Annotated in this window: 55 protein-coding genes, 1 tRNA gene and 1 pseudogene (2 of these 57 only partly in view); 23 read left to right on the top strand and 34 right to left on the bottom strand. The window is 66.3% G+C overall.

The features are described from left to right. The 3 genes from AC5Y7V_RS27240 to AC5Y7V_RS27230 form a co-directional block, all read left to right on the top strand. Window positions 1-651 carry the 3' portion of an RNA polymerase subunit sigma-70 gene (locus AC5Y7V_RS27240; RefSeq protein ID WP_499883154.1) on the top strand. The gene continues 312 nt to the left of window position 1, outside the view, so the window shows 651 of its 963 coding nt (coding positions 313-963); its start codon lies off the left edge, out of view; it ends in the stop codon at window positions 649-651. Window positions 652-668: 17 nt separating this feature from the next. Then, window positions 669-1145 (top strand): DUF6632 domain-containing protein, encoded by a 477-nt coding sequence (locus tag AC5Y7V_RS27235; protein WP_499883153.1) that lies wholly within the window; start codon window positions 669-671, stop codon window positions 1143-1145. Window positions 1146-1209: 64 nt separating this feature from the next. After that, complete coding sequence (locus AC5Y7V_RS27230) at window positions 1210-1980, top strand: VldE C-terminal domain-containing protein (RefSeq protein WP_499883168.1); 771 nt, start codon at window positions 1210-1212, stop codon at window positions 1978-1980. Window positions 1981-2004: 24 nt separating this feature from the next. Here the strand turns inward: AC5Y7V_RS27230 and AC5Y7V_RS27225 are convergent, their stop codons facing one another. The 7 genes from AC5Y7V_RS27225 to AC5Y7V_RS27195 form a co-directional block, all read right to left on the bottom strand. Next, the gene (locus AC5Y7V_RS27225; protein ID WP_499883152.1) at window positions 2005-3039 is read right to left on the bottom strand and encodes a PE family protein; all 1035 of its coding nucleotides are present in this window, start codon (window positions 3037-3039) and stop codon (window positions 2005-2007) included. A 189-nt stretch (window positions 3040-3228) separates the two neighbouring features. After that, window positions 3229-4011: a 3-hydroxybutyrate dehydrogenase gene (locus AC5Y7V_RS27220; protein ID WP_499883151.1), complete on the bottom strand. Its 783-nt coding sequence runs from the start codon at window positions 4009-4011 to the stop codon at window positions 3229-3231. A 4-nt stretch (window positions 4012-4015) separates the two neighbouring features. Continuing rightward, entirely contained in the window at window positions 4016-4342 is a 327-nt protein-coding gene (locus AC5Y7V_RS27215; protein ID WP_499883150.1) for an STAS domain-containing protein, read from the bottom strand. Further along, a complete protein-coding gene (locus tag AC5Y7V_RS27210; protein WP_499883149.1) occupies window positions 4342-6873 on the bottom strand; it encodes a SpoIIE family protein phosphatase in 2532 nt (843 codons plus the stop codon). The genes AC5Y7V_RS27215 and AC5Y7V_RS27210 overlap by 1 nt, the downstream gene beginning before the upstream one ends. Window positions 6874-6883: 10 nt before the next feature. After that, the gene (locus tag AC5Y7V_RS27205) at window positions 6884-7789 is read right to left on the bottom strand and encodes a pyridoxamine 5'-phosphate oxidase family protein (protein ID WP_499883148.1); all 906 of its coding nucleotides are present in this window, start codon (window positions 7787-7789) and stop codon (window positions 6884-6886) included. Next, a complete protein-coding gene (locus AC5Y7V_RS27200; protein ID WP_499883147.1) occupies window positions 7786-8727 on the bottom strand; it encodes an aldo/keto reductase in 942 nt (313 codons plus the stop codon). Before AC5Y7V_RS27200 ends, AC5Y7V_RS27205 begins: the two co-directional genes overlap by 4 nt. 87 nt (window positions 8728-8814) lie before the next feature. Further along, window positions 8815-9387: a TetR/AcrR family transcriptional regulator gene (locus tag AC5Y7V_RS27195; protein ID WP_499883146.1), complete on the bottom strand. Its 573-nt coding sequence runs from the start codon at window positions 9385-9387 to the stop codon at window positions 8815-8817. A 111-nt stretch (window positions 9388-9498) separates the two neighbouring features. On the opposite strand from AC5Y7V_RS27195, the gene AC5Y7V_RS27190 reads away from it, so the two are divergent. The 3 genes from AC5Y7V_RS27190 (at window position 9499) to AC5Y7V_RS27180 (ending at window position 13378) form a co-directional block, all read left to right on the top strand. Further along, the gene (locus AC5Y7V_RS27190) at window positions 9499-9924 is read left to right on the top strand and encodes a hypothetical protein (protein ID WP_499883145.1); all 426 of its coding nucleotides are present in this window, start codon (window positions 9499-9501) and stop codon (window positions 9922-9924) included. Between the two features lie 176 nt (window positions 9925-10100). After that, on the top strand, window positions 10101-10544 hold the full coding sequence (locus AC5Y7V_RS27185; RefSeq protein ID WP_499883144.1) for an MmpS family transport accessory protein: 444 nt from the start codon (window positions 10101-10103) through the stop codon (window positions 10542-10544). Further along, window positions 10541-13378 (top strand): MMPL/RND family transporter, encoded by a 2838-nt coding sequence (locus AC5Y7V_RS27180; protein ID WP_499883143.1) that lies wholly within the window; start codon window positions 10541-10543, stop codon window positions 13376-13378. Before AC5Y7V_RS27185 ends, AC5Y7V_RS27180 begins: the two co-directional genes overlap by 4 nt. Here AC5Y7V_RS27180 and AC5Y7V_RS27175 read toward each other — a convergent pair. Next, complete coding sequence (locus AC5Y7V_RS27175) at window positions 13375-14811, bottom strand: FAD-binding oxidoreductase (RefSeq protein ID WP_499883142.1); 1437 nt, start codon at window positions 14809-14811, stop codon at window positions 13375-13377. The genes AC5Y7V_RS27180 and AC5Y7V_RS27175 overlap by 4 nt on opposite strands. 168 nt (window positions 14812-14979) lie before the next feature. Here AC5Y7V_RS27175 and AC5Y7V_RS27170 point away from each other — a divergent pair, with 168 nt between their 5' ends. After that, window positions 14980-16536, top strand: a complete 1557-nt coding sequence (locus tag AC5Y7V_RS27170) for a succinic semialdehyde dehydrogenase (protein WP_499883141.1) — start codon at window positions 14980-14982, stop codon at window positions 16534-16536. Between the two features lie 162 nt (window positions 16537-16698). Next, complete coding sequence (locus AC5Y7V_RS27165; RefSeq protein WP_499883140.1) at window positions 16699-17133, top strand: DUF4383 domain-containing protein; 435 nt, start codon at window positions 16699-16701, stop codon at window positions 17131-17133. Here the strand turns inward: AC5Y7V_RS27165 and AC5Y7V_RS27160 are convergent, their stop codons facing one another. Further along, window positions 17134-17433 carry a hypothetical protein gene (locus tag AC5Y7V_RS27160; protein ID WP_499883139.1) on the bottom strand — a complete coding sequence of 100 codons (300 nt, stop codon included), beginning with the start codon at window positions 17431-17433 and terminating at the stop codon, window positions 17134-17136. A gap of 175 nt (window positions 17434-17608) precedes the next feature. Here AC5Y7V_RS27160 and AC5Y7V_RS27155 point away from each other — a divergent pair, with 175 nt between their 5' ends. Continuing rightward, window positions 17609-18070: a nuclear transport factor 2 family protein gene (locus AC5Y7V_RS27155; RefSeq protein WP_499883138.1), complete on the top strand. Its 462-nt coding sequence runs from the start codon at window positions 17609-17611 to the stop codon at window positions 18068-18070. Window positions 18071-18168: 98 nt separating this feature from the next. Then, window positions 18169-18549, top strand: a complete 381-nt coding sequence (locus tag AC5Y7V_RS27150; RefSeq protein WP_499883137.1) for a DUF4189 domain-containing protein — start codon at window positions 18169-18171, stop codon at window positions 18547-18549. On the opposite strand, the gene AC5Y7V_RS27145 is transcribed toward AC5Y7V_RS27150, so the two are convergent. Continuing rightward, window positions 18534-19316 (bottom strand): Stf0 family sulfotransferase, encoded by a 783-nt coding sequence (locus AC5Y7V_RS27145; protein ID WP_499883136.1) that lies wholly within the window; start codon window positions 19314-19316, stop codon window positions 18534-18536. The genes AC5Y7V_RS27150 and AC5Y7V_RS27145 overlap by 16 nt on opposite strands. Before the next feature lie 118 nt (window positions 19317-19434). Between AC5Y7V_RS27145 and AC5Y7V_RS27140 the strand changes: the two genes are divergently transcribed. Then, window positions 19435-21561 carry a DUF6777 domain-containing protein gene (locus AC5Y7V_RS27140; RefSeq protein WP_499883135.1) on the top strand — a complete coding sequence of 709 codons (2127 nt, stop codon included), beginning with the start codon at window positions 19435-19437 and terminating at the stop codon, window positions 21559-21561. 15 nt (window positions 21562-21576) lie between these two features. Here the strand turns inward: AC5Y7V_RS27140 and AC5Y7V_RS27135 are convergent, their stop codons facing one another. From AC5Y7V_RS27135 to AC5Y7V_RS27125, 3 genes and pseudogenes are all read right to left on the bottom strand, one after another. Further along, window positions 21577-22317 carry an SDR family NAD(P)-dependent oxidoreductase gene (locus tag AC5Y7V_RS27135; protein WP_499883134.1) on the bottom strand — a complete coding sequence of 247 codons (741 nt, stop codon included), beginning with the start codon at window positions 22315-22317 and terminating at the stop codon, window positions 21577-21579. A 48-nt stretch (window positions 22318-22365) separates the two neighbouring features. Next, on the bottom strand, window positions 22366-22638 hold the full coding sequence (locus tag AC5Y7V_RS27130; protein ID WP_499883133.1) for a hypothetical protein: 273 nt from the start codon (window positions 22636-22638) through the stop codon (window positions 22366-22368). 134 nt (window positions 22639-22772) lie between these two features. Continuing rightward, window positions 22773-22927 (bottom strand): annotated as a pseudogene (locus AC5Y7V_RS27125) (cold-shock protein); the annotation flags it as partial. 485 nt (window positions 22928-23412) lie between these two features. Between AC5Y7V_RS27125 and AC5Y7V_RS27120 the strand changes: the two are divergent. The 5 genes from AC5Y7V_RS27120 to AC5Y7V_RS27100 all read left to right on the top strand — a co-directional run bounded on the left by AC5Y7V_RS27120 (window position 23413) and on the right by AC5Y7V_RS27100 (window position 26565). Then, the gene (locus tag AC5Y7V_RS27120) at window positions 23413-23940 is read left to right on the top strand and encodes a DUF5994 family protein (protein WP_499883132.1); all 528 of its coding nucleotides are present in this window, start codon (window positions 23413-23415) and stop codon (window positions 23938-23940) included. Between the two features lie 158 nt (window positions 23941-24098). Continuing rightward, window positions 24099-24332, top strand: a complete 234-nt coding sequence (locus tag AC5Y7V_RS27115) for a hypothetical protein (RefSeq protein ID WP_499883131.1) — start codon at window positions 24099-24101, stop codon at window positions 24330-24332. Window positions 24333-24497: 165 nt separating this feature from the next. Further along, window positions 24498-25301, top strand: a complete 804-nt coding sequence (locus tag AC5Y7V_RS27110) for a transglutaminase-like domain-containing protein (protein WP_499883130.1) — start codon at window positions 24498-24500, stop codon at window positions 25299-25301. A 170-nt stretch (window positions 25302-25471) separates the two neighbouring features. Continuing rightward, window positions 25472-25942, top strand: coding sequence for a DUF5994 family protein (locus tag AC5Y7V_RS27105; protein ID WP_499883129.1), 471 nt, complete (start codon window positions 25472-25474; stop codon window positions 25940-25942). Between the two features lie 419 nt (window positions 25943-26361). Next, the gene (locus AC5Y7V_RS27100; RefSeq protein ID WP_499883128.1) at window positions 26362-26565 is read left to right on the top strand and encodes a cold-shock protein; all 204 of its coding nucleotides are present in this window, start codon (window positions 26362-26364) and stop codon (window positions 26563-26565) included. A gap of 116 nt (window positions 26566-26681) precedes the next feature. Here AC5Y7V_RS27100 and AC5Y7V_RS27095 read toward each other — a convergent pair whose 3' ends face one another. Continuing rightward, complete coding sequence (locus tag AC5Y7V_RS27095; RefSeq protein ID WP_499883127.1) at window positions 26682-28001, bottom strand: fatty acid desaturase family protein; 1320 nt, start codon at window positions 27999-28001, stop codon at window positions 26682-26684. 1604 nt (window positions 28002-29605) lie between these two features. Between AC5Y7V_RS27095 and AC5Y7V_RS27090 the strand changes: the two genes are divergently transcribed. Both AC5Y7V_RS27090 and AC5Y7V_RS27085 read left to right on the top strand, forming a co-directional pair. Beyond that, complete coding sequence (locus AC5Y7V_RS27090; RefSeq protein WP_499883126.1) at window positions 29606-31240, top strand: fatty acyl-AMP ligase; 1635 nt, start codon at window positions 29606-29608, stop codon at window positions 31238-31240. 61 nt (window positions 31241-31301) lie between these two features. Then, window positions 31302-32105 carry a GAF and ANTAR domain-containing protein gene (locus AC5Y7V_RS27085; RefSeq protein WP_499883125.1) on the top strand — a complete coding sequence of 268 codons (804 nt, stop codon included), beginning with the start codon at window positions 31302-31304 and terminating at the stop codon, window positions 32103-32105. A gap of 5 nt (window positions 32106-32110) precedes the next feature. Here AC5Y7V_RS27085 and AC5Y7V_RS27080 read toward each other — a convergent pair whose 3' ends face one another. From AC5Y7V_RS27080 to AC5Y7V_RS27050, 7 genes are all read right to left on the bottom strand, one after another. Then, a complete protein-coding gene (locus AC5Y7V_RS27080) occupies window positions 32111-32869 on the bottom strand; it encodes an ANTAR domain-containing protein (RefSeq protein WP_499883124.1) in 759 nt (252 codons plus the stop codon). Between the two features lie 42 nt (window positions 32870-32911). After that, a complete protein-coding gene (locus tag AC5Y7V_RS27075) occupies window positions 32912-33619 on the bottom strand; it encodes a GAF and ANTAR domain-containing protein (RefSeq protein ID WP_499883123.1) in 708 nt (235 codons plus the stop codon). A gap of 171 nt (window positions 33620-33790) precedes the next feature. Beyond that, window positions 33791-35035, bottom strand: coding sequence for a fatty acid desaturase family protein (locus AC5Y7V_RS27070; protein ID WP_499883122.1), 1245 nt, complete (start codon window positions 35033-35035; stop codon window positions 33791-33793). A 905-nt stretch (window positions 35036-35940) separates the two neighbouring features. Beyond that, complete coding sequence (locus AC5Y7V_RS27065) at window positions 35941-36282, bottom strand: RNA polymerase-binding protein RbpA (protein ID WP_499883121.1); 342 nt, start codon at window positions 36280-36282, stop codon at window positions 35941-35943. Then, complete coding sequence (locus tag AC5Y7V_RS27060) at window positions 36275-36451, bottom strand: hypothetical protein (protein ID WP_499883120.1); 177 nt, start codon at window positions 36449-36451, stop codon at window positions 36275-36277. The genes AC5Y7V_RS27065 and AC5Y7V_RS27060 overlap by 8 nt, the downstream gene beginning before the upstream one ends. 255 nt (window positions 36452-36706) lie before the next feature. Then, the gene (locus AC5Y7V_RS27055) at window positions 36707-37558 is read right to left on the bottom strand and encodes a DUF1707 SHOCT-like domain-containing protein (protein ID WP_499883119.1); all 852 of its coding nucleotides are present in this window, start codon (window positions 37556-37558) and stop codon (window positions 36707-36709) included. Window positions 37559-37591: 33 nt separating this feature from the next. After that, window positions 37592-38413, bottom strand: a complete 822-nt coding sequence (locus AC5Y7V_RS27050) for a DUF1707 SHOCT-like domain-containing protein (RefSeq protein WP_499883118.1) — start codon at window positions 38411-38413, stop codon at window positions 37592-37594. Window positions 38414-38536: 123 nt separating this feature from the next. On the opposite strand from AC5Y7V_RS27050, the gene AC5Y7V_RS27045 reads away from it, so the two are divergent. Next, window positions 38537-39844: a cytochrome P450 gene (locus AC5Y7V_RS27045; RefSeq protein ID WP_499883117.1), complete on the top strand. Its 1308-nt coding sequence runs from the start codon at window positions 38537-38539 to the stop codon at window positions 39842-39844. A 1-nt stretch (window position 39845) separates the two neighbouring features. Here the strand turns inward: AC5Y7V_RS27045 and AC5Y7V_RS27040 are convergent, their stop codons facing one another. The 3 genes from AC5Y7V_RS27040 to AC5Y7V_RS27030 form a co-directional block, all read right to left on the bottom strand. After that, the gene (locus tag AC5Y7V_RS27040; RefSeq protein WP_499883116.1) at window positions 39846-40748 is read right to left on the bottom strand and encodes an alpha/beta fold hydrolase; all 903 of its coding nucleotides are present in this window, start codon (window positions 40746-40748) and stop codon (window positions 39846-39848) included. Between the two features lie 656 nt (window positions 40749-41404). Further along, a complete protein-coding gene (locus AC5Y7V_RS27035) occupies window positions 41405-42961 on the bottom strand; it encodes a hypothetical protein (protein WP_499883115.1) in 1557 nt (518 codons plus the stop codon). Continuing rightward, window positions 42958-43281: a hypothetical protein gene (locus tag AC5Y7V_RS27030; RefSeq protein ID WP_499883114.1), complete on the bottom strand. Its 324-nt coding sequence runs from the start codon at window positions 43279-43281 to the stop codon at window positions 42958-42960. The genes AC5Y7V_RS27035 and AC5Y7V_RS27030 overlap by 4 nt, the downstream gene beginning before the upstream one ends. A 163-nt stretch (window positions 43282-43444) precedes the next feature. On the opposite strand from AC5Y7V_RS27030, the gene AC5Y7V_RS27025 reads away from it, so the two are divergent. Continuing rightward, window positions 43445-43573, top strand: a complete 129-nt coding sequence (locus tag AC5Y7V_RS27025) for a hypothetical protein (RefSeq protein ID WP_499883113.1) — start codon at window positions 43445-43447, stop codon at window positions 43571-43573. A 257-nt stretch (window positions 43574-43830) separates the two neighbouring features. Here the strand turns inward: AC5Y7V_RS27025 and AC5Y7V_RS27020 are convergent. From AC5Y7V_RS27020 to AC5Y7V_RS26975, 10 genes are all read right to left on the bottom strand, one after another. Then, a tRNA-Pro gene (locus tag AC5Y7V_RS27020) sits at window positions 43831-43904 on the bottom strand. A 60-nt stretch (window positions 43905-43964) separates the two neighbouring features. Next, entirely contained in the window at window positions 43965-44705 is a 741-nt protein-coding gene (locus AC5Y7V_RS27015; RefSeq protein WP_499883112.1) for an IclR family transcriptional regulator, read from the bottom strand. Beyond that, window positions 44705-45535 carry a cyclase family protein gene (locus AC5Y7V_RS27010; protein ID WP_499883111.1) on the bottom strand — a complete coding sequence of 277 codons (831 nt, stop codon included), beginning with the start codon at window positions 45533-45535 and terminating at the stop codon, window positions 44705-44707. The genes AC5Y7V_RS27015 and AC5Y7V_RS27010 overlap by 1 nt, the downstream gene beginning before the upstream one ends. A gap of 13 nt (window positions 45536-45548) precedes the next feature. Further along, window positions 45549-46307 (bottom strand): SDR family NAD(P)-dependent oxidoreductase, encoded by a 759-nt coding sequence (locus AC5Y7V_RS27005; protein ID WP_499883110.1) that lies wholly within the window; start codon window positions 46305-46307, stop codon window positions 45549-45551. 252 nt (window positions 46308-46559) lie between these two features. Then, entirely contained in the window at window positions 46560-47960 is a 1401-nt protein-coding gene (gene der / locus AC5Y7V_RS27000) for a ribosome biogenesis GTPase Der (RefSeq protein WP_499883109.1), read from the bottom strand. Beyond that, on the bottom strand, window positions 47957-48625 hold the full coding sequence (cmk, locus tag AC5Y7V_RS26995) for a (d)CMP kinase (RefSeq protein ID WP_499883108.1): 669 nt from the start codon (window positions 48623-48625) through the stop codon (window positions 47957-47959). Before cmk ends, der begins: the two co-directional genes overlap by 4 nt. Then, entirely contained in the window at window positions 48625-49368 is a 744-nt protein-coding gene (locus AC5Y7V_RS26990; protein ID WP_499883107.1) for a pseudouridine synthase, read from the bottom strand. Before AC5Y7V_RS26990 ends, cmk begins: the two co-directional genes overlap by 1 nt. After that, the gene (gene scpB, locus AC5Y7V_RS26985; protein ID WP_499883106.1) at window positions 49368-50066 is read right to left on the bottom strand and encodes an SMC-Scp complex subunit ScpB; all 699 of its coding nucleotides are present in this window, start codon (window positions 50064-50066) and stop codon (window positions 49368-49370) included. The genes AC5Y7V_RS26990 and scpB overlap by 1 nt, the downstream gene beginning before the upstream one ends. Next, window positions 50063-50863, bottom strand: a complete 801-nt coding sequence (locus AC5Y7V_RS26980) for a segregation/condensation protein A (protein ID WP_499883105.1) — start codon at window positions 50861-50863, stop codon at window positions 50063-50065. The genes scpB and AC5Y7V_RS26980 overlap by 4 nt, the downstream gene beginning before the upstream one ends. Further along, window positions 50860-51723 (bottom strand): ParA family protein, encoded by an 864-nt coding sequence (locus AC5Y7V_RS26975; RefSeq protein WP_067010776.1) that lies wholly within the window; start codon window positions 51721-51723, stop codon window positions 50860-50862. The genes AC5Y7V_RS26980 and AC5Y7V_RS26975 overlap by 4 nt, the downstream gene beginning before the upstream one ends. 187 nt (window positions 51724-51910) lie before the next feature. On the opposite strand from AC5Y7V_RS26975, the gene AC5Y7V_RS26970 reads away from it, so the two are divergent. The 3 genes in view from AC5Y7V_RS26970 to AC5Y7V_RS26960 are tightly spaced (at most 43 nt apart) and all read left to right on the top strand, a layout consistent with a single transcriptional unit that may run on beyond the window. After that, window positions 51911-52663 carry an O-methyltransferase gene (locus tag AC5Y7V_RS26970; protein ID WP_499883104.1) on the top strand — a complete coding sequence of 251 codons (753 nt, stop codon included), beginning with the start codon at window positions 51911-51913 and terminating at the stop codon, window positions 52661-52663. 43 nt (window positions 52664-52706) lie between these two features. Beyond that, the gene (locus tag AC5Y7V_RS26965; protein ID WP_499883103.1) at window positions 52707-54704 is read left to right on the top strand and encodes a protein kinase domain-containing protein; all 1998 of its coding nucleotides are present in this window, start codon (window positions 52707-52709) and stop codon (window positions 54702-54704) included. A 14-nt stretch (window positions 54705-54718) separates the two neighbouring features. Continuing rightward, on the top strand, window positions 54719-55027 hold the beginning of the coding sequence (locus tag AC5Y7V_RS26960) for an alpha/beta fold hydrolase (protein ID WP_499883102.1). It continues 525 nt past the right edge of the window; 309 of the gene's 834 nt are visible here — the first part of the coding sequence; it begins with the start codon at window positions 54719-54721; the stop codon falls past the right edge of the window.

Here is a 55027-nt window from a genome sequence, read left to right as displayed (position 1 = left end):
GAGCTGGCCTGGTTGCAGCCGGCACCCGATTCGGTGCTGACCGGCTCCCTGGCGGATCCCGCCGCGGTGGTTGCCGGGCGTCACACGATGCGGTTGGCGTTTGTCGCCGCGTTGCAGGCCCTTACGCCCCGTCAGCGGGCGGTGCTTATCTTGCGCGACGTTCTGAGCCTGAGCGCGGCCGAGGTCGCGGCCGTGCTGGAGCTCAGCGTCGCGGCGGTCAACAGCGCGCTGCAGCGGGCGCGCTCGCGGCTGCCGGCCGACCACGACAGCGTGCTCGAGCCGTCGGAGGCCCGGCAACGCGAGCTGCTCGACCGGTACGTGGCGGCGTTCGAAAGCGCCGACGTGGCCGGGCTCATGGCGGTGCTGACCGAGGACGCGATGTACGAAATGCCGCCATTTCTCACCTGGTTTCGGGGTGCGCGCGACGTCGGGGGGTTCCTCGGCGGACGGATGAGCATGTTGGGCGGGGCGTCGGTCATCCGGACTTCGGCCAACGGGCAGCCGGCGGCGGCGTTGTACACCGGTCCGGCCGGCGGGCGGCGGCTGCACTCGTTGCACGTGCTCACCGTTGCCGCACAGGGCATCTCCCACGTCGTGGCGTTCATGGACGTCGCGTCGCTGGGCCGTTTCGACTTGCCGGTGACGGCGTAAAGGAAAGGACGACAAAAATGAGCGCGACCGGAATCGACAAACAAGCCCCGCCGCGAGGCCCGAGGGGTTTCCGGGTGTTTCTGCGTGTCTACGGTGTGCTGACGCTGGCGATCTTCGTGCCGCTGTTCGTGGGCTTCGTCGCGCAGTCGCCGGTGCTGGCCGAGCACGGCGGCGCGTTGAACTGGACGATCTGGAACGACCTGCGTTGCGGCAGCGAACATTTGCACGTTCCCCCGATGCTGCTGGTGATCTACATCGTGTGGGGCATCTTCTTGCTGCGCGCCGCCGGCGACCCGCACGGCTATGCGTCGTTTCTAAGCTTCACCATGTGGGCCAATCTCGTTCACGGGTTATTGATGGCCGCCCAGGCGGCCACCGAGATGGATCACTACTGGAGCAAGTTCCTCACCGACATACCGTTCGTGCTGATCCTCGCGCTCGGCATCTACCTGTGGCGGCGCAAAGAGCCTGTCGGCCGGATTGATTCGAAGTGAAGCCGAAAGGCGCCACGGCTAACAACGTCGCGAAAGATCTCCGCACCCTGATTCTTCGAAAAAGATTGCCACGCGCGCCCCGGGCGGCGCTAAGCTGCTGTTCGTGCGCAAAGGCGTATTAGCCATCGGCCGGAGCCGCTGGCTGGCGTTGGCGGCCTCGCTGGTGGTCTCGGCCGCCATCATTTATGCCCAGGGCACCAAGCCCATCTACGCCCAGGGCGCCAAGCCGCCCGGCAATCCGGCCGCGGCCCAGGCGGTCGCGCCGTCCGTGCCGCCGATCGCCGCGGCCGCCCCCGGCCCGGTCGCCGCGCCGCCGCCGGCCGGTCCGGGGCCGCAGGTCGCCAGTCCCGCGGAGGTGGAAAAGCTGGCCGCCGGCGCGCCCGCCGCCGCCCAGCAATTCCTGTTCCCGTTGTCTCCCGGCGTCGCGTCGGAGCAGCGGTTGCAGGTGAAGACCATCTGGGCGGCCCGCGCCATCAGCGTGCTGTTCCCGGAGATCACCACCATCGGCGGCTATCGCGAGGATCCCCTGCCGTGGCACCCTAACGGGCTCGCGATCGACGTGATGATCCCCAACCACGCGAGCCCGGAAGGCATCCAGCTCGGCAACGAAATCGCCGGGTACGCCCTGGCGAACGCGAAACGATGGGGAATCAACCACGTGATCTGGCGGCAGAAGATCTACCCGGGCGTCGGCGCGCCGAGCTGGATGTCAAACCTCGGCAACGAAACGCTGAACCACTACGACCATGTTCACATCGCCACCAACGGCGGCGGCTACCCGACCGGTCACGAGACGTACTTCATCGGGTCGATGACGCCCACGCCGTCCGAGTGATCAACGGCGCCTTCGGGATTGCGCTCAGCCGCCGAGGAGGCCCAGCAGGCTACCGGTGAGGATCGGGGGCACCGTCAGCTGACCGCCGCCGAGGCTCGGGGGCAGGGTGAGCGTGCCGCCGGTGATGATCGAGGGGATCCCGACGTCGCCGCCGCCGACACTCGTGGGCAGGCTCAGCACGCCGCCCGTCAAGATCGACGGGATGCTCACGTCTCCGCCGCCGGCGATCGGGGGCAGGCTCAGCACCCCACCCGTGAGGATCGACGGCACGGTCAACTCCCCACCGCCCAGGAACGTCGGCAGGGTCACCGCGCCACCGTCGAGGATCGGGGTCAACACGCTGCTGATCGGGGGCACGGTGAACACGCCGCCGCCCAGGCTGGAGGGCAGGCTCAGCAGCCCACCGGTGATAATCGACGGCAATCCCAGCACGCCACCACCGAGCGTTTCGGGCAGGTCGAGCAGGCCGCCGGTGAGGATCGACGGCACGGTCAGCTCGCCACCACCCAGGAACGCGGGCAGGGCCACCACGCCGCCGTTGACGATCGGGCTCAAGGCGGTCGCGATCGAGGACCCGACGGTCGAGATCGGCGGCAGGATCAATTCCGCACCGCCCAGGACCGGCGGCAGCTCCAGCACACCCCCGGTGATGAGCGACGGCACGCTGAACACGCCGCCACCGAGGACCGGCGGCAGGGTCACCACGCCGCCGTTGAGGTTCAGGCTCGCGCTGCCGCCGAGGAACGACGAGAAATTCAGGTCGGCGGCGGCCGCGGCGTTGGCCGCCTCGGTGCCGAGGTAGGCGCCGGCGCCCGCGCTGACCAAGCCGACGAACTCCTCGTGAAACGCGTTGGCCTGGGCGCTGATGGCTTGAAAGTCCTGCCCGAAATCGCTGAATAGCGTTGCGACCAAAGCCGATACCTCGTCCTGGGCCGCGGCGGCCACCGCCGTCGTAGGCGCCGCAGCCGACGCGGCCGACCCGGACAGCAACGTGCGGATACCGGACAAACCTTCGGCCGCAGACTGCAGTTGCTCTGGAGCCGTCACCAGATATGACATATGCGCCTCCCGCCGATGCACCGCGACGGTCGCCCGTTGACCGGAGCAATAGAATCGTAATCGGATATTTCCGAAATGCCTATGAAAACCCCGCTTTTCAGCAATGACAGCGGCCGAATAGCCTCAACTGCGGGTAGCGCCTCCGGCGGCGGCCGGCACCGAAATGCTCGGTGCCGTCGCGTATTTCGCCTATTGCGCGGTCCAACCGCCGTCAATCGAATAACTGGCGCCGGTGATCGTGGCCGCCGCATCGCCGGCCAGGAACACCGCGAGCGCGCCGATGTCCTCCGGTTGGGTGTAGCGCGCCATCGGCTGCTTTTCGCCGACGAATTCCGGCTTGGTCTCTTCGAACGTCTTGCCCGCCGCATCGGCGCGAGCTTGGATCTGCTGGGCGATCAGGGGCGTCATCACCCACCCGGGACAGATCGCGTTGCACGTGATGCCGTGGTCGGCGGTCTCGATGGCCACCACCTTGGTCAGTCCGACGAGCCCGTGCTTGGCCGCGACATAAGCCGCCTTCTCGGCGCTGGCGACCAGGCCGTGCGCCGACGCGATGTTGATGATCCGGCCCCAGCCAAGGCTTTTCATCCCGGGTAGCGCGCACCGACACGTGTGGAAGGCCGCCGACAAATTCGTCGCGAGGACGGCGTCCCACTTCTCGACCGGGAACTCCTCCACCTTCGCCACGTACTGGATGCCCGCGTTGTTGACGAGGACATCGACTGCACCGAAAGCCTTTTCGGCGCCGGCGACCATTTCGGCGATCTCCTCCGGCTTCGTCACATCGGCCGCGGAATAGGTCGCGGTCACGCGGAACGTCTCCTCGATGTCGCGCCGCTGCCGCTCAATGACCGCCGGGTCACCGAAACCGTTGAGGGTCACGTTCGCGCCCTCGGCGGCGAAGGCGCGCGCGACGCCAAGGCCGATGCCGGACGTGGAACCCGTTACGAGTACCGACTTTCCGCGAAGCATCGCGTCAGCGTTCGGCTGCCGGCTGCGCGGGTTCGACGGTGACGAGTTCGGTGATGCCGCTCACGGTGAGGACGGGCATCACCAAGGGGTGGGCGATGACGTCGATGTGGGCGGCCCGGGCGAACAGGGCGCTGATGGCGGCGCTGTCCAGGTATTCGACCGCGCTGAGGTCGACGGTGACCATGCCACCGTTGCCGTCGGCGTCGGCGGTAGCGCTGCTGAGCGCTTGGTTGAACGCGTCGACGTTGCTGAGGTCGATCTCCCCCACTGCGGTCAGCACCAGCTGCCCGTCGTTGCGGCGCGCGGTGTCGAGGGTGAGCGACGTCGGCATCAGGTGATCCTCGCGCATAAGTGAACCGTGGTTCCGGCCGCCTCGGGGTTGATGGTGACATCCTGCATGAGCCCGCGCATCAACGCGATGCCGCGGCCGCGATTCGTTTCGGCGGCCGGCTGCGGAGCTTTCCAGGAGCCGGTGTCGGTGATGGTCAGCTGCACCTGGTCGACCAAGATGGTGGCGCCCAGGCTGATCGTGCCCCCCGGGCTGTTGCGGTGACCGTGCTCGATGGCGTTGGCGACGGCCTCGCCGGCGGCGACGAGCACGTTCATCGTCTGGTCCGCGTCTAGCCTGGCCCGGGTCAGCCACCGGCGCAGTGCGGTACGCGTCGGGGCGAGCTGGCTGACGTCGGCGGGAAACTCCAACTCCAGCGGGGCGGGATGGCGGTAGAGCAGCAGCACAACGTCATCCTGATAGCCGTCCTTCGGCGCTAGGCCGGACATGATCTGGTTGGCCAGATCCTCTAGCGTGGCATCACGGCCCTCCCGCACGAGCTCGGTGGCGGCCGAAATGCCTTGCTGCAGCAGGCGACGGCGACGTTCGACCAGCCCGTCGGTATAGAGCAGCAACGTCGCGCGCGGTGGGATGGTCACGCGCGCCTCGGGGCGCGGCCAGTCGCCTCGCACTCCCAGCGCGATGGTGTGGCCGTCGTCGAGCATTTGGGTGGTGCCGTCGGCGTCGACCAGGACGGGCGGCGGGTGCCCCGCACTGGAGTAGACCAGTTCGCCGGTGTCGGGGTCGAGCACCGCGCACACGGCGGTGGCGCATTGGGCGCCGGGCAGTCGCGCCGCGAAGCGGTCCAGGCCCGCCAGGGCGGCGCTGGGGTTGGGGTTCTCGAACAGCAGCGCGCGGCAGGCGCTGCGCACCTGCCCCATCACGGTGGCGGCGGCCAGGCCATGGCCGACACAGTCGCCGACGATCAGCGCGATCCGCCCGTCGTCCAGGTCGAAGACGTCGTACCAGTCGCCGCCCACCTGCAAGGGGCGGCTGGCGGCCTCATAGCGGACCGCGAACCCGTGCGGGAGGTCGGCGGGGCCGAGGATCGCGTGTTGGAGCGCGAGGGCCGTTTCGCGCTGCTGGTCGACCTGGTGCACGCGTTGCAGGCCCTGGCCGAGGCGGCCCGCCAGCACCGTCAGCAGCGTCTGGTCCTCGAGGGTGAACGGCCGCCGCTCGGTCAGGTCGATCCGCACGACGAGCACCCCCTCGGGGTGCTGTAGCGCGATCCCCGCCGTGCCGGGCTCGGCCGCGTTGGGGCTCAGCAGGTCGCCGTCGCGCAGCGAGCTGAGCATCTGCCGGGTCTCCGAGGGCAGGTCGGCCCATCGCGCGGGCTCGCCGACCGATTCCACCGACGGTTCGCCAGACGCGGTTTCCGTGGCGGACCCGTGGTTCGGGAAGGTGACGGCGAGGACGCGGCGGGCCCGCCACAGCCGGCGCAGTTCCTCGGCCGCGGCGTGCACCGCGTCCTCGACGGTGTCCGCTTGGGCGAGTTCCTGGTTGAGCGCGTGTTCGCGGCCCGCCGCCAGCGCCAGGGCGATGGCGGCGTGCCGGGCGAAGTCGCTGACGAGCTCGAGGTAGTCGTTGCCGAAGGCCTGCTGCTGCGGCTGGCGCGCGACGGCGATCACCCCGAGCACCCTGCCGTCGGCGATCAGCGGGATGACGATCGCCGAGCGTTCACCGACATCGGTGAACCCCTCGATCGGGTACTGGAAGGAATCGGTGATCAGCGGGAGCCCGCGACGCGCGACGCCGCCCGTGGTGGAGGCGTCCATCGGGACCTGCCGGCCAATCACCTCCGAGGCGTACCGGCCGGCCGTGGCGGCCACGACCAGCGTGTCGACCTCATCGGCGGGCAGGTCGGGCTCCCGCGGGACCAGCAGGATCGCCTGTTCGGCGTCGGCCAACTCCAGCGCCCGGTTGACGATGAGCTGCAACGGCCCCATCTGCGGGTCACCGGAGAGCAGCGCGGTCGTGATCTCCCGGCTGGCCTTGGTCCATTTCGAAGATTCGCGTTCCCGCTCGAACAGCCGCGCGTTGTCGATCGCCGCGGCCGCCGCCGTGGCCAGCGCCCGGACAGAGGCTTCGTGTGAATCGGTGAATACCCGGCCCGGCCGGTCGTCGGCCAGGTAGAGGCTGCCGAAGTCGGCCGCCCGCACGGTGATCGGTATGCCGAGCAGCGCCTGCAGCTGCTGGTCGTGCGCCCGCAGCGCGGCGGCCTGGGGGTAGGCGCTCAGGTCATCGACGCGCAGGCCCTCGCCCACCGGCAGGTCGCCGAGCCGCCGAGCCGTGTCTGCGTCGATTCCGGTCTGAACGAACGAGGCCAGGGTGCCGTCGGGTGCCCGGATGCCCAGCGCCGCGAACCGGGCGTCGGTCAGCTCCGTCGCCCCGTCGACGATTCGATGCAACGTCGAATTGAGATCCAGGTCGGAGCCGATCTCGACGATGACCCGGACCAGTTTTTCCATTTGATCGCGAGCCGCCGTCAGCTCGTCGAGCTGGGACCGCGGGTCGTCCGGGTCGTTGTGTCCCATAGCTACAAATCTAATTGTTAAATTCCGGCTCTCCGTTAGGGGTTCGGTGGGTGGTCTCACCGAGGGCGGGTATTGCCGTGGTGATTACCCACTCGGGAGTGAATTGCACGCGGCGTCCGGTGTCGGCCGCATCCGGGTCGTCCCAGCGGACGGTCGCACTGCCGGAGAGCTGCAGCGTGACGCCGGTGTCTAAGTCGACGAACAGCAGGGCCGCCGACGGATCGGCGGCGAGGTTCCCGAAGCTGTTGAACAGGTTGTTGCCCGGATAGTCGGGCCACGACAGGCGCCCGTCGGCGACGCGGACGAACCCGGGCGGGCCGCCGCGGTGGGAGGCGTCGCTGCCGGCGGTGGCGTGGGTGGTGCCCAGAAAGAATGTGTCGGCGGCCTCGATGAGCCGAATGTCTTGCCGTCGCAACGCCTTTCCGGAGTACAGCCGAGCCCGGTTGTCGGCGCGCGGCCCATCGACGTCAACTCGGCGCTGGTGGATGTATTGCGGGCAGTTGCCGTAGGCCTGGTTCACGTCGATGGTCAGCGCGCCGGTCTCCGTCGAGGTGAGGACACCGTTGATGCGAACGCGCCTGCGGGTCAGGAAGTTCATGGCGATGACACCCGCCGGCTGCCCGGTAGGCAGGCCGTGCAGCGGGTCCGCGCTCGGCAGCTCCGTGCGGATCTGCAGCGTGGTCGGCGAGGCGGCCGCCAGAAAGCCGGGCGGTCCCAATAGCGGTGAGGTCCAAAGCCGCCCCGACCCGTCCCGCGCGGCGATGGCCGCGAACGGCGCCTCGGACAGGAACGCGGCCATGCCGGCCCGCAGTTGTCCGCGGCCGACCATCGCGGCGAGCCGGGCGGCCTCGGCCTCGACGCCGGCTTGTCGTTGGACGGCCAACTCGCCGGCGTGGAATCCCACGCTCGATGTCATCGCGGCACCTCGGCAAAGCCCGGTTGTCCGGCGTCGACAACGGAATTGAACCGGTACCGAGTTTCGAGACTTTCGTTGATCTCCCGAATCGCGCTGTCGGGAAGCGCGGCGACATCGAAGTTCTCGGCGATGCGTGCCGGCTTGACGGACGAGGTGAGCACGGCCGAGCCGCGCTGGATGCCCCACGCCAAAAGCACTTGCGCCGGGGTCTTTCCCACCCGCTGAGCGATCGAGACGACGAGCGGGTCGTCGAGCAACCGCGGTTCCAGCGCGTGACCCAGCGAGGCGAAGGCCAGCAGGACGATCCCGTGCTCCTTGCACAGCTCGTGGAGTTCCCATTGCGGGTGATACGGGTGCGACTCGACCTCCACGACCGCCGGCTTGATCCGGGCGGTTTCGACGATCTTGCGGGCACCCGCGGCATCGATGTCCGACAGGCCTATCGCCCGCGAAAGACCGTCGTCCACAAGGGCTTCCATCGCGGCCCAGGTCTCCTCCAGCGTGACCCCGTCGTCGTAGACGACGGCTCCGTACTGGTCGCGGGGGTCTTGGTCGTCGCCGGGCCGGAACGCGAACGGCGTGTGCACCAGGTACAGGTCGACCGCCTCCAGGCCGAGCCTGTCCAGGCTGGCCCGCAGCGCGGGCTTCACCCGTTCGGGCCGGTGGTTGTTGTTCCACAGCTTGGTGGTGACGAAGAGCTCGTCTCGGCGGACGGTCCCGGCGGCGAACAACTCCCTGAGCGCCGCGCCGACCTCCGCCTCGTTGCGGTACCGCTCGGCCGCATCGAGGTGGCGGAAGCCGATCTCGACCGCGGCCTTGACGGCGTTGCGCGTCTCGTTGCGATCGGAAAGCGACGTCCCGAATCCGAGCGCCGGAATCGCACCGCTGCCGTCGTTCAATGAGAATCGGTGATTGCTTAGCTTCAGGTCTGACGTCATGGCACTCGGCCTCCTGGGCTCGTACTATAAATGACCAGTCGTCTAATTAACAGGCGCTGCGGTGACGGCATTCCCGAGAGCGATAGATCAGTGCAGCAGCGCCGGAACGGTGACCGCTTCGAACCGGTCGTACGGGACGCGGCTGCGGGTGACTTTCCCGCGCAGCGCCGCGCCTTCCCACGCCTCGATCAATCGAAAGGCGAGGTCCCCCGCTTCCAGGTCGCCCCGAACCTCCGAACGCAGGCACTCGCCCAGGGCCGCACCCCAGCGGTCCAGGATGCTCACGAGCTCCTTGCGTACCGGCTCGCTCGTCCCACTGAGTTCGAGCGACAGGTTGCCGACCAGGCAGCCGAGCAGGAAATCACCGGCCTCGTGTTCGTCGGCCAGCGCGTGGAAGAAGCGCGTGATCCGCTCCTGCGCCGGGCCGTCCGCCTCCAGGAGCGGCAGCAGCCGCGCCTCGACGTCTGCCCAGTGATGCTCGAGGATCGCCGCTGCAAAGGCCTCCTTGCTCGGGAAATACGCGTAGAACGACCCCTTCGGGACGCCGGCCGCGTCGGTGATGTCCTTGACGCCGCTGGCGGCGAATCCGTGCTTGTGCAGGAGTTCCTGTCCCGCCGCGAGCAGGCGGCGACGCACCTCGGGGTTCGGTGGGCGGGGCATGGCGACAATGTTAGCCGACCGGTCGGCTATCTTTGATCAGCCGTCGCGCGCCCGACGGGTGGCGTAGCGTCTGGAGCGGCCTTCGACCGCCGGGAGTGAAGGAACGAGATGGTGACATCGGGTCTGTTCGGTTTCCTGACGCTGCTCGCGCTCGCGTTCGCGTTCGTGTTCGCCGCCATTGCGGCCGTGCACGTCAAACGGCTGCAGGACCGGCCGCCTCCCCCGCTGAGCGACGAAATCGGCAGCACCAAAACCGTTACGCGCAAAGTGCGCAAGCGCGAATCCATGTCGCAAGACGAGCTGGATTATGCGAAGCACCTGCTTGCCGCGCGCAGCTCGCTGCTGACGCTGGCCATCCCGGGTGCGTTGTTCTCGCTGGGCTGCTTTTACGTGTTCGGCAGCCTCTACCACTTGCACGGAGCGACGCCCTCCGAGCGGACGTTTCTCGGGTTGTTTCCGATATTGGCGTCCATAAATCTCACGACTCAAGTCCTGCGCAGCGCGAGGTTGAAGCGGCGTCTGCAAAAGATGTCCTGAAGCACCCACGGTGGGTGTGCCCGCAGGTCGCTGCGGTCGCGTTGCGGCCGCAAGGCCGCTACTCTTTCACGATCATCTGTCAATTGGGTACATGACCGTCTACTATCTGCAGTTGGCCTAGGGGTGGGGCCGGGGGGAGAAGACGGTGGCCCGAGCGAGTTACGAGAGGTGATCGAATGAGCCCTCGTCCGGTGGGCAGGCGGGTCTTGGCGCGGGTCTGGTTGCCGCTGGTGGCCGTCATCGCGCTCGGTGTGGGCGGGGTGGCCATGTTTAAGGTGCACCAGTTCTCGGAGCCCCCGCCCGTCATCACCGTCAATCAGCCGGCCGCACCGCCGGAGTTCAGCATCAAGCGGCTCACGTACGAATTGTTCGGCTCCGTCGGGGAGGGCGGGATGCTCGTCTGGGTGGACATCAACGGGCATCCGCATCGGGTTGATCTCACGACCTTGCCGTGGTCGCACACGGAGGCGACGACGCTGACCGTGGTGTCCGGCAGCATCTCGGCGCAGGTTCATGGCGGCCAAGTCGGCTGCCGACTGAGGGTGAATGGCGTTGTCCGCGCCGAGCAATCCGACACCAATCAGGATGCGCACGTCTATTGCCTGGTGAAATCCGCATGAGCGAGCATCACGCGGACCAGCCGACGAAGCGCCCCTTCCTCCCCAGAATGGTTCGCGCCCTTGCGATCCCGATCATCGCCTTCTGGGGCCTGCTCGCCGTGTCGACGAACACCTTCATGCCCCAGGTGGAGCGGGTCGCGGAGGAGCTCGCGGGGCCGCTGGTCCCGCACTACGCGCCGTCCCAGCGGGCGCTGCTGTCGATCGGCGCGAAGTTCCGCGAGTCCAATTCGACCAGCCTGGCGATGATCGTGCTGGAGGCCAACCGACCGCTGGGCGACGCGGATCATCAGTACTACGACGATTTGATGCACCGGTTCAAGGGCGACCCCAAGCACGTGCAGTACGCCATGGATCTCTGGGGTAAGCCGATCACCGCGGCCGGGGCGCAGAGCCTCGACGGCAAGTGCGCATACGTGCTGCTGCGCCTCGCGGGTGATATCGGCCAGATGCAGGCGAACGAATCCGTTGCCGCCGTTCGGAACATCGTCGCGAAGGACACGCCGCCGCCCGGGCTCAAGGTCTACGTCAGCGGCGCGGCCCCGCTGGCCTCGGACACGGTGGCGATCGCGAATTCGAGCCTGAACGACATCACGATCGTGACGATCTTCCTCATCATCGGGATGTTGTTGCTCGTGTACCGCTCGATTGTCACCCTGTTCGTGCCTTTGGCCGGGGTGCTGTTCGAGATGCTGGTCGCGAAGGGGGTTATCGCAACCCTCGGGCATCTCGGGTATATCGAACTCTCGTCGTTCGCCGTGAACATCGTCGTCGCGCTGACCCTGGGAGCCGGGACGGACTACGGAATCTTCCTGATGGGCCGCTATCACGAGGCGCGACACGACGGCGAGAGCCGGGAGGACGCGTTCTACACCGCGTACAAGAGTGTCACCCCCGTCATCCTCGGCTCGGGGCTGACGATCGCTGGGGCGTGTTACTGCCTGACGTTCGCACGGCTCAACTACTTCCACACCATGGGCCCGGCCGTCGCCATCTCCATGCTGTTCACCATCGCGGCGGCGCTGACGCTCGGCCCCGCCTTCTTGGCCCTGGGCAGCCTTTTCGGGCTCTTCGACCCGAGGAGCAAGGCCAAGGCGCACCTGTATCGGCGGATCGGGGCGAGCGTGGTCCGGTGGCCGGTGCCGATCCTCTTCGCCAGTGCCGCCGCGGTTCTGCTCGGGGCGATCTTCGTGCCGACGTACCGGCAGAACTACGACGACCGTCAGTACCAGCCGCACAACGCGCCCGCCAATTTGGGCTTCCAGGCCGCCGATCGGCATTTCCCGAAGAGCAAGCTGTTCTCCGAGATGCTGATGATCGAGACGGATCACGACATGCGGAACTCGGGTGACTTCATCTCATTGGACCGCGCGGCCAAGGCCCTCGAACGCCTGCCCGGCGTCGCGATGGTGCAAAGCATCACCCGGCCGATGGGCCGAGCCTTGGAACACGCCACGATTCCCTATCTGTTCACGACGCAGGGCAGCGGAAGCGGCCAACAGCTCCCGTTCAACCAGCAGCAGAACGCCAATACCAACCAGCAGGCGCAGATCACGCAGCACACCGTCGAGGTCACGCGGAAAGAGATCGACTATTTCCAGAACCTGTCGGACGAGCTGCACAAGACGGTTCTCACCGTCGAGGATCTGCAACGGGTCACCGACGAGATGAATCAGGAAATCTCGAACTTCGACGACTTCTTCCGACCTCTCAAGAGCTACTTCTATTGGGAGCGGCACTGTTTCGACATCCCCATGTGCTGGGCGTTCAGGTCGTTGTTCGACACGCTCGACAACATCGACCATTTGGCCGCCGACATCAACGACGCCAAGACCTCCCTCGAGGCGATGGACAAGATCGTGCCGCAGATCATCGTGCAGCTGAAGCTGACGGCGGACGACTCCGAGGCCTTGGCCAACCTCTTGGTCAGCACCTACGGCCAGTCGGCTCTGCAGACCACACAGACCAATCAGACGTTCGATGACCAGATCAATGTGGGGCTCGACTTCGACCAGGCCCGCAGCGATGACTTCTTCTACATCCCGCACGAGGGTTTCGACAACGAGGACGTCAAGACCGGCATGCAGCTGCTGATGTCACCGGACGGCCAGGCCGCCCGGATCATCGTCACCCACGAGGGCGACGCCAACGGGCCGGAAGGCGTGCAGCATGTCGAGCAGTTCCCCAACGCGATAACCGTTGCGCTCAAAGAGACCTCGCTGGCCGGCGCGAAGGTCTACATCGGCGGTTCCGGCTCGACCAACAAGGACATCAAGCAGTACGCCGCGTCGGACCTCCTGATCGTGGCGATCGCCGCCTTCGTGCTGATCTTCTTGATCATGCTGTTCCTGACGAGAAGCCTGATGGCGGCGATCGTCATCCCCGGCACGGTGGCCTTCTCCTATGCCGGGGCGTTCGGGCTTTCCATCCTCGTCTGGCAGCACCTCATCGGCCTGCCGCTGCACTGGCTGGTGTTACCGCTGACGTTCATCATCCTGGTGGCGGTGGGTTCGGACTACAACCTGTTGTTGATCCTTCGTGTCAAGGAGGAGCTGCACGCCGGGATCCACACCGGTTTGATCCGCGCGCTCGGCAGCACCGGTGGTGTAGTGACTTCCGCCGGTTTGGTTTTCGCGTTCACCATGCTGGCGATGCTCACCAGCGATCTGCGCACCGTCGGCCAGGTGGGTTCGACCGTCTGTATCGGGTTGCTGCTCGACACGTTGATCGTGCGGTCGTTCGTCGTGCCGTGCATCCTGCGCATCCTCGGGCCGTGGTTCTGGTGGCCGACGCTGGTGCGTTCCCGTCCGCTACCGCGGCGCGTAGCAGTCGGCTAGAAATTCAGCCCCGAGAACATGACCCGGCCGGGATCGTACTTCTGGCGCACCGCGCTCAGCCGGGACAGATTAGGCCCGAAGTAGCGCGACGCCGGCTGGTTGGCCTCGATGTAGTTCACGTAGCCGCCCACCGAATACGGTTGCACCGCTTGGTGTGCCGTGGCGAGCCAGCTGGTCGCCGCCGCCGGGTCGCCCGTTTCGACGTACCACTGCACCAGGGACGCCTGCCGGCGCCACGGGAAGGCCGTCGCCCCCGGAGCCACGGTGGCGAGCGCGCCGTCGAGCGCGTGCATGATCGCCAGCATGCGCCCGGCGCCACGCGGAAACGCTTCGACCGCCGAGGCGATCCCCTGTGCGGCAGCCGGCGTCATCGCCGTGAAGACGTCGGATCCGCCGACGTATCCCAGCGGCGCCGGGTTGAGGTTGCCCACGGCCAGGTAACGCACCAGGTCCATGTAGTTGAACGTGTGGTTGTCGGTTCCGGTCGGTTGCACCCCAACGGCTTTGGTGATCGCGGCCGCGACGCTGTTCCCCGATCCGGCCGGGCAGGTCGCCATTATCCGGGGATGCGTGCCGAACCCGTCGACGGTGTTGTCGGCCAGCGCCCACATGCTTTGGTCAGCGGTGCGCAGCCAGTTCTGCCAGCCGAGCAGGACCTGCGCGAACGCCTGCGGAGGGAAGTTGAGGTTCACGACGTCGACGTCCCGGGTGGGGAACGTGGCGAAGGTCAGCGAGGTGGTCACGCCGAAGTTGCCGCCCCCGCCACCGCGCAGCGCCCAGAACAGGTCGGGGTTGCTGGCCGCGGACGCGGTGACGGCCTGGCCGCCCGGCAGCACCACCGACGCCGCCGTCAGCTGGTCGCAGAGCAGCCCCGCGTGCCGCGACTGGGCGCCCAGTCCCCCGCCCAGGGCGTGCCCCGCGGCGCCCACCGACGGGCAGGTGCCCGTCGGGATGCCCCGGCCGGCCGCGGCCAGGGCCTCATGGATCGCGTACAAAGTGGTCGCGGGCGTCACGGTGACCTGCCCGGTGGAGGCGTCGTAGTTGATTCCGCCGGGCAACTGACGCAGGTCGAACACCATGGCGCCGTTCGCAATCGACGCGCCGATGTAGGAGTGCCCGCCGCTGCGCGGGGCGACCTTGAGGTTGTTGGCGGCGGCGAAGGCCATCGCCTTTTGCACGTCCGCCGCCGACGTCGGGGTAACGATCGCCGCCGGCGTCGAGCCGTTGTAGTTGGTGTTGAAAACCTGCTTGGCGCCGGCGAATTGGGGATCTTGCGGGAGCACCACCTTCCCGCCGATCGCGGTGGTAAGGCCGTCCCAGCCGGACGGGTTATTGGGGGCCGCGGCCGCGCGGGCCGGGCCGAGGACCGCGCCGGCGGCCAGCGCGCCGGCGGCCCCGCGCAGGAACGCCTGGCGGGAGATCTCACGCGCCATCGTCGGGCTCCCGCGATTGCGTCATGTCCCGCATTCTCAGTTGCCGGGGCCGAGGTGCCGCGTGACGTGCCGTGGGGCGACCGGACCGTGCCCCAACCGTTACCGACCCGGGGCCGCCAGGCATAGGCTGGTGGTTTGGGCGCCCGCGCTTCTTGGGGAGGTACTGATATGCCCGCACCGTCAGCCGAGGTCTTCAACCGTTTGCGCCAGCTGGTCGCGATCAAGGACATCACCGCGCGCGAGACCAAGACGATCGACGAGGTGTTCACCGGAAAACCGCTGACCACGGTCCCGATCGGCACGGCCGCCGACGTCGAGGCCGCGTTCGCCGAGGCCCGCGCGGCGCAGGTCGACTGGGCGAAGCGTCCGGTCGCCGAGCGGGTGGAGGTCATCCGCCGCTATCGCGACCTGGTCGTCGAGAACCGCCAGTTCCTGATGGACCTCCTGCAGGCCGAGGCGGGCAAGGCCCGATGGGCGGCGCAGGAGGAAATCGTCGACCTGATGGCGAACGCGAACTATTACGTGAACGTGGCCGCCGGCCTGCTGAAGCCGCGCAGGGTGCAGGCGCTGCTCCCGGCGGTCGGCAAGACGACGGTTGTCTACCAGCCCAAGGGCGTGGTCGGCGTCATCTCGCCGTGGAACTACCCGATGACGCTGACCGCGTCCGACTCGGTGCCCGCGCTCGTGGCGGGCAACGCGGTCGTCCTCAAGCCCGACAGCCAGACGCCGTACTGCGCGCTGGCGTGCGCCGAGCTCTTGTACCGGGCCGGGCTGCCGCGGGCGCTGTACGCGATCGTGCCCGGTCCGGGCTCGGTGGTCGGCACCGCGATCATCGAGAACTGCGACTATCTGATGTTCACCGGCTCGACCGCCACCGGCAGACAGCTCGCCGAACACGCGGGCCGTCGGCTCATCGGGTTCTCGGCCGAACTCGGCGGCAAGAACGCGATGATCGTCACGCGCGGCGCCAACCTGGACAAGGCCGCCAAGGCGGCCACCCGCGCGTGCTTCTCCAACGCCGGCCAGCTGTGCATCTCCATCGAGCGGATCTACGTCGAAAAGGACGTCGCCGACGAGTTCACCAGCAAGTTCGGCGCCGAGGTGCGAAACATGAAGCTCGGCAGCGCCTATGACTTCTCGGTCGACATGGGCAGCCTGATCTCGGCGAGCCAGCTGGACACCGTGACCGACCACGTGGACGACGCCAAGGCCAAGGGCGCCAGGGTGATTGCGGGCGGCAAGGCACGTCCGGACATCGGACCGCTGTTCTATGAGCCGACGGTGCTCACCGACGTCACGCCGGAGATGGAGTGCGCGGCCAACGAGACGTTCGGGCCGTTGGTGTCGATCTATCCCGTCGCCGACGTGGACGAGGCAGTCGAGAAGGCCAACGACACCGAGTACGGGCTGAACGCCAGCGTGTGGGCCGGGTCCACCGCCGAGGGCCAGGAGATCGCCGCCCGGTTGCGGTCGGGAACGGTGAACGTCGACGAGGGTTATGCGTTCGCGTGGGGCAGCCTCGGCGCGCCGATGGGCGGGATGGGCCAGTCGGGCGTCGGCCGCCGCCACGGTGCTGAGGGCCTGCTCAAATACACCGAGTCGCAGACGATCGCGGCCGCGCGCGTGTTCAATCTCGATCCGCCCCTTGGCATTCCGTCGACGCTTTGGCAGAAGTCGCTGGTGCCCGTCGTGCGGACGATGATGAAGCTTCCCGGGCGGAAGTGACGGGTCCGGCCGTCGGGCCGGCATTGGCGGGGCGACCGCGACACTTACACCACGTACACGACACGCCGACAAGAGTGTGCGTAGTTGCAGTCTCGAGGATTGTCAGGGTCTACTACCGAGCGTAGTATCTGGGCTATCCCACCGTGCGCAAGGAGGTGCAACGTGAGGTGGAGTTTCGCCCAGATCGGGCTGCTGATCATTTGTGTTCTGCACGTCATCCAGGCGGTTGTCGGGTACATCATGGAGCCCAGCTTCGCGACCGGGCCGGGTGCGCCGACGGTTCAACTGCTCGGAATGGACTACAACGGCTGGCACGCCGTCGCCGGGCTGGCGTTGTTCGGCCCGGGCCTGGTGTTCGCGCTGCGCAAGTCGTGGGCCGTGCTGTATCTGATCGCCGCGGCGATTGCCGGTGCGCTGCCGGGCATTTGGGCCTTCTTCTCGCATCAGGTCGCGTTCGTGTTCACCTTCCCCAACAACACCACCGACGCGGTGGTGCACCTGGTGACGGCGGCGGTGATGCTCGCGGTGGCGGCCGTGCAGATCCGGTTGGACGGTGGGCCGCGCAACTCGCTCGCCGACCTCCGCCGAGCGCCGTAGCTACTCCGCGTCAGACAGGGCACCGAGGTGCGCGCTCACCCGAGCCAATGCCTCGTCGAAGATCTCGACCTTTTCGCCGCGCTTCTCGTTGGCGGGCTGGGCAGAGCCTCGCGCCCCTTCGGCCTCCACCCGAGCCGCACCCCGACGGCGCAGCAAGCTGAAGTTCTTCTCGCGCGCCTGCCGAAGCCGGCTCTGCAAGTCCTTCAGCGCCTGCTCGTCCATGCGGGCCAGAGCCTCGGGATGACTCTCGCCGATCAACGAACTTTCCTGCTGTGTCAGGTTCACGTGGTGGTTGCTCACTCCTAGTTCATAGCCCGCACCCGTGCGCGGCGGCGCGTCGAATGCCGACGTCACGCCGAACCGTCATGCCGGGGCAATGTGACGTTCACTCGGCACACCGACCGCCCGTCTTGGCGCCTTGCCCGACGCCAATCCATCCCGACGGACATTTTTGAATCTGTGATAAATTTTTCGTGTGCCATCGAAGAGCCCTCATCCCGCCGACGCCGCCTTTCCCGACGCATACGGTCGCGCCTGGACGGAAGACCCCGAAGGGCTCTGCGCCTTCTTCGCCGAGGACGGTGTCTACACCGACGTTGCGATGGAAGGGACCTATGTCGGACGCGAAGGAATCCAGCGCTTTCACCGTTGGATGCTGAAGTTCTCCCCCGATTCGCACATCGTGTTCACCGAGCCCGCGGTGCAGGACGGCCGTGCCTACTACGAGTGGACGTGGAGCGGTTCGATCAACGGCCCCCTCCGGCTTCCCGGTGGCGACCAGATCGATGCGACCGGTCACAAATTTGCCGTTGACGGGATCGCCGCGTGTCGTTTCGATCAGAACGGAAAGTTGACAAGCCATCGTGACTACTGGGACGTCGGGTTGCTGGTCAAGCAGCTCGAAGCGCCCAGTGCACGGCGGCAGCCCCCTCGGTGAGCGTCATCCGAGGCTAGCACCAAGGATTTCTTGAGGATCTCCCAAGCGGCGCGCCCGATGGTGAGTTCGTCCACCAAAACGACTCACGAGGTTCCGCTATGACCCGCCACCGCATCTACGCCCTCATCGCCCTGACCGCCGCCGCGTTCTTCGGCGCTGCGTTTATGTCCTCGCCCGCCGCGCAGGCCGCGGCCGTCGACCGCTACGCCGTGATCGCCTACTCCCCCGTCACCGGCTGGACGGGCTGGGCCAACAACGCCACCACGCTAGAGGAGGCCACCCACGTCGCGCTGGGCAACTGCCAGCGGCACGGCGCGGGTTGCACCGTCGCGGGCTGGACCCGAAACCGTTGTGTCGCTTTGGCGCTCGGGCCCGGCGGGTGGGGCGCCGACTGGGGCTCGACCGCGCCGGCCGCTCAGACGGCCGCGTTGGCCAAGGTCTCGTCGGGCCGCGTCGTCGAGGTTCACTGCACCGGATAGCGGCGATCCTCGTCGTCGATTCGTCGCCGCCAATGCTCGTTGATGTGGTCGGACTGACGCTCGAGCGGAGGCTTTGGGACGCCGACGGCGTGTGCGGGGTCGACGCCGACGAACCGCAAGACTCGGGCGATCTCGTCGTGATAGTTCTCGTCGAGCTCTTCGTAGCGGACCGTCAGCACCTTGGGACGCCGGGTGGTGAAGTAGTTGGTCCAGGCCGCCTGTTCGGCGCCGAGGCCGCGCTCGATCGCGGCGATCTGCTCGCGCGTCGGCGCGACGCCGGTCAGATCGACCGCGGGCCGCTGCGGCGTTGGCCGGCCCAGATACAGCCCCCAGGGGCGTTCTTTTTCGGACGGGCCGGGCGAACGAAACCACTCACCGGTGGTTTCGGCGCGAAACAGCGATATCGCCTGCGCGCGCCGATCGACGCGGACGATGTTGACGAAAACCGCTGTCGGAAAAAGCGTCTCGAGAACGGCGGCCGGATCGCCGGTGAACCCGAGGGCTTGCGCGAGGGAGACGACATCCCGCCAATGAATCTTGACGCCCCAAATGCCGTTGTCCGTCGCCGCGAAATCCATGACCTTCGCCAGGTATTCGGCAAAGGAGCAGTCGGTGGGCAGGCCCAGATCTTTCTTGTACGCCTCGATGTGGTCTGCCGCGAAATACTCTTCGGGCCGCCCGGCGACCCCCGTCGCAACGAGGCCGGCGGCCAACAGCGAACTACCCGAACGAGGGGTGGAGGCGATGACATAGCTCGCGTGTCCCAATAGGCCTCCTCGGACGTGTCCATTGCAGCGTAGGCGCCTTCCGGCGCAAACAGGCTTGTCCAACCGCCGTCGGGTGCGACCATAGGGGCGGGCGGTCGTCCCCGACGAGGCGGTGATCATGGCACAAGCACGGTTGCAGCCTGGTCAGGTCTTTGCCGGCTACACAATCGAACGACTGCTCGGCGCCGGTGGAATGGGCGCGGTCTACCTCGCGCGCCACCCCAACCTGCCGAAACTCGTCGCCCTGAAGCTGCTCACCCGCGCCATGACCGACGACGACGACGTGCGGGCCCGGTTTCTGCGCGAGGCGGACCATATTGCCCGCCTGGACCATCCGAATATTGTCGCGGTTTACGACCGGGGCGACCAGGACGGACAGCTGTGGATCGCGATGCAGTACATCGACGGTTCCGACGCCGCGGCCGTGGTACGCGGCGGACCAATGCCGGCGGCGCGCGCCGTCCGGATCGTCTCCGAGACCGCCAAGGCACTCGACTTCGCCCACGCCCGCGACGTGCTGCACCGCGACGTCAAACCCGCCAACATCATGCTCACCCGACCGGCCGCCGGCGAGGCCGAACGAGTTCTGCTGGCCGACTTCGGCATTGCCAAAGCCCTCGATGACCGCACCGGTCTCACCGCGACGGGCATGTTCCACGGCAGCCTCCAATATGCGGCGCCCGAGCAACTCGACCCCTCGATCATCCTCGATGCGCGCGCAGACGAGTACGCCCTCGGCTGCACCCTCTACAGCCTGCTCACCGGATCCCCGCCCTTCCCCGGCCATACCCCCGAACAACTGATGCACGGACACCTGTACCTGCCTCCCCCGCGGCCCAGCCAAACCCCCGGCATACCCGCGGAAATGGACGGCGTCATCGAACGCGCTCTTGCCAAAGACCGCACCCAGCGATACCCCACCTGCGCGGCGCTGGCCTCCGCAGCACAACATGCGCTCGCCTCCGCCGGATCGGACGCGACCGTCGTCGCGCAGAACGGCACCCTCTCGCCCGGGCAGGTTCCCACCCAATTGCAGGTGCCGCCTCCGCAGAAGGACATTCCCGCGCGCCGGACTACCGGCGCGGCGCCGGCGGCGACCCGGTCGAGGCGCAAATGGTTGATCGCGTTGGCGGCGGTGCTGCTGATCGCCGGCGCGGGCGTCGGTGCGGTGCTACTCCGAAATGGCATGTCGCCCAAGGCGACCGCCGCAGAACTGGTGCTCACCGGCGCCACCGACCCCGGCACGAACGCGTTCATGCCCCCCGCGGGGTCCCCGCCGCCGACCAACACCCAGCCGCCGCCCACGCTGCAGCCGCAGGGCGGCGGCACCCCGGTGGCCACCCAGCCGCTGCCCGGCGACCGCGAGGGCCTCTACGGCGGCACCCTCAACAACGCCGAATGCGACCGTGAAAAGATGATCGCCTTCCTGGGCGGCCACCCCGCCCAGGCCGGCGCGTTCGTCGAGGCGCTTAACACCGACCCCACCCTGTATTGGAGCGGTGCGCGCCCCCTCACCCCCGCAGACATCCCCACCTACCTGCGCGAACTCACCCCCGTGCTGCTGCGGCTGGACACCCGGGTCACCAACCACGGATTCGACGGGACACACCCCACCACCCTGCAATCGGTGTTCCAGGCGGGCACCGCCGTGTTCGTCGACGCGCACGGGGTTCCCCGCGCCCGCTGCTATTGCGGGAACCCCCTCACCGCGCCGGCCGCGCTGACGGGCGATCCGAAACCTGTCGGCACGGCCTGGGCCGGCTACAAGCCCACGGCGCTCGCCGCCGTCCAGCCCAGCAACGTGACCATCACCGTCTTCGTCCTCATCGATGTCGTCACCGGGCAACCCTTCAATCGGCCCGCGGGAACCACCGGCGCCAGCGACACCCCACGCATCCAGCCCCTCCCACCGCCCCAGCCCGTGCCCAACCCTGGGAACCAACCCGAGATCGATGGCACCTACGTGATGCACCGGCTCAGCGACAGCTGCCAGGGAACACTCAGCGACCGCACGATGACCGTGACTCATGAAGGCAGCGCACTGACCCTCCATCTTGATGCTGGGTTCGCTCTCACCGGGACCCTGAACGCCGATGGATCATTTCAGGCCAGCGGCGGACCCGCCGGAAGAGGTGGCGGCACCATGCGGGGTGTCTTCGCCACAGAAGGCGGTCGCACCGTCATCCGCGACGTCACGTATCAGACTTCTAAGTGCCTTTCCACCTTGGAGGGCACCAAGCAGTGAACGGCAGCCGGCTTGTTACCCGGCACCTTTGCCGTTGTCGACGCGATAGACGGCGCCATGGACGGCGGACGCGGCGTCGCTGGCGAGGAACGCGATCACGTTCGCGACGTCAAGGGGCTGCATCATGCCGCGCGGTGAGGCCGTGCGCAGGATCAGGTCGTAGTTCGGATTCTCCGGTGCGCTGAACTGTTCGATCTGCGGCGTGAGCATGCCGCCCGGGCATATGGCGTTGACGCGCAGGCGATCTGCGGTGTACTCGACCGCCAGCGCGCGGGTGAGACCGATCAGACCGTGCTTGGCGGCGCAGTAGCCCGCCGAGTAGGCTTGGCCCTCGACCCCGGCAATCGAGCCGACGTTGACGATGTTGCCGCCTCGTTCCAGCAGATGGGGCAGCGCGGCGCGGCACAGGAAGAACGGTCCATTCAGGTTGACCGCGAGGTCTTGCGCCCAGTCGTCGTCGGTCATCGACTCGGTTCGGCGCATCTGGTGCTTGCCGGCGACGTTGACCAGGACGTCCAGCCCGCCGAACTCGTTTACGCACCGCTCGACCGCATCACTGCAGGCCTGCGCCGAACCGACGTCGACCGAGGCGTAGGCGCCGCGTGCCACGTCTTTGAACACCGCGGCCAAACGTTCGGTGTCGCGGCCGATGCCGAAAACCGTTGCGCCCTGACGGGAAAACAGCCGGGCCGTTTCCGCGCCCAGGCCCGACGACGCACCGGTCACCAGCGCGACCTTGCCTTGCAGTGCTGACATTCTCGTCCTCTCCAGTGTCGAACGGATGTCACAGGCTATATCGCGCCCTCAATACGAGAGGATCCGCACTACGCCCGCGCGCAGGACATCAACGGCCCCAACGGCTCTCAGGCCCCCGATGGGGAGCGTGCGCCGGGCGTGGAAGCGCTGCCGGACGCGGCGCGCCGTCGCTAACACGAGCAGGCTCATCACGAGCCTGCCCAGGGCGATCCGACTCGTCCGCTTCTTCCAGGATGGCGGCGACGAGCCCGCGCGCCGACCCAGGCAGTAGCCGATCAATGTTGCCGTCGCGAGCGCGCAGAGCACCGCAAGTACCGCCATGACGATGAGCGTCCTGGGTCGCTGTCGCGACAAGGTCACATCCGAGAAACAGCTCGGCCAATACCTGGGACCAGCCCTCGTGACTCGAGCGTGCGGGCCGGCAATGGATGGGGTCGCCCGTGACTCGCGTTGCCCGGGGTCCCAGCCCCTTGGCCGACTTCAAACTGCAGACTCTGATTCTGTTTCGGCGACGGATAACCGCTCCCCTGAATTTCGGAGTGATGAACGAATACTTTCCCGCTCCGCCGTCAAGAGCGATAAAACCGAAGCCCCTTTCGCTGTTGACCATTTCACAGTCACCGGTGCAGAACTTTCCTCAACTTGGATGCGCGAAAACATCCCTGGTTTGGGTAGCGCGATCACAATGGCGCACATCTCGGCCCGCGCGTGGCGGGCTGCTGCGGGGTGTGACATACCGCTTCGCGCCACGGTTTTCGCAAAGCGTGAGCCAGCCGAGCAAGGCCAATGAACAGACGCTATCTCAATCAGATGTCTGAATCTGCCCGGTCGCGACCCGTGGGGTGTAGTGTCGTCTATAGGCATTTCGTCGCCAACGCCGATCTGTGGTAAACGACCGAAACGGTTTGGCTTCGTTGTCGATCCCCGCCTTCGTGTGTCGGGTCCGTCCGAAGCGAAGGGATCGTCGATGAATCGTCAAGGGTTCAGCCCCGGTCGCCCAGTGGCGGTGGCGATTTCGTCGACGCCACCCTGCTCGCGGTCAATCGGGCGTAAACGCTTGCCTGTGCGCGCTTCGATCGCGGCAACGTCAGCCCCATGAACAGAGGGGCGCGTGGCCGGCGGTTGGCCAGCCCGGTGCGGCTTGCCTTAGCGAGTGAATTGGGTGGGCCTCTCGGCGGGGCGTGGTGGCCGCGCACGGCATCGATACCGCAGGAGCTTCCGGAACTCGTTGACGCCCTCTTCGCGCGCTTGGGCGAGATCGTCTCCATCAGCGTCAACTGGTCGTCGTTGGAGGGCGCACCCGACCTGGACGCGTTAAATCTCGCCAGGAAAGTCGACTCGGGGCGCGCTGTCGGACACCAACGTCTGATGATGGTCACCGGCAGTCGCGCCTCGACGAATCTGCTGGTGGTGCCGTGTCGAACGTCCGCCACTCTCGCCATCATGGTGTTGCGTCAAGCCGCGGCCCTTCCCGTCACTCCCATAGAGCAGAACACGCGGGAATTCCAGACCGGCCACGACGTCGTAGGCGCGGCGCGTGTGGAAAGCGCACTGTGCGGACACCGCTTGCGGAATTCCGGACTCGTGCCGTGTGCCCCTGCCGGTCCCGGAATGACAGAATGATGGAAAACGTGCCGACCGCTATCGGCGCCGATGTTCGCGCTAGAGAACGGAATTCGAGAGCTACCCCGAATCCGCGCGCGCACGACGAACTCGAGCCAACTTCGGCACGGACGCACTCGATTGCGTCGCTGTGAACGTCTGTTGAAAGGGTAGGTGACATGGCCATCAAGGATTGGCGCGACGCACCCGAGACCCATCCGTCGCAGATCCGGGTCGGTGACATCATCGGCACGATGCATCCCACCCATCTGCCCTTCAGGGTCAAGCTGATCAGCGGGCCGCAGAGGAGTCCAAAGCGATGGACTTTCTTCGGCAGAGACGACCAGGGCCGCGACTACACCAGCACGTTCGGCGAGGACGAGGTAGTTCGCAGGTACGCCAAGGCATCGTGACAGCCTCGTAAGACTCGACGTCGAAAGAATCACTCCGATGCGCCGTGACCGGCGATCCGGTCGCCCGCTGTTGATTTCGCTTGTTGTATTTGCTGTTCCAGCTCGATGAGGGGTTTGCGTCGCGCTGGAGTGGCGAAGCCGGAACGACTAGCGCATCATCGCGCTATGAGACGAGAAGTGGGCGCCGAGATGGAAGTCGAGATCCTCGCGCCTACCACGCTGGAGTTCCAGATTGCCGTTGCACCGCATCCGCGGACGGAGGTGTTCGAGTCGCTGCGTTTCGTCCTCAACGGGCTGCCAATCCGCCCCTTGGAAATCAGCGGACTGCACGGCAACCGCATCCATAAGTTCGACGCGGCGGTGGGCACACTGAAAGTCGACTACTCGGCGACAATCGTGGGCCAGACCGATCCGGCCCCGGTGACCGAATACGACCTGTCGATGTATCTGCGGCCCAGCCGCTACGCCGAGGCCGATAAGTTCTACGGTTTCGCCACAACCGAATTCGGTAACGACATCGACCCGGCGACGCTGCTGGAGCACGTGAGCTCCTGGGTGGGCACCAGGCTGAACTACGTGCCCGGCTCCAGCGATCCCATCGACGGGGCCGTGGACACGTTGCTCGCCGGCGAAGGAGTGTGCCGCGACTACGCGCATCTGGTGCTAGCGCTGCTGCGTGCGGTCAGCGTCCCGGCCCGCCTGGTGTCCGTGTACGCGCCGGGCGTGTATCCGATGGACTTCCACGCGGTCGCCGAGGCTTTCGTCGAGGGCCAATGGCGGGTGGTCGATGCGACCCTGCTCGCGCCGCGGCAAACACTGGTGCGCATAGCCACCGGTCGTGACGCCTCCGACACGGCGTTCCTCGACAATCACAGAGGCGCGATCACGCTGAACCAACTGGCTGTCGCCGCCGTCATTGACGGAGACTTGCCCGTGGATTCGATCGACCAACTGGTTTCCATCCGCTGAGAACGCGTGCCCGATCGGTTCATCACGCCAGCCACCTCGCCGGCGATCGTTTTGGACAACACGTGTAGGCTGGGAAGCATTGGTGATACTTCGTACCTGACTATTCAAAGCCATGTCGTCGCCGATTCAAATGATTTGACCGGTATCGCGGTCGAGACGGGAGCGTCACTATGACGCCGAAAAATGACGACATGGATGTCGGGCACCGGCGTACCCCGCCGGCACACACGCCGCGCTTGAGGCTCAAGTCCAAAGCGCCCCAGAGCGGATTCGTCGATGGGGCATGGTGGCCGCACAGTGAGGACCTGACGGCAGAGCTGCCAGATCTGCTGTCGGTGCTGTCCGTTCGACTCGGACCGATTAGCCGAGTGATCTACAACCTGAGCGAATGGGCAAACCCACCGGCGAAATTCGCGACCGGCGAGCGAACGGTACGACTCGACGGATACCGCATCCAGCCGGTCAACACCATCGAGGTCCTCGGGCTCAATCGCAAGAGAATCGTGCTGTTGGTCGTGTCGCCGCAGGCCGACCCAGATGACGCACACGCCATCATGATGGCGGCGGCCGGCCCGGACAATGTCTCAACCGTCGACAGCCTGCTGAAGTGCGGCGAGGAAGAAAGAACAGCCCGCCCATAGGTCGATGAGGCTGCGCAGTTGTTCTGCGGCGCAGACACATTGAGGCGAACGTCCCGGCCTAGCGTGGCGAAGCGGAGGAGGCCGGCGGTCTGATAATTTCCCCGCCGAACTATGACCAATAAGTCGGGGAAGTCACTGAAAGAGAACCGCGCCGCAAAACGCACGAAGACCGCTCGGATTTCAGCGACTGAGGCATTGCCGCATGCCGACAAACGCCGGGGCGCAACCTCCCGAAGTCCGGCCGTGCGTACGGCCTTGACCTCGTGCGGCATCGGGCACACGACCTACCAAGACGTCTGGAGAAGCAATCAAACAAAAGGCGCCGGCATTTTTCCACCGGCCCCATTTGTCGGATTATTTGTGTTACGGTTGACATGGATGGATCTAAATTACATCCACTTGAAAAGAGAGAAGTTAGTATGACACAGGGAACTGTGAAGTGGTTCAACAGCGAAAAGGGTTTTGGATTTATCGCCCCTGACGGCGGCGCAAAAGACGTTTTCGTCCACCAGACTGAGATCCAAGGGGACGGTTTTCGCTCCCTTGAGGAAAATCAAAGAGTCGAGTTCGAGGTCAACCAGGGACCCAAGGGCCCTCAGGCGGTGGGAGTTACCGCCGTCTAAACGATTCGGCGCGAAAACCCCTGGGGCGGACTGGGTGTGATCTCAAGTCGGCACCAGGGGTTGACGCATTCGACGGAATAGGAGCGGATTCGGGGCGGCATCGGCCGCCCCGATTTCTAGCGCGACGACTGCCGCTTGAGCGGACCCGGGCGTATCCCACGCGATGTGGCAGACCGTGCGCGCCGCGCAGTGCGGCCCCCGTGCACGAACTTCCTTGAGGGGCGCCGAATCTGCCGGTGCCAGATCGCCGTCACCGATCCGCGCCGGCGCCGGGAACCGGTGACGTCGCTCGGCACATGAGGTGCGTGGAACTTGCGAAATTTATGTTCCGACGCAGTTTCGGGTGCGTCGTCAGAGGTTGCGGTCAAGAAGCGATCCGGAAGCGCCAGCTTGGAGATGGTGCGGAAGGTGAGCAGATACTGGCGGATGAGCGGTCCGGTCGTATAGGGCAGGCCGTAGGCGGCGCACACCTCCCGAACCCGTTGGGCGATTTCCGCGTAGCGGTTACTCGGCAGGTCGGGAAAAAGGTGATGCTCAATCTGGTAGCAAAGATTTCCGCTGAGGAATGCCAAAGTCGGTCCGGCGTCAAAGTTCGCGGTGCCCAGCATTTGTCGCAGATACCGTTCGGGCCGCGTCTCACCCTCAAGGGCTGCGGGAGTGAATTTCTCAGCACCATCGGCGAAGTGCCCGCACGCGATCACGGCGTATGCCCACACGTTGCGGAGCAGGTTGGCGGCGACGTTCGCCGCGAGTGTGCGGCGCCATCGGCGAAGACTCAGAGCGGGAAAGAATACATAGTCCTTGCCGGCCTGCCGGGCAATTTTGCGAATCAGCGCGCGGGTTATCGCGGACTTCTCGGCGCCGGTGTCCGCGCGCTCATGCTCCGAATGCAAGCCGTGCGCCGCGATGCCCCATTCGAACATGATGGCCAACAACACGTTTCGTAACGGCTGGAGCAGATTGCTCCGCCGCCACTGCTGGTCGCGGGTGACCCGCAGGACGCCGAAGCCGAGGTCGTCGTCCACGCCGACGACATTGGTGAACATGTGATGGCGATAGTTGTGCGAATACCGCCACTGCGACGAGACACCGGCCATGTCCCACTCCCACGTACTGGAATGGATTTCCGGGTCGTTCATCCAATCCCATTGACCGTGGCCGATGTTGTGACCCAGCTCCATGTTCTCCACGCTCTTGGCGACCGCGAGCCCGGCGGTACCGAGCGTCCAACCGACCTTGCCGCGGGTACCGGCGATCGCTAGGCGCGCGGCGACGTCGAGGAATCGCTGGAAGGCGATGGTGCGCCGGATGTATGCGCTGTCCTTTTCGCCGCGCGAACCCTCGACGTCGCGGCGGATCGCGTCCAGTTCGTCTCCAAGCGCCTCGAGGTCCGCCTCGCTCAGGTGAGCGAATGCCGCCACGTCTGTTATTGCCATCGACGGCCCAGCGGCATCATCGTCATATCCGTTCTTGGTGGCGTAGTCACGTGGGCCGGGGTGGTTCCCACGCCGGATTTATCGCCATATTCAAGTTGTCCGACGTCGAGCAGGACCGTTTAGCGGCAACGGCACTTGCCCGCTCGGCGGGACTGCCGCTGTCGTGACAGTCGGCGCGGCGGGCGCGGATCTCAACCGGCTCACCGCGCGGACCCGGATGGTCTCGCCGCGGGTGCATCGGTTCACCTCCTCGATGAGCCGGCGGACGGGCGCCGGGGGCCCGGCGGTCTCGGTGAGATCGACGACGAGCACGGCTTGCAGCGGATATATCGGGAGCGGATGCCTGCGCCGTAGGAACCAGAGGGAAACCGGCAGCACGTCGATCGGCTGCGAGCAGCGGCGAGCCGGGCAGTCATGCCCAAGCCAGCGCAGCGCGGAACCAAGCGTAAAGATCGGTTCGGTTGGCACGTGGGAGAAGAGAATGGCAGGCGAAACGTCCATGGTGATCCCGACATGTACGGTGGTCACCGGCGTGTTCGGCGCGAGCTGCTGCTCCGCGAGGCGGCGGCGGCCGGCCGACCTCGCCCCGAACCGGCTGGGCAATCAACATCATCGACGCTACACGAACGCGTGCACATCGAGCCGTCGTGCCGCGTGGTTTGAACGGTTCAACATGCCAGTCGATCCTCGGCAGGTGACCGAAGCGCTCGGCGTCGGCCGGATCCTCGGAAGTGAGCGTTCCGAGAATGAACTGCGCGGTGATGTGTCGATCGCCAACTACGGCCACCAACTCCTGCCTAAGCAGCCCTCAACTCAAGGTCGGCATCTATATCGTTATCACATTGCACTGCAACATGATTCGCGCGTTCGAGAGCCCCGCTGGAGTTGGCGACCGTCAACGTCGCGTCGTCGGTGGGCACATTTGTACTCACCCGTGCCCATCAGACGAGCCGCGAGTTGCCGGGGGCAAGAACTTCCGCGGTACTCGGCTGCGTTCCCCGAGAGCAATATTTCGGCGATGGAATACATTGCGACGGCGTGCATGTCGCGGCGAGCTCTCAGATTTCTGCGGCACACTGACGCTAGCGAAAATGCCGTATTTGCACGCCGGCGGAGTTTTTGATTTCTTGAGTGCGGCCCCTGCGGTATCGTATAGCAAGGTTGATTCCGCAGCCTCCTGGATACGTCCGGTGGCGATCTGTAGAGGTCCCCGCCGATGCGTGTCTGAACACTCGGTCGAGCCGACGGTTTGATGGTTGGCTTTCGGACTGCCCTTGACGGAATCCATTGCTCAGAACTTTGATCGCCGCACCCGTCGGCGGTATTGGCGCGCCTCGGTGGCTGAGTTCATGTGAGTGTGTGCCCTCGGGGGATCTGAAGTGCTCGACGCCTCGCTTCGCCCGGAGTGACGGACCATCTCCTGCGTGGGTGAGAGGGGCAGGCCCTGCCGCCGCAGTCGCCGATCGCTCCCTACCCGGGCGGGGCACGACTCCTACCACAGCGGCATCGGCAGCGTTGGTGCGCGCGCAATCTCGAGCCGCGCGCCGCAGCTCACCGTCGCAGTGCAACCGCCGCGCCGCGGCGCCGGAGCCAAAGGGACGGTCTTGAGTAAATTCACCGAAACCATGTATGGCACCGCCCGGTCCAGTTCGAGGGGTCTGGTCACCGGGGAGCCGGATTGCCCCGTCCGTCATACCTGGGGTGAGGTGCACGAGCGAGCCCGACGGATCGCGGGTGGCTTGGCCGCCGCTGGTGTGGGCCGCGGTGACGCCGTCCCCGTGCTGGCCGGTGCTCCAGCCGAGATCGCGCCGGCCGGGCAGGGCATCTGGATGCGCGGCGCCAGCCTCACCATGCTCCACCAGCCCACTCCGCGCACCGATCTGCAGCGCTGGGCCGAGGAGACCACCGCCGTCATCAAGATGATCGGCGCCAAGGCGGTTGTCATCTCCGACCCGTTCATGGCCGCGGCGCCGTTGCTGGCCGAGCTGGGTATGCGAGTGTTGATAATCCAGCAGCTACTCGGCAGCAGCCCGATCGATCCGGTCGAGACCGATGACGACGACATCGCGCTGCTGCAGTTGACGTCGGGTTCCACCGGGCCGCCCAAGGCCGTACGAATCACGCACCGCAACGTCGTCTCCAACGCGGAGGCGATGTTCGTCGGCGCAAACGTCGACATCGATACCGATGTGATCGTGAGTTGGCTCCCTCTCTTCCACGACATGGGCATGACCGGCTTCTTGACCGTGCCGATGTATTTCGGCGCGGAGCTGGTCCAGATCACTCCGATGGACTTCTTGCGCGACACGCTGCTGTGGGCCAAGCTCATCGACAAGTACAAGGGCACCATGACCGCCGCCCCCAACTTCGCCTACAAGCTGTTCGCCAGGCGCCTTCGCAAACTGGCCCAGCCCGGCCAGTTCGACCTATCCACGCTGCGCTGGGCGCTGTCGGGCGCCGAACAGGTCGAACCCGCAGACGTCGAAGACCTCTGCGAAGCCGGCAGGCCATTCGGGCTACGTCCGGAGGCGATCCTGCCGGCCTACGGCATGGCCGAGACGACCGTGGCGGTGTCGTTCTCCGACTGCGGCGCGGGCTTGGTGGTCGATGAAGTCGACGCCGACCTACTCTCCTTACTGCACCGAGCGGTCCCGGCGACCAAGGGCAAGACCCGACGACTGGCCACGCTTGGCCGCCTGCTGAAGGGCCTTCAGGCGCGCGTCGTCGACGAAGATGGCAACATCCTGCCCACCCGGGGCGTCGGTGTCATAGAGGTACGCGGCGAATCAGTCACGCTGGGCTATGAAACGATCGGCGGTTTCGTCGCGGCGCAAGACGACCAGGGTTGGTATGACACCGGTGACCTCGGCTACCTCACCGAGGCCGGCCACATCGTGGTCTGCGGCCGCGTCAAGGACGTCATCATCATGGCCGGACGCAACATCTACCCGGCCGACATCGAACGTGCCGCCGCGCGCGTTTCCGGCGTCCGGCCGGGCTCTGCCGTCGCGGTGCGCCTGGACGCGGGACACGTGCGGGAGACGTTCGCCGTCGCCCTGGAGTCCAACAGCTGGCAGGACGCCGTCGAGGTGCGCCGCATCGAGCGTCAGGTGGCACACGAGGTGGTAGCCGAGGTCGATGTCCGGCCCCGCAACGTGGTGGTCCTCGAGCCGGGAATGATCCCCAAGACGCCATCCGGGAAGCTGCGGCGCGCGCACACGTTGGCGCTCGTCACCTGACTTTTCTCGGACGCGACGGCGTAGATTTGTCGGTCACGGGGGTGTATGCGAGGAGGGGATGTTGGCCGACTTCGACGCCCAGCCCGGTCGCAGAGTGCCGCCATTGCCAGAACTCTCCCCTACCCAGCGGGTAGCGGACGAGGCCGAACTGTATGCGGGGCTCCGAGGAGTGGCCGGCATTGTGGCCGGCGCCCAGGGGGTAATTGAACTCCTCCGGGACGTGGCAGAGTTCGCGGCCCAGGCGATCCCGGGTGCCGACGGCGCGGGCGTCGCATTGATCGACCCGCAGCAGGGCATATCCACCGTCCAGACGTGGGCGGCGACGGCGGTCCTCGTCCACGACATCGACACGGTTCAGTACAACGAACTGAAGGAAGGACCCTGCATCACATGTATGCAGTCGCGGCGACCCACAGTGAGCGGATCGCTGGGCAGTGACAGTCGCTGGCCGCACTTCGGTGGCCGGGTGGCCCGGATGCGCATGCACTCCGCGCTGGCGCTGCCGTTGATCGTCGGCGACCAGGTGATCGGCTCGATCAATGCCTATGCCAAGAGCCGCGACGCGTTCGCCGAGCACGCGGTGCTGTTGGGTTCCCAGTTCGCCAAGCCGGCCGCGGTGTCGGTGTACAACGCGCAGTTGCTGGCCAACGCGCACGAACGGACACTGCGACTGCAGCGCGCGTTGGACAGCCGATCGGTGATCGATCAGGCGATCGGCGTCATCCGCAGCCGGTCGGGCGGCAGCGCGGATGACGCCTTTGAAAGGCTCACCCAAATCAGCCAAGCCGAGAACGTCAAGCTGTTCGCCGTCGCCGAGCGGCTGGTCGAGGAGGCCGCGCGGCGCGCCCGAGCACGGCGGGGCTGAACCCGTTACCGCGGCCGCGCCTGCGCCAGCTCGGCCAACGCCCCCACGAGCATCGGACGGGAATACCGGTCGGTGATTAATCTGCGCGACACGTCGGTCAGGTGTTCGCCCTGGTCCCGTGCGTACGTCCGCAGCACCGTGAACGCCTCCTCCACGGACACGTTAAGCGCGTGGTGCAGGAAGCCCTTGGCCTGCTCGACGATGACACGACTGGCCAGCGCCGAGCGTAGTTGCGGCGTGACGGTGGCGGGCGTGGGTGGGTGTTCCTGGAGGATCGCGACGCATGCGATGTGCGTCAGGGCCTGGCCGACGAGCAGATCCGCATTGCTTAGCTCGCCGGGGAGGCTGCCGAACAAGTTGAGCGCGCCCAGCACGATGCCGGCGGCGCGCATCGGGACGGCGTGCACGGAGGCGAAGCCGGCCTCGACCGCGGCGGGAACGAACCGCGGCCACCGCTCTCGTGCCGTTTGGAGGTCCGCGACCGAGACCACTTGGCCGGTGGCGTAACAATCCATACATGGGCCTTGGTCGGCTTGTAGCTGGAAGAGTTCGAGTTCGCGGGCCTGCTCCGAGGTGGCGGCCAGCAGGCGGAGCTGATGTAGTGGGTCGGCGAGCAAAATTCCTGCGGCCTCGACGTCGAGCAGCTCAGCGCATCGCTCCGTGAGCCGGGTCAGCAGGTCGACGACGTCGAAGTCGTCGAGCAGGCTGTCGACGAGCGAGACGACGGCGTTCAGCACGCGGGTTTCACGAGGGGTGTCAATCACGTTTGCCTTCTTTCTGGACTGTTCCCGCCCGGCAGGCGCGCATCAGTCCGCCTCGAGCTTCAGTCGGTAGTCGAGGATGTCGCGGGCGACGTCGGTGGCGCTGCGGCCGGTGGCGTAAGCGTGGGCGCGCAGCCGGACCAGGGCCTCGGCCGGCTCAATCTCCAGCTGGGCGACCAGCATGCCGGTGGCCTGGCTGACCTCCGCGCGACTCAGTGTGTTGAGTTCGGCCCAGGCGCTGCTATTGGGGTCGCCGACCGCAGCCTGCAGGTCGCCGTCCATGAGGTCCAGCAGCGGGACGCCGGCGAGCTCAGCCGCGGCGACCGCGCCGGACAGGTCGTCGCCCATCAGTTGGCCCGGCCGCGCGCGGAAAAGGTCGAGGGCCCCGACATATTCGCCGGCCACGACCACGGGCATCGCGAAGACGCCCCTGATCTGGTGGGCCAACATCGCAGGCCCGTAGGCCGGCCAGCGAGCGTCCTCCGGATCGGCGAGGTCCACGGCCAGGATTGGACTCCGCCGCGCGACAGAGTCCAGGCATGGTCCCTCGCCGAGGGTGAACTGCAGCTCGTCGTACGTGCGTGCGGGTGCGCCGCTGGCGCCCAGCGTCCCGCTGCTCGCGCCGTCGAAGACGAGTGAAATCGCCGCTGCGTCGACGTCGAGGAGAACCACGCAGGCCTCGCACAGCCGGTCTGCGGCCGCTACCCCGCGCCGACCGTCGACGGCGGCGAGGAACTCCTCGTGAATCGCCACATTTAGCCGAACAGGGCTCGGGCTGCGGAAGTGCCCGAGGCCCTCGGCGGGGACCTCATTCCCCCACCCTTCCACCAGTTGCGGCGTTTGGCGAGCGCGGCTCTCCCGTGATGCCCGATCCGGAGGAAACCGTCGCCGGCTCAACGCCGAATCTGATTGAGCTGTAACCCATCACGAGCGCGAAGAGCGACGAGCGAGCCGATTCCTGTTACTGCGGGCGAGTATTGCCGTCGCCAGTCCGCGCCGCTGCCGGCCGCTCCCGATGCCTGACGAGGGCGACCTTTTGGCAACATTGCGGAATCTGTCCTCGGATGCGGTCTCTGGTGCGTCGTCGCAGGTAGCGGAAAGAAGCCGGTCCGGAAGCGCCAATTTGCAGATCGTGCGCAGGGTGAGCAGGTACTGGCGAAGCAACGGGCCGGTCGTGTACGGCAGGTCGTAGGTAACGCACAAAGCGCGCACCCGTCCGGCGATCTCTGGGTACCGATTGCTCGGCAGATCCGGGAAGAGGTGGTGTTCGATTTGGTAGCAGAGATTCCCGCTCATGAACGCCATCGCTGGCCCGGCTCGGAAGTTCGCGGTTCCCAACATTTGCCGGAGATACCACTCGGGCTTGGTCTCGTCTTCCAGCACTGAGGGGGTGAACTTTTCGGCTCCGTCCGTGAAGTGACCGCAGACGATCACTACGCACGCCCACACGTTGCGCAGTCCGTTGGCGACCACGTTGGCCCCGAGGGTGCGCCGCCATCCCCGGCGACTCAGCGCGGGAAACAGAACATAGTCCTTGCCGGCCTGCCGAACCATCTTGCGAATGAGCGCCCTTGTGTGAGCGGCTTTACCGGCATCTGTCGTTTCGCGATCCTGAACTGACCACAAGCCGTGGACTGCGACGCCCCATTCGAAGGCGAGCGCCAGCAGCACCGCGCGCAACGGCTGCAGCAAGGTGCTCGGCCGCCATTCCTGGTCCCGAGTGACCCGCATAACCCCGAATCCGAGATCGTTGTCCACACCGACGACGTTTGAGTAGAAGTGGTGTCGGTAGTTGTGGGAGTGCCGCCACTGCGACGTCAGCCCGGCCATGTCCCACTCCCAGGTACTGGAATGGATCTCCGGATCGTTCATCCAATCCCATTGGCCGTGGCTGATGTTGTGGCCGAGTTCCATGTTCTCAATGCACTTGGCCGCGGCAAGGGCGGCGGTTCCGACGGACCAGCCCAACTTGCCTTTGCTCCCGGCGATCGCCAGCCTCGCCATGATCTCGAGGCATCGCTGAAAAGCTATGGCGCGCATGATGTATGCCCGATCCTTGGCGCCGCGCGAAACCTCGATATCGCGACGGATCGCTTCCAACGCCGCCGCGAGCTCCTCGAGGTCCGCGTCGCTCAGATGGGCGTATTCAGCTACCTCGGTGATGGCCATCGAATCTCACCGCGATTCGGGCGCGGTGGCGCGGTGCCCGCATAGAGACGTGCGGGCACGAAAGGTTTACGAACCGCAGCAACGTGGGTCACGTCCGATCTCTGGTGGTTGTCTACGCGCGAGAGGCGAGGATCGGCGCGAGGTCCGGTAAGGGAGAAAGCTGTTTCATCAACCAAACCGAACGGCGGCATCGGTCCGCGATCGATCTTTCGACTGCGGTCGCCGATACGGCCGCACGGCTTGTGCGGCTGCCGCGGTCGCCCTCGTCGTCGGAGTCGGGCGGCACGGCGGCCTGCCCGGAGCCTGCTGCCCCGGTGGACGGCTGAGCCATTCTGTTTCGAGTACCTGCCTAAATCGGCTCTCTGCCGTGGGTGCTGACCGTAGCACGCCATACGCCGACGACACGACGGCGCCGACGTGTTTGGCACCCGATGGTGACCTCCAGCGGAGGCTTCGCGGATCTATGACCCGTCGACTCCGCATGCCGCAACGCGGCGATTGCAAAGGGAGAGAAGCGATTCCGTCTATTCCGATAACTCGTGTTTCACATATCCGGCGATGGGTACGCGCATGTTAGGCGCGAAGCGGTCCCGGGGCTGTTTGGTCGCTTAGCCCTCGGTAGTCATGAAGCCGGCTGCCGGGGGCGTTTTTGATGCCGACGTGCGGCGATCGGCCGACGCTGCCAGCGACGCGCTGACGTGCGGTGACTGGCACCGGCCGCAAGCGTTCTTGGCGAGGTGTGCGCTCGCTATCGCCGTCGAGGGCCACTGCCCGATGTCCATGGCCGGTGCGACGACGGCGGATCGTTGCGACATGTCGGCCAGATCGGTTCCATTCGTGCGCCAACGGATCTGTGTTTCCGATCCCCTCATTATCGGCGAACTCGTCGACAACGAGATTTGCAACTACCCGCCGCGGCGGCGTGACTTGATGACCTCGAGGCGTTCGTTGAGCAGTTCCTCGAGTTCCTCGATCGAGCGGCGTTCCCGCAGCATGTCCCAATGGGTGCGCGGAACCTTGACCTGCTTGGGTTTGGCCAAGTCGGCACCCTCTATCAGGGTGCCCTCCATCCCATTGCGGCACAGCCAGGTCCCGGGGACGTCGGCGTCGGCGGCAAAGGGCATGTCGAATTCGTCGCCATTCCCGGTGCGGTACCGCGCGATTTTGCGCGCTGCCAGGTCATGGTTGCGGTCCACCTCGTAGCTCAAGGCGCCGAGGCGGCTGCCCCTCATGACGCGGTCAGCCATCGTCACCACTCCGCTGACGTTTCGCTTGATCGGCGGTAGCGCGCATCCGACCGGACAATCCGAGCAGATCGTGCTCGCCTAGACCTCCGGGCAGCGTGTAGGCAAGTTGCCATAATTCGACGGCGTAGTTGCGCAAGTCCTGGCGGAGCTGCGCCTCGACGGTGGGCATGAATTCTTCCTGTGGCAGGGATTTACTGAGACGCTCTGATCCTTCGTGCAGCCAGACTTGAAATCCGATGCCATCTGGCCGTCGATCTGCAATACACCAGGGGGTGCCTTTTCGCGTCTCCCAACCGCGCCCACCACCTTACTCTGAAGCGGGGCTTAATTGCCTTGCAGTCCAACATCTGGGAGCTCGCCGACCCGTGCATGGCGCAGTCGCGAGCGCGCAACTAGCGCGAGCACCGTCAGTACGGCGGCCCGATCAGAAGTCCGGCCGGACACTACCGTCGGCGTTGACCATGAGATAGCGCTCGGTCTGACCGTTGGAGATGTAGAGCTCGATGCGCAAGGTCCCGTCTTGGGCGGATTGAATGCTGATGTACTCAGGGTGGCCGCCGTCAATGTGCAGGGTCTGGGGCGCCGCGCGAAGCGCGCTGATTACGGCTTGGACGTCGAACTTACCGATGTCGCCGACGGTCGTGTCCATCGGCTTGCTGGCGCTGCTGCTGCTGCTCCAAAGGCCATTCGTGTATGTGAATTCCACGGTCTTGTGGGCGTTTACCGAGTCGGGACGAATGATGGAGGCGCGCTCGGGATCGACCAGCAGCTCATAGCCCATGGTGTCACCAAACTTCGTCCGAATTTGTGCGACTAGGTCCGACAGCCCTCCCACCGTCATCAGTTGTTCTGGTGCCGGTGGCGGAGTCGATGATTGCGGCGGTGCGACGGTTGGTGCCTCTGTTGGCGGCTGGGGCGCGACTGCCACCGGACTCGCGACGGCTGGCTGGGCTCGATCGGCCGTTGAGTCACGCGTGCCGCCGTAGAGACCCCAGGCGATGCCGACGCCCAGTAGTGCCACCACCAGGAGGACGGCGATCCGTACCCGCCGGTCGTCGGCGAGCGATTTCAGGTTTGGGAATTGGGGCGCGGCGCGGCGGATCTGCAGGTCGGACACCAGCGACTGCAGCTCGCCAAGGGTGGTGGCGTTGGTCGCTGCGCTCACCCGCAGGCGGTGCTCCTCCATCGACAGCTGGCCGTCGCTCAGCGCTGAATCCAGTAGCTGGCAGGTGTCGACGCGGTTGCTGTCGGTAGCCCGGGTGTTTGCGGTGGCCACGGCAAGATCCTAAAGCGTGGGCAAGCCGTCGGATCAGCTCTTGGGCGGGTTGATCCACTGGACTGCGCCGTCGGCGTTGAGCGCGATATCGCCGGTGTCGCGGTCTTTCGACACGTAGATCGACAGGACCAGTTTGCCGTCCCTGGCTGATTCGACCATCAGGTAGGTGGTGTCGACCTTGTTGAAATTGAGGCTGTGGGGCGCCCCGCGCATTACGTTGACCACTTCCTGCACGTTGAACTTACTCAAGTCGGCCGCGGCCGTTGTGGAAGGAATGGCGCTGGCGCCCTGCTTGAGCCAATCGTGGTCGTCGTAGTGGTAGGTCACCGAATTGTGAGCGTCTTGCGGGTCGGGGCGGTCGAGGTCCGCGTGATCGGGGTAGACCACCAGCCGGTAGCCGATGGTGTCGCCGATCTCTTTGCGCATTTGCGCCAGTAACCCTGTCAGGCCGTCGACCGTCTGCAGTTGTATGGGTGGCGGTGGCGGTGACGTCGTCGGGGTGATCGCGGCGGGGCTCGTGGCGCTGGGCGTGGCGGTTTGGGGCGAGGCGGTTTGCGAAGCCATGCCGCCCAGCACTTTCCAGCCGACACCGAGGGCCGCCAGCCCCAATACCGCGGCCCCGGCGACGAGGATGCCCCGTCGACTGGCCAGCTTCGCGGGTTGGGCTGGGGCGCTGTGGATTTGGAGGTCCTCCACGAGCGACTTGAGCTCGCCGACGGTGGTTGCTTTGCTTGCGGCGCTTACCCGTTGGCGATACTCCTCCATCGACAGCTGGCCGTCGCTCAGCGCCGCGTCCAGCACACGAGCGGTCTCGTCGCGGTCAGTGTCGCTAGCCCTGATATATCCGGCGGCCACGAGGGTGAGCGTAACCGGCTCCTGCGGCCATTGTGTGATCCGCCAGATCCCGCCACGTTTCTTTGGCGCGTATCGCTGCCCGGTAAACGCTAGCCTCATCGGTAGCCGAAGGCAGGGGCGAATATGAAAGCCGACATTAAAACCCGGGTGCATTGGCTGTTGGGATATGGGCTGCCGCGTTGGACGCTGAAAATGCTCGCGCGCCACGGCGATCCTTTTTCCCAGCTGTTAATCGATGGCGGCCAGCCCGGCGACGTGGATCGCCTCGTTGAGCAGATTCGCCGACGGGGACGTATCTCGGCGGTGGTCGGCGGGTGGGTCACCGCCGACGCGCAGATTGTTCGTGACGTGCTGCGTGACGACCGGTTCCGGACCTCGAAACCGCGGGACCGGTCGCCGTATCCCGTCATTCAGCGGATGTTCGCGAAAACCAATCCCGGCGTGCTGAATGGCGTGGAACCACCGTCGCTGCTTGTCGCCGATCCGCCCGAGCATGCGCGGTTACGACGCTTGGTGTCGCGGGCATTTACTCCCCGGGCGATTGACCGACTTCGTGACCGCATCCAGGAGATCGCCGACAGCCTGCTTGACGATCTTGAAGCCAACACCCAATGCGATTTGATCGCCGCCTACGCGTCTCAAATCCCCATCGAAGTCATCGTCGAGATGCTGGGCATTCCTCGCGACGAGGCGCCACACTTGCAATCATTCGCCGAGCCCGGCACCAAGATTCTCAACAGCACGTCCCCGTCGTGGCGCGAGTACCGGACCGCCGTCGAGGCATTGCGCGAGTTCGAAATCTACCTCGCGGCCCACATCGAGCGGCTGCGTCGGGGCGGTGCAGGCGAAAGCATCCTGTCGGCGGTTTTGGAGGACAGCAATCTCACCGAGACCGAGGTCCGGATGTTCGCGGGGCTACTGCTGGGCGCCGGGTTCATCACCACCACGTACGCGTTCGGCAATGCGGTGGTGGCGCTCGTCGGGCATCGCGATCAGCTCACCCGGCTCCTGGAGCATCCGGAGGGCTGGCCGAACGCGGTCGAGGAGGTGCTGCGCTACGACTCGGTCGCGCATATCGCGGCGAGGGTGGCCACCAAGACGGTTGAGATCGACGGAAATACCTTGCAGGAAGGCTCGGCGATCTTCCTTCTTACTGGCGGGGCCAATCGGGATCCGGCCGTCTTCGAGCGTCCCAACGAATTCGACACGACCCGTGCCAACGCCCGTGACCACATCGCCTTCGGCAGTGGCATCCATGCCTGCCTCGGCGCGTCGCTCGCGCGCATGGAACTGCAGATCGGCCTGCAGGCGCTGTTCGAACGCTTCCCGCAGCTAGCCCTCGCCGGCGAGCCGGTCCCGAACGACAGCACCCTGCTGCGCGGGCTGAAGGAATTGCCCGTGGAGTTGGGGCGGGCAACGGTTGCCCGTTGAGTTACCCAGCGGTGACGCGGTCGATGTGCGCGAGGAAGTGCCGTAGCACTTCCTCGGGCGCCTCGAGTTGCGGCCAGTGCCCGATGTCGTCGGCGAGCATCACCACATCGGCGTCGGGGATCACCTCGGCGTAGCGGCGCGCCATGTGCGCCCCGGAGTTGGGGTCGATCGGCCCGTCGATCAACCGCATCGGGACCGTTGTCTGCCGCATGGCGCGCACCCACCGATTGCGGTGCGTGTAGCGGTCGTTGATGAACCGGCCGACTTTGTGCAGCACCCGCCGGCCGTCGTTGTAGTCCAGGATCTGGTTGAACACGCTCATCATGTGCGGGGTCGGTTTGGTGTTGGGGCCGAACATCTCGCGCATTGTCGGCTCGAGCAGTCGTCGTGCCAGCGGGCTGCCCTGCACAGGGCTGAACAGGTCGCCCAGCGGGGTGCCCGACATCAGCTTCTGCGCCGCCCTGGGTGTGTAGGCCTCGATGAACATGCCGCCGTTGAGCCAGGTGATCGAGTCGATGCGCCATTGGCCGTAGGTTTGCTGGCCGAACTCGTGGCGGGCCAACAGTTCCTGGCCGACGGAGTCGCCGATGTCGTGGGCGAGGATGTGGGCGTGTTCGATTTTCAGCTGGGCCAGCAGCGCTTCGTGCATGTCGGCGTGGTCGTGGACCGAGTATTGGTAGTTTGCCGGTTTGGCGGAGAAGCCCATGCCCATCATGTCCGGTGCGATAACGGTGAAGCGTTTCGTCAGTGTGGGCCAGATCGGAGCCCAGTCAAAAGAATTGAACGGGTAACCGTGGATGAGCAGCAGCGGAGGCCCGCTGCCCTCGACGCGGTAGAAGACCTCGAAGCCGAGGTAGTCGAAGTGCTTGCCCGCGTCCAGCCAGCGTTTCAGTTCAGAGTCCATGATGGTCATTGTCCGCCGGCATACGAGGGAATATGCCGGGAGACTCTACAGTGCACGCTACAAGGACCGGCGATCCTGACGTATTTGACACGAGCTGGAACAGCCATGGGCCGCTGCTATTGAGTTCCAAAGGCGAAACCGTTGTCGAGTCGTAGGTTTGGGCCGGGTTAAGCGTGGGAAATCCGGGTGATTGATGGACCCGGGTAGCGCCGGGTCGCCATAGTGAATGCGGAACGCTGTCGATAGATGTGTCCGCTGGTTCCCCATGAATGCCCCGTCGATGAAGTTGAACGTGCACAACTGCATCCCGGGTGCGGTTGTGGAGACCGTAGTGGGATCGAGGTCAACCTTCAGCATGAACCGTCCGCCGTGGTTGGTCACCGTGCGATATTCGAACTCAGCCCCGCGACGGTGCGACCTAGCTTCGGCAAGTTTTCGACGATCACGGCCGCACGGAACGCGCCCGAACAGCCAAATTGTCCTAACTCGGCAAGCGGATTCCCCGCTTAGGACATCATCCTAAATGAGTTTAAGGGCGAAAAAGACGCTCGGCTTGCTGTCGCGGCGGAAAGGATGCCCGAGCATTCTTTTCATGGCCATCCGGGGGGACACCATGCGGCCCAGCCTCTCCACGGGTCGCGAATTCGTTCGGCGAATTACCATGCGACAATCAAGGCGGGCTCTATGCGCAAGACGAGCGGAATGCCGGTCGCGTTTCGCAACCGCGTGTTGAGGTCGGCGATCTCAGCGTCGGTCGCGGACAGCCCCGCCGGCAGGAACGCTTTGCCCTTGGGAGTCCGGGTGGCACTTGTCTCGTTGGAGAGGCTACCCAGCACATCGACCAGATCAAGGTTGCGGTCGAGCGCTTCGCCTATCCCACAGGACCTCAGACTGCCGAGATCGAGGGAGATGTCCGCGATATGTCCTTCCAGGGCTGCTTTCACAAAATCGGCCGCGACCCCTCGACGGGACTGCGCATCCACTGGGCGGTCTGCGTTCGCCGCGGTCAAGATGTCGGCGACTGACTGGCCGGACTGGATGACGTTGGTGGCGATACGGGCACGGCGGAAGGCGTCGGTGAGGTGATCGTCGTCGCTGTGGGCGTGCAGAATCCTGCCCGTATCGGACAAGACTCGGATGCCCTTGGCCCTTGGTCCACAAAGAGCGCAGAAACTCCGCTCAATGGTGCCGTAACGAGAACCCTTTAAGTCCACCCCGCTGTTGAAGGCGAAGACCTCCTCGCCGTCGGCCATGCACAAGACCCGTGTGCCGCTGCTCAAGAGGTCGACTGAGACGGTTCCCAGGCCAACTACTCGCCGCAGGGAGTACGCCATGCTGGCGATTGCCTTTCCCGCACCCTCGATGTCGATGTTGGCCAAAGTCGGAGCGAATGTGATTGGCTTGCGGTATTCAGCGCTCAGCGATTCCATACGCTGGATGAGTCCCTCTGTCCCGCTCTGCCAGCGCAGTCTGTATTCGGTTGACGGTCCGTTGCTTAGTTGGTCGAACGCTAGCCAGACAGCATCGCTAAAGGCGCGTGTCCCGCGATCTCGACGGGAACCGGCGGCCTCCGCTGACTGGTTGCCGTCAGCAAGATCAAGGATTGCGTGTGCGAGGTCGACATTGGAGAAAATAGCGTACAGGAACTCGTTGCTAACTTCGTCGATCCGCGAATCTCCTAGCACCATCGACATCCGCGATAACAATTGGCCGAGTAGGTGACCACTTCGTAGGTACGACGAGACGAGCGTGTTGGCCTTCTTGGCGACACCTAGCGGCGAGAGCCGTGCTCGCCATAGGTGAGCGTCGTAATTGTCCGAGCCCACCAGCTCGGCCATCCATTCATGTGATTCAAGTGGTTGCTCGGCGGTGAGTTCAAGATCCCATTCTGTGATCAGCGCGACCGCCTCAGACCACGGGTCGAGCAGGTCGTAAACAAAGGACAGCGAGTCACGATCCGCCACCAAGAGGCGCGGGTCAACCTCACCACCTGCCAATAGACCGTAAAGCGATCCGTCTAGCTTCAACTCGGCGATGGCAAGCGCTTCTCCGACGGCAGTCAGATTAAGACAGACGTGCGCGAACTCATGGAGCGTCCTGAGCAGCCACAGGTGATCGGTTGCCCAACCATGCTCCAGAAAGTGTCGAGCTTGTGCTGGACCGATTGGGGTGCCGCGAATCTGGTTCGTCACACGATGGGTGAACCCGCTCACTGGCCCGTATTAGCGGTCCAATCAAGGATGTCATCCACCTTTGATTTGTCGGTCGTTGTTGCCTTTCGTGTGGTGCCGTCCTTGTTGACACAAACTTCGGCCGTGGTGATCGACTTGCGGCTCTTGATCCATTCCTTGACTATCCCCGCGACTGCTGGTGCGACGATCGCGGTGAGCGGTACGACGACCGTGAAAATGCCCATATCGCCCGCTCCATGCTCGGCGCCGGGCGCCTCCGTGAACGTGGCACCGTATTCCTTGAGCTTGCCCTCGAGTTCCATTCGGTCTAGGTCGGTAATGCCTTCTACGGTTAGGTCCATCAGTCGACTCCCTTCTGCTTGCGTGCGTTGTCGCCCGAAGTCGTCAGCCTAGCCTGGAGGGCAGGCCAATTTAGTCCATTGAGGGAACGCAACGTGGCCTTCCGCGAAACACTCAATACCTAGCCTCAAACCATCGTGACCCGCAGCGCATACGATCGATGTTGTGTCCGAGATTGCAATACCGACCACGTCATCAGGCGACATCCATGCGCTGATCGGCCGCGGATTTTTCCCGGTATTCGCCGCCCTGGCGATTCGCGCCGCTGAGCCGACCAAACTAGCTGAAGCATAAAGAAATTAGTGCGAATCGCGGCGTTGTCTCCTCATACAGATGAGAGTCGGCCGCCAACTTCTGACCCCCGCCATCCGACGACCTAGCCACTGCCATCTCCAAAATCGGCGGCAGCCACGCACTCTCGAAAGGCTATCCAGCAGGACGACACGAACACTCACCGAGACACACGAACACCCGCGCGTAGACGTCCTAATAGGCGTACACGCCCGGTGGGGCGAAAGGTCCGTCGGCGGAAATACTGCCTCTGACCTGCGTCGGGCTGACAGGATTTGAACCTGCGACCACTTGACCCCCAGTCAAGTGCGCTACCAAACTGCGCCACAGCCCGCATGCCACCTAAATCACCGGCAGCAGGTCGACAGCCTACCGCAGCCGAGCCGCCACCTTACTAATGCCCGAGCGACCTGCGCGTCTTCTCCACCCACGCCCGTAGGGCGTCCGCCAGCTCCGATTCCCGGCGATAGAAACGCTGCGCCGGCACGGGCACACTGACCGACACCACCTGCTCGCCCACGGGCAGCACCGCGCCCACAGCGCAGACGCCCTCGGTCTGCTCCTCGCGGTCATACGCAATGCCGTCGGCGCGAACGCGTTCGAGTTCCTTGCGCAGCGCCGCGGGAGTCGTGATTGTGTTGTCGGTCAGCCGCGCCAGCCGGCTGGGCAGCACCTGCGCCTGCTGCTCGGGCGGCAGATTGGCCAGCAGCGCTTTGCCGTTGGCGCAGCAGTGCAGAGGAAACGACTCCCCCACGGCGCTGATCGCCCGCAGCCGGTGCGGTGAGACGACCTGATCGACGAACGTCGCCCGATCGCCGTCGAGGATCGACAGGTCGACGGTCTCCTCGAGCTCGCGCGACAACTCCTCCATGAACGGGTGCACGTCCATCACCACGCGCATCCGCACAGTGGTGGCCATTCGCGCGATCTCGGGGCCGAGTCGATACGGGCCCCTCGTCCCACGCGACGCCACCAGGCCCTCGTCGTCCAGCGCCCCCAGGATCCGGCTGACGGTGGAGCGCGCCATGCCCAGCCGCTCGCCGATCTCGGCCTGGCTCAGTCCGCCGGGGTGCGCCTGCAGCAGCCGCAACATCTCGGCCGCGCGCGCGATGACCTGGATGCCGCCGTCCGACATCACGCCGCCTCACCGGTCTCGAGGCGGTAGGTCCCGGTGGGGTCGACGATCGCGACCAGCCGCACGATGCAGCCGTCGCCGCCCACCCAGCGCCACGGGAACGCGGCGAAGGTGACGCGCTTGCCGCTGACCTTGTCCAGGTCTCCCCCGACGTTCTCGAAGCCGTAGATGCCCTTCGACAGGATCGCGCGGTGGCACGGCTCCCACTCCGGGAAGTCGTTGAGCACCTTGCGGCCGGTCTCTTCCTCGTATTCCCTTACCGCCCAGGGCAATAGCCCACCGGTGTGTTCGGCCGGTCCGTGCGGGGCGATCGCGGTGGCCATCGGGTGATCCAGCGCCTGGGTGTCGGTGCCGACCGCCTTGACGCCCTTGGCCGCGAACCACTCCCCCGCGTCCTTGTAGAAGCCCGGCGAGTAAGCGTAGTACTCGGCGCTGTCGGCGTAGGTGTGGTGCCAGCCGGTGTTGACGATGACGATGTCGCCGGGCCGGATCTGCGGCGTGGCCTTCTCCAGGTCCTCTGCGGTGACGACCTCCCACTTCTTCTTCGGGATCGAGACGACGACGCCGGTGCCGAAGAACGCGCTCAACGGGATCTCGTGCAGAAAGGGCGTGCCCTCGATGACGTGTGCCGGCGCGTCGATGTGGGTGCCGGAATGCATTACGGTGGTGACCTTTTGGGTTAGCACCCGGCTTCGGGCCATGTTGTGCAACCGCTCGATCTTCACGTCCTCGAAGTACGGCCACGCGGGCACACCGTGCCCCCACGGGTGGGACAGGTCGTAGAACTCCAACTTCGACTCGGCGTCACCCAGAGGCCAACTGATACTCATGATTTCCTTTCGATCAACACGCGGTGTAGCCGCCGTCGAGATACATCACCTGGCCGGTGAAGAAGCTCGACGCGTCGCTGAGCAGATAAATCAGGGCGCCGATGAAGTCGTCCGGCTCGGCGAAGCGGCGCAAGGGGATTCGCGCGAACATCGCCTCGCGGGTCTGGCGGCCCTTCTCGTCGTCGGCGAACATCCACTCGGTCACCTCGGACCGGAAAACCGTTGGGGCGAGCGCATTCACGCGGATGCCGCTCGGACCCCACTCGGCGGCCAGGCTCTTGGCCAGCAGGTCGGTGGCGCCCTTCGACGGGCAATACGCGCTGTAGCCCGCGGGGTGGCCGAGGGAGCCCCGTACCGAGGAGACGAGCACGACGCTGCCGCCGGGGCCCTGCTCCAACAGCACCCGTCCGGCCGCCTGGCACACCAGCCAGGCCCCGCGGGCGTTGGCGCCCATCACCTTGTCGTAGTCCTCGACCGCCATCTCGGTGATGGGCGCGACGTGGTTCATACCCGAGGCCACCAGGACCCCGTCGAGGCGGCCGTGCCGCGCGACGGCCGCCTCCACTATGGCTTGGGCGTCGGCGGGGCTTTCGGGGCGTCGGGCAACCACGTCGGCATTGTCGATGCCGAGTTCGGCCAGTCTCGTGGCGTTGCCTCCGGCCAGTGTCAGCCGCGCGCCCGCCTCGGACAGTGCCCGGGCCGCGGCGCTGCCGAGGGCGCCCGTCGCGCCAGTAATCAGGATCGACTTGTCCTCAACGCTGAACAGCTTCATCGCTGTCTCCGTAATTCCTACAATGCGGGTATTTCAACCCGATATACGAGAGACGCTAGTGCCAGCTATGGCTGGAAATCAACCACTTACTCCTGTGATGTAGGCGTCATTGACTGCATTGCGGGAAATTGAGCGGGCCGACCACCGTGGCGCGCGCGTAGTTGTCGCTGCGAGGCGGGCACGTCGCCTATTGCCCTCCGCGACGGGGCGCATGTGACAGGTGCGACTCGCACCACCCGGCCGGAACGCCGCTCAGCGCCGCTTGGCTCCCCGCTTCTCGCGCACCCGCACGTTGATCCGGATCGGCGAACCCTCGAACCCGAACGTCTCCCGTAGCCGCCGCTCCAGAAACCGCCGGTAGCCGGCCTCCAGGAACCCAGTGGTGAACAGCACGAACGTCGGCGGGCGGGCGGTGGCCTGGGTGGCGAACAGAATGCGCGGCTGCTTTCCGCCACGCACCGGGGGCGGCGTGGCCGCCACGACCTCCTTGATCCAGGTGTTCAGCTGGCCGGTGGAGATCCGCTTGTCCCAGGATTCCAGCGCGGTCTCCATGGCCGGCACCAGCTTCTGCACCGCGCGGCCGGTCTTGGCGGAGATGTTGACCCGCTGTGCCCAGCGCAGTTGCGCAAGTTCGCGGTCGATCTCGCGCTCCAACAGATCCCGTCGATCCTCGTCGACCAGGTCCCACTTGTTGAAGGCCAGCACCAGCGCGCGCCCGGCCTCGATCACCATCGACAGCACCCGCTGATCCTGTTCGGTCAACGTCTCGGCGGCGTCGATCAGCACGACCACCACCTCGGCCGCGTCGATGGCCGAGTGCGTGCGCACCGAGGCATAGAACTCGTGCCCGCTGGCCTGACCCACCTTGCGGCGCAGTCCGGCGGTGTCGACGAACCGCCACAGCTTGCCGCTCAGTTCGATGAGCGAGTCCACCGGGTCCACGGTCGTGCCGGCGACGTCGTGCACCACCGAACGCTGATCTCCCGCAAGCTTGTTCAGCAACGAGCTCTTGCCCACATTGGGCTTGCCGACCAGCGCCACCCGCCGCGGTCCGCCCGCCGTCGGCGCCGCCTCGGACACCGCGGGCAGCTTGGCGAGCACCTCGTCGAGCAGATCGGCGACGCCGCGGCCGTGCATCGCGCTGACAGCGTGCGGCTCACCGAGCCCGAGCGACCACAACGCGGCGGCGTCGGCCTCGCCCCTCTCGCTGTCAACCTTGTTGGCGGCCAAGAAGACCGGCTTGCCCGAGCGCAGCAGGATGCGGGCGGCGGCCTCGTCGGCCGCGGTGGCGCCGACGGTGGCGTCGACCACCAGGATCACCGCGTCGGCGGTGCGCATGGCCACCGACGCCTGCTCGGCCACCAGCTGCTGCAGGCCCTTGGCGTCGGGCTCCCATCCCCCGGTGTCCTGCACGACGAACCGGCGCCCGGTCCACAGCGCGTCGTAGGACACCCGGTCGCGCGTGACGCCCGGGACGTCCTGCACCACCGCCTCGCGCCGCCCGAGGATCCGGTTCACCAGCGTCGACTTGCCGACGTTGGGCCGGCCCACCACGGCGACGACGGGCGCGGGCCCGGCCTCGTCGACATCCGAGAGCCCGGAATCGCTTACCTCCCAATCGCTTTCGTCGGCCCAGGTGCCGTCCTGAGTCATCGCACCGCCCCGCTCTTCTGCCGCACCAGCTCGAGCAGGTGGCCGATCACCTGCGCCTCGGTCATGTCGCTAGTGTCGACGACCACCGCGTCGGCGGCCGCGCGCAGCGGCGACACCGCCCGGGTCGAGTCCAGATGGTCGCGGCGGCGCACGTCGGCCAGCACCCCCTCGTAGTCGTCGGCCAGCCCCGACGCGACGTTCTGGTCGTTGCGGCGTCGCGCCCGCGTCTCGGCCGAGGCGGTCAAGAAAATCTTCACCGGCGCGTCGGGCAACACCACGGTGCCGATGTCGCGGCCCTCCACGACGACGCTGCCAGTCCCCTCCGCCAAGGCCCGCTGCAACCCCACCAGCCGGGCGCGAACGGCCGGCACCGCCGACACCGCCGACACCGCGCGGGTCACCTCGTCGCCGCGGATCTCTACCGAAACATCCTCTCCGGCAAGAAAGTAGTGCTCATGGTCCACCGACAGCGGCACCGTCGAAGCAAAGGCCGCGACGGCGTCGGCGTCGGTCGGGTCGACCCCGGCGCGCAGGACCGCCAGCGTCACGATCCGGTACATCGCCCCGGTGTCCAGGTAGCGGGCGCCCAGCGCCCGCGCCAAACCCTTTGACACCGAAGACTTCCCGGTGCCCGCGGGGCCGTCGATAGCCACCACGACGCCCATCACAGCCCGACCGCCTTGTAGAGCGCACCGACCTCGTCGCGCCGCAACGCCCGGATGCTGCCCGGGCGCTGCTCGCCCAGCGTCACCGCGCCGATGTCGGTGCGCACCAGCGCCTCCACCGGGAAGCCGGCGGCCCCGAGCAGGCGGCGCACGATGCGGTTGCGCCCCTCGTGCAATGTCAAGCGCACCAGCGTCTTACCCGGGATGGCGTCGACCACGGCGAAGTCGTCGACGCGCGCGACCCCGTCATCCAGCTCGATTCCGGCGCGCAGCCGCTTGCCCAGCCCGCGCGGCATCGTTCCCGTCACGGTCGCGAGGTAGGTCTTGGGCACCTCGTGGGAGGGATGCATCAACCGGTGCGCCAGTTCGCCGTCGTTGGTCAGCAGGATCAGCCCCTCGGTGTCGGCGTCCAGCCGCCCGACGTGAAACAGGTTCTTGTTCCCCCGCACCCGGCGCTGGATCAGGTCGCCGATGCACGGCCGGCCGCGTTCGTCGGACATGGTCGAGTGCATGCCACGCGGCTTATTCAGCGCCAGGTACACCAGCGAGTCGTCGACGACGACCCGCGCCCCGTCGACGCGGATCACCGAGGCGTCCGGGTCGACCCGCGTCCCGAGCTCGGTCACCACCTGCCCGTCCACCTCGACGCGGCCGTCGATGATCAGCTTCTCGGCCGCCCGCCGCGAGGCAATTCCGGCCTGGGACAAGACTTTTTGCAGCCGGACCCCTTCAGTTTCGGCCATCAATCCTTGTCCACATCGAAGGACAGCGACTGCTCGGAGGCCGAACCGCCCGCGAGTTTGATGAAACGTGGCTCGCTGTCCAGGGATTCGCTGAGGTCCTCGATCGTGTCGACGTCGGGCAGCAGCGGCGCGATGTCGGGAAGGTCGGCCAGCGACGTCAGCCCCAGGCGCTCCAGGAACAGCTCGGTGGTGGCGAACGTCGTCGCCCCGGTGTCGTCGTCGACGCCGGCCTCGGTGATCAGGCCGCGGGCGAGCAGGGTGCGCATAACGGCGTCGACGTTGACGCCGCGCACGGCGCTGACCCGCGCGCGGGTCACGGGCTGGCGGTAGGCGACCACGGCCAGCGTCTCCAGCGCGGCGCGGGTGAGCTTGGATCGCGCGCCGTCCAGCAGCAGCTTCTCCACGTAGGGCGCATAGCGGGCCCGGGTGTACATCCGCCAGCCCTCGCTGTTTTGCCGCAGATCGATGCCGCTGTCGCGCTCGGCGAGTTCCTCGGACATCTGCTGCAGCTTGGCCGCGATCCGGTAGACGGGTTGCCCGGTGGCCGAGCCCAGCGCCTCGACGGTGACCGGGGTGTCCACCACCAGCAACAGCGCCTCCAGCACGGAGCCGAGTTCGTCGGCGTCCATCGGCGCCGCGTCGGCGATCTCGATCCCCAGATCGATTTCGGGCAGCTCTTCGGGCAACTCTTCAGTCATTCGTCACGCACTTCTGCCGGCCGTTCGCCGGTCCACGAAATTTGGAGCACGCCAAGCGGCTCTGACTGGTCGAATGCTACCGTCCGGCTCCGATACAGCTCGAGCAGCGCGAGGAAGCGCCCGACCACCTCGATCGGCGCCTCGCAGTCGGCGACCAGCTCCGAAAACGTCGCCCAGTGGCCGCTGCCGCGGGCCTCGAGGATCTCCAGCAACTTCTTGGCCTGCTCGGGAACCGAGACCGCCAGCTCGTGCAGGTGTCCGAGGGACACCGTCGGTACCGGCCGCGGGGTGAACGCGACCGCGGCGATCTGGGCGAACCGTTCGGCGTCGACGCCGAGCATCACCTCCGGGAGCAGCTCGGTGAACCGGTCCTCCAGCGACACCGCGCGCGGATAGCTGCGCAGGGCGGCGGCCTCCAGCTCGGCGAACATCTCCGCGACGTGCTTGAACGCCCGGTACTGCAGCAGCCGGGCGAACAGCAGGTCGCGCACCTCGAGCAGCGCCAGGTCCTCTTCGTCGTCGATCTGCCCGGCCGGCAGCAGGCGCGCGGCCTTGAGGTCGAGCAGCGTCGCGGCGATCACCAGGAACGCGGTGGTCTCCTCCAGCCCCAGCTGGGAACCGATCTCCTTGGTATAGGCGATGAAGTCGTCGGTGACCTGGTGCAGCGCGACCTCGGTGACGTCGAGGCGATGGGCGAAGATCAGCTGCAGCAGCAGATCGAACGGCCCCTCGAAGTTCGTGAGGCGGACCTGAAAGCCGGTCTGGGGTGGCGCCTCACCGTTGGCGGTTGAGTTCACGCGCCGAATCGGTGGATGAACTCGCGGGCCAGCGCGCGGTAGGCGATGGCGCCGGTCGACCGGGGCGCCCAGGTGGTGATCGGTTCGCCCGCCACGCTGGTCTCCGGGAACCGGACGGTCCGGGTGATCACGGTGTCGAACACCAGGTCGCCGAAGCGCTCCACGACGCGGGCCATGACCTCGCGGGCGTTGACGGTGCGCGGGTCGTACCGGGTGAGCAGGATGCCGCTGATCTCCAGCTTCGGGTTGAGCCGGTCGCGGACCTTGTCGACGGTGTCGGTGAGCAGCGCCAGGCCGCGCAGCGAGAAGTACTCGCACTCGGTGGGGATGACGACGCCGTCGGCGCAGGCCAGCCCGTTGACGGTGAGCAGGCCCAGCGACGGCTGGCAGTCGATCAGCACGTAGTCGTAGCGGTCCAGCACCGGGTACAGCGCGCGGCCCAGGGTCTGCTCGCGGCCCACTTCGTTGACGAGCTGGATCTCGGCGGCCGACAGGTCGATGTTGCTGGGCACCAGGTCCATGTGGTTGACCCGGGTCTTGAGCAGCACGTCGTCGATCGACACCCGCGGTTCGACGAGCACGTTGTGGATGGTCTTCTCCAGCTCGTAGTGCGGCACGCCCAGGCCCGCGGACAGGGCGCCCTGCGGGTCCATGTCCACGAGCAGCACCCGGCGGCCGTACTCGGCGAGCGCGGCGCCCAGGTTGATGGTCGACGTGGTCTTCCCGACGCCGCCCTTCTGGTTGCACATCGCGACGACCTTGGCCGGGCCGTGCGAGGTGCGCGGCGCCGGCTCGGGGATCGCCCTTGGCGGGCGTCCCGTCAAGCCGATCTCGACGCCGTTTTCCGGGTGCTCGGTCATCACGCCCGGCGTGTTCGGGAGGTGAACATCGCTCGAAAGTCTAACGGCTTCGCGCAGTTAAACCGGACGCCGCGCTGGCGAGTCACCAGCCAATATGGGCGAAAATCGCTGGTCGAGCGCTCATCCGTAAGGGGAGTTAACTTCAGTCACACCAGCAACATTCGGGAGGTCGCTATCGTGGTCCTACATGGACCTCAAGCGACGGCTGCCCATCCTGCGCTGGTCGGTGTGGCGGATGGCCGCCGGCGTGCGCAACATCACCACGACGGGTCAGATCGGTGATGGCCGCGAGGCGGCCGCCGCCGAATACGTGTTGCGCAACGCCCGGGCCGGCGACATCGACGACGCGCTGGCCGCCCTGGACACGTTCGCCTACGAGAAGTCGATGCTGATGAGCATCGGCGACGAGAAGGGGCTCCTGCTCGACGCGGCCGTGCGCCGCGCCGATCCCGCGCTGGCGCTCGAGCTGGGCACCTACTGCGGCTACGGCGCGCTGCGGATCGCCCGCGCCGCGCCAAAGGCCAAGGTGTATTCCGTCGAGCTCGCCGAGGCCAACGCCGCCAACGCCCGCCGGATCTGGGAGCACGCCGGCGTGGCCGATCGGGTCACCTGCGTCGTCGGCACCATCGGCGACGGCGGGCGCACCCTGGACGCGCTGGCCAGCGAGCACGGATTCACTTCGGGCACATTGGATTTCGTCTTCCTGGATCACGACAAGAACGCCTACCTGGGCGACCTGATGAGCATCGTCGAGCGGGGCTGGCTGCATCCGGGGACGATCGTGGTCGCCGACAACGTGCGGATCCCCGGCGCGCCGAAGTACCGCGAATACATGCGCCAGCAGCAGGGCAAGGCGTGGAACACCGTCGAGCACAAGACCCACGTCGAGTACCAGTTGATGGTGTCCGACCTGGTGCTGAAGTCCGAATACCTGGGCTGACCTCGTTTGCCGGCGACACCGCTTGACGCACCGTTAGTCTGCTGTGGTGGACCGCGAGCCAGAGGTCGGCTCGGCGTTCGGCGACTTCGAGCTCGTCGAACTGCTTCACAGCGGGCCGCGGGCATCCGTCTACCGTGCGGGACATCCGTCGTTCGGGCGCGACCTCGCGTTGAAGATCGTCGCCGCCGATGACGAGGCGTTGCTGGCGGGCGTCGCGGCGCTGGACGTGCAACACCCGAACCTGATCACCGTCTACGGGCACGGACGCATGAACGATTACGCATGGCTGGCCATGCGCCTGATCACCGGTGTCGCCCTGCCCGCTTGGTGGGCACACACTCCGCTCACCCTGCGCGACATCGCCTCCATCGTCCGCCAAACCGCGTCGGCGCTGGATGCGATCCACGCGGCCGGTCAGACACACGGCGACGTCAAGCCGCACAACATCCTCGTCACCACCGCGGCGGCGCCCGAACGATTGCGCGCGTACCTTATCGACCCGGTGCCATCCAGCTCGGCGTACCTGACGCTGGACTACGCGGCACCCGAGCGCCTCGGTCACGAGCCAGCCACCGCTGCCAGTGACCAGTACTCCCTCGCCGCGGTGGCCCATCACTGCCTGCTCGGTGTTCCCCCCTTCGCAGGCGAGACGGCAGAAAAGACCGCCGCCGCGCATGTGGTGTCGCGGCTTGACCCGCTTCCGGTATCCGGCGCCGTGGCGGATTCATACCTGGCCAAAGCGCTGGAGGTGGTCCTCAGGACGGGCCTGGCCCGAAACCCGCCGCATCGCTACGCGTCCTGCTCAGGTCTCGCGGCGGCGTTGGACGAAGCCGTCGCGGCACCGGATGTTGCGGCGCCGCCGGGCATCCCGAAGCCACGGGACGCCGACGCGCGCTTCAACACCACGGCTCGGCCGCCGCTCCCCCCGCCCTCCGCCTACGCCGCCTATGGATCGGCGACAGGGTATCCGCTGCCGGCCGGGACCGCCGAGCCCGGCGCCAACGGGGATTTTCGGCCGCCGAGAGTACCTGCCGATCCGAGCTACCGCTGGGACGGCAAGGTCGTCACTCCGGGGTTCGGGCCGGAGCGCCCGGAGTGGGCGATGCTGACATCGGCAGGCGACGACTTGATCACCGGCGAAGGGCTGCTCTACGTGCTCAGGATGACATCGGGTGCGGTCGCGACCGGCACGGATCATGTGGCGGAGGCAGAGGACTACGTCGACTGCTCGGTGTTTGCGCCACGCGAGATGAGCCCCGGCTCATCCGCATTGGTGCAGGTGTTTGTCCACCTGCCCGACGACGCGCTCGACGTCGCGAAAATGGCGACCGAATTCGACGAACGCGCCGAACGCCGCGGAGCGCGCACGTTGGAGGTACCAATCGGCCGCGGTGAGATCCTTGTCTTCGACCTGGCCATCCGAGGTATCGAGGTTCCCGATCCGGTACAGCAGCTGACCTGGTGCGGCAAGTCGGCCGCCGTGCAGTTCGAAGCCGTGGTGCCCGAAACCATGCCGGTCGGACAAACCACGGTCGGCACGCTGCGGGTAAGCCGGCGTGGCATCCCAATCGGGTTGCTGCGCTTCAGTGTTCGGATCGCAGCGGGCGCCGGGGGCGCCGTTCATGAACTGGTGGGCGATGAGGCGCGCCGGTTCACACGCGCCTTCGTGTCGTATTCCTCCGACGACCGCGCCGCGGTGCTCGCGCGCCTGCAGGTGCTGCGCGCGGCGAGCATCGAGTATTTCCAGGACGTCGACCTGGATCCCGGCCAGCGTTGGGAGAAGGAGCTTTACCGGCAGATCGACACCTGCGACCTGTTCCTGCTGTTCTGGTCGCACGCGGCCAAGGATTCCACCTGGGTACGGAAAGAAGTGGGCTACGCGCTGGCACTGGGTGCCAAGGCACCGGAGATCCGACCGGTAGTCATCGAAGGCCCGCCGGTGCCCAAGCCGTGGGATGAGTTGTCGCACTTGCACTTCAACGACCGCCTATTGTCCATGTTGGCCGTCGCCGCCCAGGGAAAGCCCGAGCTTACCGGCTGACCATGGATGCCTTCGTGCCGGTCGGTTCCGGCGTGCTGGCGGTGCGAGATCACGGGGGCACCGGGCCGTCGGTGCTTCTGCTGCACGGCGCCGGCCACAACCTCGCGGTTTGGCGCGACGTCGTCGCGGCGATCGGCGGCCGCCTGCGGGTGGTGGCCGCGGACCTGCGTGGCCACGGCTGGTCCACCGTGGGTGCCCCGTTCACGCTGGCCGACCTGGCCGCCGACGTCGGAAGAATCACTGCCGCAATGCGGTTGAACGACACCATTCTGGTCGGCCACTCGCTGGGAGGCTGGACGGCGCTCGCCGCGGCGGCAGGCGGG

The organism is Mycobacterium sp. NGS34, assembly GCF_059812845.1.
This window is presented reverse-complemented; position numbering and strand designations above follow the sequence as displayed.

What these genes read in the sequence shown, in the direction of transcription:
- scpB (WP_499883106.1), bottom strand. Translation starts at nt 50,066, where the DNA reads ATGACTGAAGAGTTGCCCGAAGAGCTGCCCGAAATCGATCTGGGGATC.
- AC5Y7V_RS27220 (WP_499883151.1), bottom strand. Translation starts at nt 4,011, where the DNA reads ATGCTTCGCGGAAAGTCGGTACTCGTAACGGGTTCCACGTCCGGCATC.
- AC5Y7V_RS27100 (WP_499883128.1), top strand. Translation starts at nt 26,362, where the DNA reads ATGACACAGGGAACTGTGAAGTGGTTCAACAGCGAAAAGGGTTTTGGA.
- AC5Y7V_RS27170 (WP_499883141.1), top strand. Translation starts at nt 14,980, where the DNA reads ATGCCCGCACCGTCAGCCGAGGTCTTCAACCGTTTGCGCCAGCTGGTC.
- AC5Y7V_RS26975 (WP_067010776.1), bottom strand. Translation starts at nt 51,723, where the DNA reads ATGACCGAGCACCCGGAAAACGGCGTCGAGATCGGCTTGACGGGACGC.
- AC5Y7V_RS27210 (WP_499883149.1), bottom strand. Translation starts at nt 6,873, where the DNA reads ATGGGACACAACGACCCGGACGACCCGCGGTCCCAGCTCGACGAGCTG.
- AC5Y7V_RS27215 (WP_499883150.1), bottom strand. Translation starts at nt 4,342, where the DNA reads ATGCCGACGTCGCTCACCCTCGACACCGCGCGCCGCAACGACGGGCAG.
- AC5Y7V_RS27070 (WP_499883122.1), bottom strand. Translation starts at nt 35,035, where the DNA reads ATGGCCATCACCGAGGTAGCTGAATACGCCCATCTGAGCGACGCGGAC.
- AC5Y7V_RS27185 (WP_499883144.1), top strand. Translation starts at nt 10,101, where the DNA reads ATGAGCCCTCGTCCGGTGGGCAGGCGGGTCTTGGCGCGGGTCTGGTTG.
- der (WP_499883109.1), bottom strand. Translation starts at nt 47,960, where the DNA reads ATGACTCAGGACGGCACCTGGGCCGACGAAAGCGATTGGGAGGTAAGC.
- AC5Y7V_RS27195 (WP_499883146.1), bottom strand. Translation starts at nt 9,387, where the DNA reads ATGCCCCGCCCACCGAACCCCGAGGTGCGTCGCCGCCTGCTCGCGGCG.
- AC5Y7V_RS27005 (WP_499883110.1), bottom strand. Translation starts at nt 46,307, where the DNA reads ATGAAGCTGTTCAGCGTTGAGGACAAGTCGATCCTGATTACTGGCGCG.
- AC5Y7V_RS27095 (WP_499883127.1), bottom strand. Translation starts at nt 28,001, where the DNA reads ATGGCAATAACAGACGTGGCGGCATTCGCTCACCTGAGCGAGGCGGAC.
- AC5Y7V_RS27015 (WP_499883112.1), bottom strand. Translation starts at nt 44,705, where the DNA reads ATGTCGGACGGCGGCATCCAGGTCATCGCGCGCGCGGCCGAGATGTTG.
- AC5Y7V_RS27135 (WP_499883134.1), bottom strand. Translation starts at nt 22,317, where the DNA reads ATGTCAGCACTGCAAGGCAAGGTCGCGCTGGTGACCGGTGCGTCGTCG.
- AC5Y7V_RS27200 (WP_499883147.1), bottom strand. Translation starts at nt 8,727, where the DNA reads ATGACGTCAGACCTGAAGCTAAGCAATCACCGATTCTCATTGAACGAC.
- AC5Y7V_RS27175 (WP_499883142.1), bottom strand. Translation starts at nt 14,811, where the DNA reads ATGGCGCGTGAGATCTCCCGCCAGGCGTTCCTGCGCGGGGCCGCCGGC.
- AC5Y7V_RS27120 (WP_499883132.1), top strand. Translation starts at nt 23,413, where the DNA reads ATGAACAGAGGGGCGCGTGGCCGGCGGTTGGCCAGCCCGGTGCGGCTT.
- AC5Y7V_RS26990 (WP_499883107.1), bottom strand. Translation starts at nt 49,368, where the DNA reads ATGGCCGAAACTGAAGGGGTCCGGCTGCAAAAAGTCTTGTCCCAGGCC.
- AC5Y7V_RS27010 (WP_499883111.1), bottom strand. Translation starts at nt 45,535, where the DNA reads ATGAGTATCAGTTGGCCTCTGGGTGACGCCGAGTCGAAGTTGGAGTTC.
- AC5Y7V_RS27205 (WP_499883148.1), bottom strand. Translation starts at nt 7,789, where the DNA reads ATGACATCGAGCGTGGGATTCCACGCCGGCGAGTTGGCCGTCCAACGA.
- AC5Y7V_RS27235 (WP_499883153.1), top strand. Translation starts at nt 669, where the DNA reads ATGAGCGCGACCGGAATCGACAAACAAGCCCCGCCGCGAGGCCCGAGG.
- AC5Y7V_RS27180 (WP_499883143.1), top strand. Translation starts at nt 10,541, where the DNA reads ATGAGCGAGCATCACGCGGACCAGCCGACGAAGCGCCCCTTCCTCCCC.
- AC5Y7V_RS27225 (WP_499883152.1), bottom strand. Translation starts at nt 3,039, where the DNA reads ATGTCATATCTGGTGACGGCTCCAGAGCAACTGCAGTCTGCGGCCGAA.
- AC5Y7V_RS27030 (WP_499883114.1), bottom strand. Translation starts at nt 43,281, where the DNA reads ATGGACCTAACCGTAGAAGGCATTACCGACCTAGACCGAATGGAACTC.
- AC5Y7V_RS27130 (WP_499883133.1), bottom strand. Translation starts at nt 22,638, where the DNA reads ATGGCGGTACTTGCGGTGCTCTGCGCGCTCGCGACGGCAACATTGATC.
- AC5Y7V_RS27150 (WP_499883137.1), top strand. Translation starts at nt 18,169, where the DNA reads ATGACCCGCCACCGCATCTACGCCCTCATCGCCCTGACCGCCGCCGCG.
- AC5Y7V_RS27065 (WP_499883121.1), bottom strand. Translation starts at nt 36,282, where the DNA reads ATGGCTGACCGCGTCATGAGGGGCAGCCGCCTCGGCGCCTTGAGCTAC.
- AC5Y7V_RS27040 (WP_499883116.1), bottom strand. Translation starts at nt 40,748, where the DNA reads ATGGACTCTGAACTGAAACGCTGGCTGGACGCGGGCAAGCACTTCGAC.
- AC5Y7V_RS27060 (WP_499883120.1), bottom strand. Translation starts at nt 36,451, where the DNA reads ATGCCCACCGTCGAGGCGCAGCTCCGCCAGGACTTGCGCAACTACGCC.
- AC5Y7V_RS26970 (WP_499883104.1), top strand. Translation starts at nt 51,911, where the DNA reads ATGGACCTCAAGCGACGGCTGCCCATCCTGCGCTGGTCGGTGTGGCGG.
- AC5Y7V_RS27115 (WP_499883131.1), top strand. Translation starts at nt 24,099, where the DNA reads ATGGCCATCAAGGATTGGCGCGACGCACCCGAGACCCATCCGTCGCAG.
- AC5Y7V_RS27140 (WP_499883135.1), top strand. Translation starts at nt 19,435, where the DNA reads ATGGCACAAGCACGGTTGCAGCCTGGTCAGGTCTTTGCCGGCTACACA.
- AC5Y7V_RS27110 (WP_499883130.1), top strand. Translation starts at nt 24,498, where the DNA reads ATGAGACGAGAAGTGGGCGCCGAGATGGAAGTCGAGATCCTCGCGCCT.
- cmk (WP_499883108.1), bottom strand. Translation starts at nt 48,625, where the DNA reads ATGGGCGTCGTGGTGGCTATCGACGGCCCCGCGGGCACCGGGAAGTCT.
- AC5Y7V_RS27105 (WP_499883129.1), top strand. Translation starts at nt 25,472, where the DNA reads ATGACGCCGAAAAATGACGACATGGATGTCGGGCACCGGCGTACCCCG.
- AC5Y7V_RS27045 (WP_499883117.1), top strand. Translation starts at nt 38,537, where the DNA reads ATGAAAGCCGACATTAAAACCCGGGTGCATTGGCTGTTGGGATATGGG.